The following is a 52,454-nucleotide window of genomic DNA, read 5'->3' on the forward strand; positions in this document are numbered from 1 at the left end:
GCAAGCCAAGGGGCAGAACGTAACTGTCACGCTGATCGACAAGCTCACGTCCGCCCAAATTCGCATCGAGTTGCTATTGAAGAAGCTGGGGCCCATCGGAAAGCCGTAAATACGGCCGGCGCGTGGCGCCTATAGCTTCGACTGCCAATGGATGCCGATGCGCGCGACGGCACTCAGCATTCAAGAGATACGGAAGCCGTCGTAGCCCCGCCAGGCGATGCGGGTTCTGGCGAACGGTGCGCGCCGTCGATACGAAGAACGGTTTATCGCGAGGAGATACCCTGCGACTCCATCACGGCCAAGACGAGCGCACCGTGCGGGTCAGTAGCGTCGAGTTCCCATGGCTGGAGGGAGTAGAAGACGCACCGAAAGGTCCGGTACCAGTCCGGTTGGACCTGAGGGAGTTCGACAAAGTCGAAACGTACACGTTCGGTCGGGGCGTGGCCCTGACGACGATCGTTGTAATCGGGATCATTGCGCCCATTACAGGGATCGCTGTGTTCGCGGCGCTCCCGAAGGGTGGTTAGGTCGATCGCGCGCAGGCGCCTCCAACACGGCTCGACTCTGCGGACTGCGGGACTGCATGTCGCCGAAGGTGGCCAGGTGCGTCCCGCGACGTGTCGCTGATCCCCGTTCACCGCTTCGCCGCCGCCGTGCTGAAGGCGTGGCACGACGAGGGCTGGAAGAAGTTCATGGACCGCGAGCGGAAGCCGGACGACCTGATCGTCCCGCGCAACGACGGCAACGCGTGGGCGGTTGGGATGGAGCCGACAGCCGGACTTGAACCGGCGACCTACGGTTTACGAAACCGTTGCTCTACCGACTGAGCTATGTCGGCCCGGACGGCGGGGGCAGCTTCTAACAGCGCGAGACTCTTGGGGTCAAGTTCGGGAACGACTCCCAACGGTTGCGCCAACGGTTTCACGGTGGCGGGCTGTGCAGGCTCTCCTCGTTGTAGTGCCTCCTCCACTTCTCGATCGTCGTCCTCGCCTCGAGCAGGTTTCGTGAAGCAGTTCTCGTTGAGAACGACCCGCCCATCGCCCTCTCGGGTCACACTATTCCTCGTCGCCGACATCGAGAGCCCTCGAGGCGGGGTGATCCGCGTTCACCCGCAGAATCTGGAGAGCGTCGTAGAGCTTCTGCAGCCTCGATGAACGACGTCGAGGGGCTCGGATCCAGCTTCTCCCGAATTCAGCTCCCCGCCGGGAACGTCCCGCACGCGGTAGTGACGTTCGCGGCAAAGGCCTGCGTTGCGCTCACGCCGAGCGATACGGATGCAGGCACGATTGCCACGCTCAGGACGCGCTCGGGCGCGACGTTGACGGTGATCGACGCCGTCTTCGCGGCGTCGGCATGCGCTTGGGCAGTGATCAGGCAGTTGCCGGAGCCGCGCACCGACGTGAACACGCCTGCGGAGGTGATGGTCCCGCAAGAGGCAGGCGCACTCCAGACCACGCCCGTATCCGTCGAGCCGGTGACGGTCGCGGTCAGCGCGACCGCTTCGCACGCGAAGGCGCTCACCGGCGAGCTAGCGCTGATGCGGACTCCACTGTCGACCGTGACGACGGCCTGCCCATTGATCGCCGAGTTCGCGGCGCTGGTTGCGACGACGTGGAAGACGCCGGAGACCGCCGGCGCCGTGTACTGGCCCGCTTGGGTGACCGCGCCCCCGCTGGCGCCCTCCTGAACCTGCCAGCTCACGGCGGTGTTGGACGTGCCCGTCACCGTCGCGCTGAACGCGATCGAGCCGCCGGGCTGGATCGTCGCCGCGGATGGTGTGACCGAGACGGTGACGACGAGCGCGGTCACGTTCACGGTCGCAGTATCGTTCTTGGAGGGATCGGCCACGCTCGTGGCGACGACGTGGTAGGTCCCCGCTGCCGAGGGGGCGGTGTAGACCCCGGCCGCGGTGACCGCGCCGCCCGCGGATCCCTCCTGCACCTTCCAGGTCGCGGCAGTGTTGGCCGTGCCGGTGACGATCGCGCTGAACGAGACGCTCCCGCTGCTCGTGACGGATGTCGTGTGCGGCGTGATGGAGATCATGACCGTCGGAGCGGGGGTCACGAGGATCGTGGAGAGCGAGGACACCGTCAGGTCAGCGACCGCTCTTGCCAGCACGTGATACGTCCCGGGTGTCGGAGGGGCGACGTAGCGGCCCGTCGCATCAATGGCTCCGCCACCGGCCTCCTGCACGGACCACGCGACGCTCGCGTTCGCCGTTCCGGTCACGATGGCGTCGAACTTCACGACGTCACCGGGCCGGATCTCCACGCTGCCAGGCCGGAGGTCGATCGAGATCGTGTTCGCGGCCGGATCGCTTGCGACGTGCGCGGGACTGCAAGCGACGACCGTCAGCGCGGCGCCGAGGATCGAGAGGCTCGCTTTCCGATGGACCATCATGCGGCATCCCCTTCGGTCGTCTCCACGCAGAGAACGACGCATCTAGCGATGTCGTCACAACGATGCGGGCTACTAGAAGCGGGCGGCTGCTTGGGCGCAAGGGAGTAGAAGTGGAAAGGTGCTCACAGAGCAACGCCACTAAAACTTTGCAGGGCGCGCCGCAGGGTGACCCGTAGTCGGGCTGTCGCGGTCCTTCTTCTCGCGCTCGAACTTGCGTCCGCTTGGAGAGTCCGCACGAGTGAACGTATGCGGCACCACACCAGCCGCCCGCTCGTGGTCGCCGGCGCACTGCACGAACAGCAACTCTTCAGGTCGTCCCAGTTCTCGATCACAGCGCGACCGACGCCTGCGTTCTTGCATTCCTGCCACCAGACGCGCCCCAGCGCTGCGAGCGGCCCGCTCTTAGCGGACGAAGTCCAAGCCGCTTTCCAATGTTGCTCGCCTGCCCGCCGGCGCCATTGACAACCGCGCCGGGCGGTCCAGACTGCCGCGCCATGAGCTCCCTCCGCAGCGTCGCGGTCGCCGCCGCGCTGCTCGCGGCGTGCAGCAAGCCTTCAGCGCCGCAAGGCCCGGCGGACGTGCAGGTCTCTACGGATCTTCATCCCGGGATGGTGGATACGGCCCTGGCGATGATCGCGCGCAACGGAGGTCCGCGCGGCCAGCGGATTGCCGGAATGCACGCGGGAGTGTCGTCTCTCCCGGGCCCGGCGGGAGCGCCGGTGGCCGGCACGGAGCAGGCTCCGAAGCCCGCTGCCGCAGGCGACGTCCGATGGGACAGCGATCCGTTCGGGGCCATCGCCGCAGCGGCCAAGGGCGAGTTGCTTCCGGCGCCGACGACCGGTCTCGACGTCCCGCCGCTGTGGAAGGATCCCGCGGGCACCTGGGTAGCCATCGGCGGACGCGCGGTGGTGTTGCTCGTCGCCACCGACGAGCTCGGCGACCACGGTGCGCCGGTCCGGTTCACCGCGCTCACCGAATCCTGGCTGAAGGGCAAGGTCGCGCTCCCATCGCCGACGGCAGGGATGGCGCTGGCCCACTTCGCGGCTCTCTACGCCGCCTGGGGCGCGGAGCGGATGGACGCATGGCTCAAGCAGCTGAAGGCGAACGAGCCCCAGCTCTACGACAACGACGATCAGGTCCGACAGGCCGTGGTCAGCGGGCGCGCCACCGTCGGCCTGGTGGCGAGCGACGAGGCGGCGAAGGCGGCGGCCAGCGCCGCGCACGTCCTTGCCGTCTATCCGAATCAGAAGAGCATCGGCACGTTCGTCTGGCCCACTGCTCTCTCGGTGCCGAAGTCTGCGAAGAACCCAGAATCGGCGCAGAAGCTCGCCGAGCGCCTCGCGGACCGCAGCATCGAGCAGCTCCTCGTCGCGCGCGTGCCCGGGTACCTCCCTCTGCGCAACGACATCCCTGTTCCGCCCGGAGTGCGATCCGCGGCGAACCTGGTCGTGGTCTCTGTCGACCCCGCGCGCATCGTGACCGAAATCGGGCAGCGCAAAGCCGCGCTTGCCGCTTGGGCGGCATCGATCCCGCACTCGCTTCCCGGCGGTGCGCAGGCGCAGACGAGATGAATTCCTAGCCCGAGGGGATTCCCGGCAAACGGGCGATCCCGAGCAGCTCGCGCATCGGCAAAGCCGCGTCCAGCTCGCGGCGCGGCCGCCCTTCCCGGAGCACATAGCGGTTGCGCCTGCCGGCGCGCTCGCGAAGCAGATATCCGCCTTGCTCGAGCTCGGAGACGATCCGCTGCACGGCGCGCTCGGTGATCCCGATCCGATCGGCCACCTCGCGCAAGGTGACCGATGGGTCCTGCGCGATGCAACGCAGGACGTAGAAGTGATTGGTCAGAAAGCCCCAGGTCGGTTCGCCCATGCAGCCCATCCTGCACCGGGCGGCGATCCCGTCCAGAAAATCGCGATCCGCTAGTCTGGCTTCGCCGCCGGCCGCCCCGTGACGTCCTGCAGGTCGAGGGGCAGCTCGATCGACGGCAGCACGATCTTCGGCAGCTCGGGAAGCGGCGGCAGCGGTTGCTGCGCCACCACGAGCGCCGCCCGCTTGCCGATGTCGTCTTCGCGCGGGGTCAGCCCAGTGAGCCAGGTGATCACCTTTTCCAGCGTGTGGAAGAACCGGAAGCGGAAGAGCGCCTCGTTCAGCCAGCCGACGGTGATGCAGTAGTACTTCGCGTACGGCGCCGAATGATGGACCGCATGGTGGTCGGGCGGCAGGATCAGACCGGCGCGCTGCAGCAGACTGGCGATCTTCGGCGGCGCATCCATGTGCGCCCACTTGTGGAACTGATTCGTGCCGAAGATGGCGAGGCACATCGCGAATGTCATCGCCGCGAGGAAGAACCAACCGGTCTCGTCCGGCAAGAGCGCGGCGCCGGCGGCGGCAGGAATGGAGATGAAGCAGTTGTTTCCGTTGGTCTCCACGAAGCCGTGCCTGGTGATCTCCTTTTGATCGACGTGGTGCTCTCGAAACGGCCGGATCAGCGCCTTGCCGATGAACGGCCAGTCCGCCGTCCCCCACGTATCCGCCGTCCAATGCACGAAACCGGAGACGAAATCGCCCGCGACGAACCCCACCATGAAAGCGGCGAGCGCGAGGAAAGGGCTCCGCACGATGCGCGGGATGATCTCCGAGAGCAGCCACGCCATCGTCACCGCGTAGATGATGATGCTGGCGATCTCGAACCTGCGCACCGCGGCGCTGTATCCCTGGCGCAGGACATCGCGGTCGCGTTGCCGGATCTCCAGATCGCTCATGAAGCCGCGCTCCCCCTCCGGGCTTCTTCAGTCTGGCACAGGTGATCACGCGGCGGGAATTCGCGGCCAGGATTCGCCGCCCGCCCGCCGCAAGCATTGCGGGAGGTAGGCGTTTGAGCCACAAGTACGCACATGCGCGTCACCCTGATCGCCGTGCTCGCCATCGTCTCTTGCAAGCAACAACTCCCCGCGCCCGCGCAATCCGGCGTCGCCGACGTCACCATCACCGAGAAGGGATTCGAGCCCGATCGGATCCAGGTGAAAGCCGGCCAGCAGGTCACGCTGCGCTTCACGCGGAAGGTGGCGCAAACCTGCGCGGACGCCGTCGACGTGCAGGGAGATCCGGTCCGCCACATGCTGCCGCTGAATGCGCCCGTCGACGTGAAGGTGACTGCGCCAAAGTCGGGGGAGCTGGCCTTTGCGTGTCCGATGAACATGTACCGCGGAGCGATCGTCGTGGTCGTGCAATAGGAGGCCTGCATGCATCTCGCGCTGCTGCACGATGGACGCCCCGCCCTCCTCCGCGTCGAAGGACCCGCCGGGGCGCCGGCGGCGCTCTTCTTCCATCCTTTCCCGCTGCACGCCGACGCCTGGGAGGAGATGCTCGCCGTTTGCGCGTCCGCGGGACTGTGCGCGGCGGCTCTCGATGCTCCCGGATTCGGCGGCACGCCCCCGCTGGGCCACGCCACGACCATGGATCATCTCGCCGGGCTGGGCGCGGCGGCGCTCGATGCGCTCGGCGCCGCGAAGGCGGCTATCGTCGGATGCTCAATGGGCGGTTACGCCGCGATGGCGTTCGCGCGGAGGTTTCCCCAGCGGATGAAAGCCGCCGTGTTGATCGCCACCAAGGCCAGCGCCGACACCGAGGAAGCGCGCCGCAATCGCGAGCGTCAGGCAGCGCTGGCGCTCGACAAGGGCGCGCAGGCGGTGATCGCCGAGTTTGCCCCGAAGCTGCTCGCGCCGCAGGCGCCGCAATCGATCCGCGACCGCGTGGAAGCGCTCGCCGCACGGGCGACGGCGCAGGGTATCGCCGACACGCTGCGCGGCATGGCGCAGCGACCGGACTCCACGCCCGACCTGCCGGGATGGAGCGTGCCGTGCCTGGTGATCGCGGGCGAGCAGGATCAGCTCATGCCGCGTGCGGAAATGGAGAAGATCGCCGCCGGCGTGCGCGGCGCGACGCTGGAGGTGATCCGCGGCGCCGGGCACCTTCCGTTTCTCGAGAATCCCGCCGCCGTAGCTCCTCTGCTCGTCGCGCACATCCGTAAGTCCGTGTAGGCCAGCGAGGCGGGCCCACGGTCCTCCGTGGCTTGTAGGGGCTCCCGTACAAGTCCCAACCTGAGTCGCAACCACATCCATCACGGAGCGACTCTCAATGGCTTCTTACGATACGTCCTACGAATCACAGGTCCATTCCACCGGCGCCGATCGCCCGCTGCGCCTGAGCTGGAGCGGAATCATCGGCGGAACTGCCCTCGGCTGGAGCATCTTCTCGCTGCTCTCGCTGATCGGCGCCGCGATCGGGTTTGCGAAATTCGATCCGTACTCGGCGCAACCGGCGAGCGGGCTCGGCGCCGGTTCCGGCGTCTTCGGAATCATCGCCTTGATCGCTTCGTCCTTTCTCGGCGCGTTCTTTGCCGTCCGCATCGCCGGCAGCCGCGAGCGCAACGACGCGCTCTTCCACGGCGGAATCTGCTGGGCGCTCTCCATGCTGATCGGAGCGCTCCTCGCGATCGGCGCGGCGCGGACCGCGGCCCAGAGCGCGGCGTCAATCGCCTCCGGCCCGCGGGTGCAGGCGAAGGCCCAGCGGGAAGGCAATCTCCGAGATCGCTCAGCCGGACCCACCGCGCAGGACCGCGAGCGCGCATCGGAAACGGCCGACACGGCAGCGAAGAGCAGCGGCGCGGCGGCAGGCGGCGCGTTCCTCGCTCTGGTCGCTGCTTTGTTCGGCTCCATCGCGGCGGCAAGCCGCTCCTCCGGGCGATCGCTCGCCGAGGAGTTCCGCTTCCACAGACGCCATGGAAACGGCGGCGGCGCGCGTTCCGCGGATTCCGTTTCCTCCGCGCGCGCCGACGACGAGAGGCGTCCGCAGATGTAAGCGTGGAAGCGGCGCGCGCCCTACCCGCGCGCCTTGTGGCCGCACAGTCGCCGGATGCGAGACTCCCCCGTCGAACATCGATCGACGGAAGGAGGGGTTCCACATGTCGGAGACGAGCTTCACGGACGATTTGAAACACATGGTGCGCCACACGGCGGACCGCGTGCAGAATGGACTGCAGCCGGCGCTCGGTAATCTCCGCGCGCTGCCGAAGGCCACGAAGATCAAGATCGGCGCCTGCGCCGCGGCCATCGTGCTCTTCGTCGGCGGGCTCGCGCTGCGGGGCAATACTCCTGCCGCCATCGTCGACGCCCCGCCGGTGCGGACCAGCGACGTCCGCGCCGCTCCCACGGAAACGCGGCAGGCCGCGCGCAATTACGCCGTGGCCAAGGCGGAGCAAGCGAACGGGTCCTACCGCGCCGCGGCCGAGAACTACGCGAACGCGGCCCGCCAGGGCAACAAGCGCGCGCTGACGAAGCTGGTGGCGATGACCCACGCGAAGAAGTGCGAGGCCCGCTCGGAGGCCGCCGACGCGTTGGGCACCCTGCGCGGCAAGAAGGCCAAGCTCGCGCTCAAGAAGCTCGCGCACGCGAAGTTCAAGGACGAGGCGCGCAACCCGGGCATCTTCTCCTGCAGCAGCCGGCGCGCTGCGCAGAAGGCCCTGGAGCGCCAGGCCAGAGGGTAGGCTCGCCGGCGGCGCGCGACCGGAACGGGCCGCGCGCCGCGTTGGTGGGGGCTTACTTCCACCCAGGGAACGGCCAAATCGGCTTGCCGGACTGGAGCTCCTTCGGCCAGACGGTGACGAACTTGCCGTTCTGGATCTGCTCGACCAGCATCTGGTGCTTGTTCTGGTTCGTGTACCCCTCGTAGTCGGCGAACTTTACCGTGCCGTCGAGGGTCTCCCAGCTGCCGCCGTCGAGCGCCGCGCGGGTCTTCTCGCGGTCGCCGTTCGACTGCGAGGCGGCCTGGGCCAGGATCCACATCGCCGTGTAGGCAGTGGCCGCGTGGTAGCTGGCCGTCTTGCCGTACCGCTCCTGGTACGTCTTCGCGAACTCCTTCGCTCCCGGCCAGGAGACGGCGGCCGTCCACTGCGTGCTGGAGAAGATGCCGTTCGAGACGGCGGTCTCCTTGGCGAACTGCGCGTTGGCGAAGCCGGCGCCGGCGCCGAGGAACGCCATCGGCGACAACCCGATCTCCCGCGACTGGCGCATGAGGAGGATGGCGTCCGCGACGTAGGAGACCATGAACACGATGTCGGGATTTGCGTTCTTCACGTTCACCAGCGTGGAGCGGTAGTCCGGCGATCCCTTCGAGTACGCCTCGTTGAAGACCACCTTCAGGCCCTTCTTCTCCGCATACTCCTTGGCGGAGCGGCCTCCCGAGACGCCGAAGTCGGTGTTCTCGTTGAGGATGCCGAGGGTCTTCGGCTGTCCGAACGAGAGCGCCATGTCGAGCAGCACCTGCGCGTAATCGTTCGTCGTCGCGGAGACTCGGAAGACGTACTTGTATCCCTGCCGGGTGATCTCCTCCTTGGAGGCGACGGGATTCACCAGCGGGACCTTGTAGCGCTCCGCAGTCTTCGCCACGACGCTGGTCACCGCCGACGTATACGCGCCCACGACGCCGGCCACGTTGTCGCGGGTGGCGAGCTTCTCCATGGCGCCGATGCCCACCTGCGGCTTGCCGGTGTCGTCCTCCCAGATGGCCTGCACCTCGATGTTCTTCTTCTTCAGATCCTCGATGGCGAGCTTGATGCCGTTGCTCAGGTCTTCGCCGATGGGCGCCTCGGGACCGGTCATCGAGTTCACGATGCCGATCTTCACCGGAGCGGCAGCGGCGGAGGTGGCGATGAGGATCGCGGCAGCGAGCAGGATTCGTCCGACAGGCATGCGTTGACTCCTTCGTTGGTCGGGGAGCGCATTAAGCACACCCAGCGCGACTTTTCCACCACGCCAACGGCGCTTGACGCTGCGACGGCTGCGAAGGTACGAAACGCCCACCGTCCTCCCGGGAGGCTCGCGTGGCCGCGTCGATCGAGATCCTCTACCTCCGCTTCCCGGTGCACCCGAACATCACCGTGATCCAGATCGGGCCCGGCATCCAGCGCATCGACAAGGAAGGCGACAGCTACTTCGTGATCGGCACCGAGGACGGCCCGCTGGCGGGCAAGAAAGTGGAGATCCCGGGCGACAACGTAGCCGCCATCCAGTGGACGCTGGACGAGCCCGCGATCAAGACGAGCTGATGGACAAGGCAGAGCGGCTCCTCGACCTGGTCGCGCTCCTGCTCGACGCGCGGGAGCCCGTCTCGTTCGCGGAGCTGCGCGATCTCTTTCCCGACGAGTACGGCGGCAGCCGCGCCGCGGCGGAGCGCAAGCTCGAGCGCGACAAGGCGGAGCTGCTGGACCTGGGCGTCCCCATCGAGTACGTCGCGCCGGAGCAGCTCGACGAGCGCGACCTGGGCGGCTACCGCATCGATCGAAAGACGTTCTTCCTGCCCGATCCCAGGCTGCTGCCGGAGGAATCCGCCGCGCTCTACGCGGCTGGCGCCGCGGCGCTGGCCACGCGCGAGTTTCCCTTCGCGCAGGATCTCCAGCACGCGCTGCGCAAGATCTCCCTGGCCGGCGACACGCACGCGGTCGGGAACGAGGCCGCGCGACGCCTGCTGGTCGTCCGCCCGGGAGATCCGCTCCGGGTGGAAAAGCTGCGCACGCTGGGCGACGCGGTCGCTCGACGCAAGCGCGTCCACATCCATTACGAGGCGCCGCCGGGACTCGACGGCAAGCCCGGCAACCGCACCGAGCGCGACGTCGAGCCGTGGGGCCTCGCTTTTCGCGGGCGCGCCTGGAGGCTGGTGGGCCGCGACCCGGAGAAGGGACAGCGGGTCTTCCTGGTGGAGCGGATCGCGCGGATCGAGGTCAATCCGCAGAAGCCGCACACGCCGGACTTCGATCCTCCGGAAGATTTCGACGCCGGCGATGCGGCGGCACGATCCAGCAAGCCTTGGCTGTGGGAGCACCATGCTCCGGAACAGGTCGCGCTGCGCTTCGCCAAGGGAAGCGAAGCGATCGGCGAGCGCCTGTTCGATGCGCCGGACGGCCGCCTGACGGTGACGAACCTCGAAGGGCTCGTGCCTCAGCTGCTCTCGCTCGGGGACCGGGTCTCGGTCGAGTCGCCGGCCGCTGCGCAAGACAAGGTCCGCACCGCGTTGCTGCGCATCCAGGAGAAGGTGCGTAGCGCGCCCGAGCCGTCCGCCGAAGCGTTCGCGCCCGCGCGGTCCGAGGCGCGCGCAGAGCCTGGCCCCGTCGCGGAGCCGCAGCTGAAACGGGAGAGACTGCGACGTCTGCTCCTCATCGTTCCCGCTGCCCGGCGCAGGCCGGGCGTGAAGCTCGCCGATCTCGCCCGCGAGCTCGCCCTCGACCCGCAGGAGCTGCGCCTCGACATCGACCTTCTCGGCCTGGTGGGCCGCCCACCCTTCTCGCCCGACGATCTGATCGACATCAGCGTCGACGAGCGCGACCGCGTGACGGTGTCGCTCGACCAGAGCTTCTCGCGGCCCCCCCAGCTCACACCGCTGGAGGCGCTCGCCCTCGGCGCGGCGGCGGAAGAGGTAGCGCCGGCGGATCCGGCCGTCCGTTCCGCGCTGGCCAAGCTCACCGGCCAGCTGCCGCCCACCGCCCGGCAGCTCTACGCGCAGCTCGCTCGCCGCGTCGTCGCTTCGACGCCAGCGCCGCGAGGCGCGCAGCAGATCCTCACGCAGCTCCGCTCCGCCGCCGAGCAGCACCGGGAAGTGGCGCTCGAGTATGACAAAGAAGGACGCGGTGCCGCCGGCGAGCGCGCCCTGCGCCCGCAAGGCGTCATCGATCATGGCGGCGTCTGGTACGTCATCGGCCACGACGTCGGACGCGAGGCGGAACGCACGTTTCGCGTCGACCGCATCCTCGCCGTCCGCGAGACCGGACAGACGTTTCCCGATCCCGGTCCGCTCGATCCGGTGCGTTTCCAGCGCGAGCAGCTCTTCTTCCCCAGCGGCCGCGAGCAGGCGGTCACGCTGAGGTTCTCGCGCGCGGCAGCGGCATGGGCGCTGCAGCGATACGGCTCTCGCGCGCGCCAGCTCGCCGACGGGCGGGTGGACGTCCTGATCGAAAGCACCGGGACGGGCTACGCGGTGCAGCTCGCGCTTTCGCTCGCCGGCGAAGCGGAGATCGCCGCTCCTCAACATGCGCGCGAGGCGCTCCGCGACGAGGTCGAGCGCGCACTGCGACGAACGGAGGACGGCACATGATTGGATTCGCGGTCGCACTCCTTGCCCAGGCCACCACTCCGCCGCCCGGTCCCGTGACCGGAGCGCGCACGCCGCCGGAAATCTTCGAGCAGCGGTGCAAGATCTGCCACGGCGCGGACGGCAAGGCGCAGACGAAGAAAGGCCGGCAGCTGAAGGCCAAGGACTTCACGCGCCCGAAGTTCCAGCAGCACACCACCGACAAGGAGATCGTCGACGCCATCACCAACGGGATCAAGAAGCGCAAGATGCCCGCCTTCAAGGACAAGCTCTCGCCCGAAGAGATCCAGGCCCTGGTCGGATACGTGCGCGCCTTCGGAAAGAAGTGACACGACGCACATTGACATGAGAGACAAACGCCCCTAGAAACGCGCGCCCCGGCGATGACGCACGGCCCGTGCGCCGCTACCCCCGATCGGAGGAAGATTGGCAGCGAGAGTCGTCACCAGCGAAGCACGGTCCACCATCTATACGGAAGCGATGGAGGTGTTCCATCGCGCGGCCGACCTGATCGGACTCGATCGGCGCGTCCGGATGGAGCTGGAAGAGCCGGACTACGAGCACATCTTCTACGTCACCGTGAAGTTGCACACGCGCCTCGCGCCGCTCGCGCAGGACGCGGACCGATTCAAGGACCTGCCCGACAGCGAGCTGCTCCCGGACGGCCTCGAGCCGCTGCTCGACGGCAGCTTCGTCTTCAAGCGCCGCGCGCTGATCGGCGCGAACCTGTCCATGCGAGACGGCGTGGTCCGCCTCAAGGGCAAGGGCCTCTACAAGGTGGTCCCGGGGCGGCCGGAGCGCTTCAAGGCCTACCGCGTGCAGCACAACCAGGCGCGCGGCCCGTACAAGGGCGGCACGCGCTTCCATCAGGACGTCTCGCTCGATCTCTTCAAAGTGCTCGCAGCGGAGATGACCTGGAAGACCGCCATCTCCGACGTGCCGTTCGGGGGCGGCAAAGGCGGGATCAAGGTCGATCCGAAGAGCCTCAGCTCCGAGGAGCTGGAGGCGCTGACGCTCCGTTACATGTACAGGCTCAAGCCGCTGATCGGGCCGGACCTCGACATCCCCGCGCCGGACGTCGGAACCGACGGCACCATCATGGGGCTGCTGCTGCGCCAGTACACCGACGGCGAACGGGAGCGGCACAAGCTCCGCGGCGTGGTCACCGGGAAGGATACGCGCATCGGCGGATCCGAGGGCCGCGTCAAGGCCACTGGACAGGGGCTCGCGTACTGCATCCAGGAGTGGTTCGCCGAACGCGGCGCCACTCCAGCGGGCAGCACGTTCATCCTGCAGGGATTCGGGAACGTCGGGTCGAATGCCGCCGAGATCCTCTGCGGCCTTGGGGCGCGCCTGCTGGCGGTGAACGACGCCGGGGGCACCATCTTCAATCCCAACGGCATCGACGTGATCGACCTCATCTCGTACGTTTACGAAAATCCCCGCAACCTGCGGCGCACCGTGGGCGGGTACCCGAAGGCGCAGCAGATCTCCAAAGCGGACCTCTGGGACGTGGACGCCGACATCTGCATTCCCGCGGCGCTGGGAGGCGAGATCACCGGCCCGGTCGCGGAGCGCCTCAAGTGCAAGCTGATCGCCGAAGGGGCCAACGGCCCGACGACCCCGGAAGGCGACCGCGTGCTGGCGAAGCGCGGCATCGAGTTGATCCCCGACATCATCGGCAACGCCGGCGGCGTTACCGTCAGTTACTACGAGTGGATCCAGAACAAGCGCATGGAGCATTGGAGCGAGACGGAGGTGAACGGGCGTCTCGAGCAAGCGATCAAGTCGAACTACCGGATCATCCGCGACATCGCCCGCAACCTGCCGCGCAGGACCGCCACGCACAACAGCTCCCGCTACTGCATCGGCAAGGAGATCGACATGCGCACCGCCGCGATGGTGCTGGCGCTCAAGCGCATCGAAGCGCACTACCAGCTCGAAGGGTTCTCACAATAATCACCGTGCCGAGACGTCGGCCAAGCGGCCGCGGCGCTCGTACAGGACGACGGTCCAGGTCCGCCAACCCGCGTCGGCTGGCGCACCCGCTTCGGGACGGCAGATGTGCGCGTGCGCGTCGGTCGCCGAAGGCAGCGGCGGATCGCAGGCGAAGGCGTGCTCCGCCATCCACTGCCGCGCTCCCTCGATCTCGCGCCCTTCGGGGATGTAGACGAGCAGGCGCGCCCGCGCGTCCTCGACGTTCTTCGGCCAGGCGAACGGCTCCCGCTTCGGGCCGCTGCAGGCGAGCAGCGCGAGCGCGAAAAGGCGAAACTTCACGGCGGCGAAAGTAGACTAACCTGCGTCGCCTTGCACTGGACCGACGAAGACCACCCGCTGTGGACCTGGCTCTTGCGCGCGTGCGCGGCGGCGATGGTGGTGCCGCTGTGGTCCGCCGCGCACCTCCCCTTCACCGATCTTCCCCAACACGTATCGGCCATCGCCACCCTGCGGCATTGGTGGGACCCGACGTGGAAGACGCAGGAGTACTTCACGCTCGAGCTCGGCCAGACGCAATACCTGCTCTACTACCTGGTGGGCGCGGCGCTGGCATTCCCCTTCGGCACCGCCGAGCGGGCGAACCTGATCCTGCTCTCTGCCATCGCCGTGGCGTACCCGTATTCGCTGCGCGCGCTGTTGCGCGCGCTCCGCGCCGACATGCGCCTGGCGCTCTTCGCGTGCACGCTGTTCTGGAGCCAGGCGCTCTTGATCGGGTTCTTCAACTACGTCGCCGCGATGCCGCTCGCCATCTGGGCGCTCGCGCTCACGCTGCGCGAGACGGAATCGCCCTCGCGGCGGAACCTGTGGATCCTGGCGGGCGCTGGAGCGGCGCTCTTCTACCTGCACCTCTCGGCGTTCATCTTCTTCGCGCCGGTGGCGGCGGTGATCTCCGTCGGCGTGCCACGGCTCGCGCCGATCCGCGAATGGCCCCGCAAGCTGCTCTGGGCGGCCCCCATCGCCGTGCTGTCGGTGCTCTGGCTGGTGAATAGCCCGGTGGTGCACCCGGAAACGGTGGGCTGGCGTCAGCCGATGGCCGTGTACTGGGAGGCGCCGGCGACTTCGCTGCGCAACGTCACCGACGCGCTGCTCGACATCTGGCGCGGTCCCGAGGACGAATGGTGCCTCCTCGGGCTGCTCGCCGCCGCCGCGCTCCTCGCCTGGCCGCAGCGGCGGGACGCCGAGGAGCATCCCTGGCGGCGCGGGCTGGTGGCGGTGTGGCTCGTCTGGGCGGCGCTGCTCTACCTTGCCTTCCCCGTGTCCATCGGGTGGATGTGGCAGCTCAACGAGCGCTACGCGCTGATCTTCGCGCTTCTCGTCCCGGCGCTCTTGCGGCCCGCGCGCGGCCTGCGGGGAGCGCTCCCGCTGCTGCTGGTCGCGGCGACGGGCTTCTTCGCGGCCGGGTGCGCCCTGGCGAACATCCGCGCTTTCGAGCGCGAGGTAGGGCCCTTCGACGCCGTCCTGGCGCGCGCGCAGCCAGGGCGGCGTCTGATCGGAATGATCTTCGAGCACAACTCGCGGTACGCGAAGTTCAGCTCGTTCCTCCATTTCCAGGCCTATTACCGGGCGCGGATGGGAGGGATCGCCTCGTTCTCCTTCGCCGAGCTGCCGCAGTCTCCGCTTCGCTACCGTCCCGCGAGCGCGCCGCCGCCGCATCCGCCCGGCTGGGAGTGGCACGCGAATACGTTTCGCAACGACCTGGACGGCTATTATTACGACTACGTTCTCGTGGGCGGTGTGATCGACCCGTTCGCCCGCCCGCAGCCCGGGCCGCGCTGGCGCCTGCTGGCGCGCGAAGGCCGCTGGGCGCTGTACGAGAAGGAGGAGTAGCGGATGACGACGATCGGGATCGTGGCGTTCGACGACGTCGAAGAGCTGGACTTCGCCGGGCCTTGGGAAGTGTTCGGGATGGCCCGCAAGCTGCGCGACCAGGGCGACCGCCTGCTGCTTCTGGCGGAGCGCGAGGCCCCCATCCGCTGCGCCAAGCTGATGCGCGTGCTGCCCGACCTCACCTTCGCTCAAGCGCCGAAGCTCGACGTGCTGCTGGTACCGGGCGGCGTGGGCACGCGGCGCGAGGTGAAGAACGAGGCGATGACCGACTTCCTCCGACGCGCTGGAGCGCAGGCGAGCTGGGTGACGAGCGTCTGCACCGGCTCGTTGCTGCTGCACGAGGCGGGCTTCGCTCGCGGCAAGCGGGTGACGACGCACTGGACGTTCATCGAGCAGCTCCGCGATCGCGGCGAGGTGACGGTGTTGGAGAACGAACGCTACGTCGTCGACGGGAACCTTGTCACCGCCGCCGGCGTCTCTGCGGGTATCGACATGGCGCTCTGGCTGACGGGGCAGATCTGGGGCGAAGAGTTTGCTCGCAAGGTGCAGAAGCAGATCGAGTACTTCCCGCGGCCTCCGTATACTTAGTGGATCGACGGGCGGGCGCTATAGTCGACGATCCGCTCGGATCCTGGAGAGCGCGAACGAAGGTCGGTGACAATGAGTGCGGATGGAACAGGAACCGCGCCTCGGGCTGGAAACGTCGACCCGATGATCCTGTTCTCGGTCTGGAACTGGCTACCTGCATTCTACGTGGTGGCGCAGACACAGCATCTGCCGACCGCTTCGAAGCGACTTCACCTCAGCGTGTCTGCCCTTTCACGAACAATTCGTCTGTTGGAAGCGGCTGTCGGACGTCCGCTGTTTCACCGCACCGGCCGGAATCTGCAGCTGAACGCTCATGGAGAAGGGTTGCTCTTGGCCGTCGAGCGTTCGATCGGCGTTCTCGCGCCCGAATTCGATCGCCTTACCGCGAACGGGTTCGCGTCCGCATTGCATATCGGCATCGCGGATCCTCTCAGCCAGGGCGTCGTCATGCCGGTCGTGCGAAGCATGCAGCTCGAACATAGCGACTTCGTGCCCTTTCTTCATGGCTGCGTCGACGGCGCAGAGGCGAGCAAACTGCTCTTGACGGGCGATCTCGATCTCGTCCTGTCTTCCGAGCGACTGTCAGAGAAGGCGCTTGCCGCGGAGTCCCTCGGGCAATTTTCGAATGGTGTCTACTGTGGCCTCGGACATCCGCTGTTCCAGGTTCCGTCCGCGGGGCAGGCAGCGATTCTGCGGCATCCCTTCGTCGTTTGCTTCCCGCGTGGAAGCGCCTGGCCCGCCGTTCTGCAGAGGAAGATCGGGGTATACGTGAATCATGAGGAGACCGCGCTCGATCTCTGTCTCGGGGGAGAATTCCTCGCGGTCCTTCCGGACGTGATCGCGCATTCCTACGTCACGCACGGCGCTTTGTGCCGACTTCCCCTACCCGGTGTTTCTGCGACCCCCCTCTTCGTTACTTGCCGCGCCGGCGACGAATCGCGGGACTGTATCGGTGCAGTTGTCCGCGCGGTCCATCATCACTTGGAAGGCCTCGGTGCTCTCGAGCTGCGGGCCCCGCGGATGCGAACCGCCCGGGTCCGTCAGGGATGCGCCAGACCCGGTACGATCGCGTGCGAGGAGGACGCATTCCGATTCGGGGATTCGCTGCTGGTCCGCGCCGAGTACGCTGCAGCGCAGCGCGCATACCGCGCCGCGCTGCGCGCACCGGCTGGGTCAGCGCGCGAGCGCGCCAAGTATCTGCTACGGCGCGCGCGCATTTCCCTCATGACCGCGAAATATGCGGCAGCTTACCGGGATTGTCGCGAAGCGCTGACGCTTGACGCGAGTCCCGCACAGCGCGCGAGCGCCGAGTCGATGCTTGCCCTCGCGCATTGTTATCGCGGAGAGCTCTCGTTTGCGCACAATGCAGTCTCCCGCGCGCGCGCCGGTCTCGGAGAAGCGATACGCATGTCCCGGACCGAAGGACTGAAAGCAACCGTGGACGTGGCGCGGGCGGAAGGGACGCTGTTCGTCGTCACCGGCCTGCCACGGAAAGCAGTCCGCTCTTACGTGCGCGGAGCAAACGCCGCCAGCGAATTGTCCAATGCCTGGGAGCACTCGATCGCCCTCGGCAACATCGCGGATGCCTACCTGCACGCGGGAAAGGCGGAGAGCGCCCTCCGCTACTTCGATCAGGCTGCCCGGCAGAAAGACGCCATCGGTGATCGATGGGGTATGTGTTACCTGCACCATGGGCGCGCATTCGTCTTTCTCGAGCGCGGCCACGTCGATCGCGCGCTCCGCGAAGCGGCCACCGGTCTCAAGCTGGCAATCGGCGTGTCGGATCTGAAACTCGTCGCAATGCTGAACATCCTCCTCGGCCGGGCGCATCTCGCGAGATCGGACTTGAAGGGTGCGCAACGAGCGTTCCGGTTCGCGCGAACGGCCGCAACACGATGCAAGGCGCGGTACGAGATGATCCAGGCGACGATTGGACTCGTCGACGTCGAGCTGAGTCACGGCGATGTCCGAACGGCCTTCGATCGAGCGATCCGCGCGCAGGCTCAGGCCGCGCGCAGCGGATCGAAGGACGCTCTCGCAGCCGCCCTGACGACGTGTGCCGCTGTACATATCCAGCGCGGCAGCGACGATCAGGCCCGACAGCTCCTGGGCTCGGCGCGCAAGCTTGCGTCGCGCCTGCCACGCTTCTACGGCTTTTGGTTCGCCGTGAGCGGTGGGCGTCCCGGGCATCTCCATATGTAGAACGATCCATCCCGATCACTGCGATGGACGCCGATCCCCGGCGGAGCGAACCTCAAACGTTCGCACCGCGCAAAACTGGGAGAGGCCACCGTGAAAACGACGTTCGTCACCGCAGCCGTCTTCCTCTTCGCTTGCAAAAGCCCCGCTCCCGCGGAAACGCCGCAGAACATCGCAGTCAAGCAAGCCCCCGAAGAGAGCTATCAGAAGTCCATCGACGACAGCGCGAAGAAGATGCTCGAACGAGGGCGCGATATCTTCCGCGACGAGAGCTTCGGTAGCGAGCAGTTCTGGGGCGACAAGCTGCGCCTTCACGAGGTGATCGCCGGCGAGAAGCACGGCGGAACCGGCCAGGGGCTCACGCCGCGCACTGCCTTGGCCCTTGGCTTGCGGGTCGATTTCGGCCGGGTGCCGAGCGCTCTCGGTGACGTCATCAAGGGCGGCACGCTCAGCTTCGACGATGCCGAGAACACCAACAACCTTCTCAAGCACGATGCCGTCGTCGGAGTGAAGGCCTTCTACGAAGGCGACCGGATGGTTTCGGTCGGGATCACTTGCGCGCTCTGCCACTCGACCACCGACGACAACTTCGGCAAGGGAATCGGCCGGCGACTCGATGGGTGGCCCAACCGCGATCTGGACGTGGGAAAGATCGTCGCGCTGGCGCCGAATCTGAAGCCGATTGCGGAGCTGCTGGGCGTCGATGTCGCCACCGTCAAGAAGGTGCTGGAGAGCTGGGGGCCGGGAAAGTACGACGCCGAGCTCCTGATCGACGGGAAGGCTTTCCGGCCCGACGGCAAGAGCGCCGCCACGCTCATCCCCGCCGCCTTCGGCCTCGCCGGCGTGAACCTGCACACGTACACGGGCTGGGGCACGGTGACGTACTGGAATGCATACGTGGCAAACACGCAGATGCACGGCGTGGGGACGTTCTTCGATCCGAGGCTCGACGATGCGAAGAAATTTCCCGTCGCGGCGAGAGCGAAGACCGGACATGCGCGGCCGAAGGTGGATCACGTCACCGAGAACCTCGCGGCGTTGCACTTCTACCAGCTGGCCATTCCTCCGCCGAAGCCGCCGGACGACTCCTATGACAAGAGGCTCGCGGCGCAGGGCCAGGCGCTCTTCAATGGCAAGGCAACCTGCGCGCGGTGTCATGTGCCGCCGCTCTTCGTCGAGCCGGGGTGGTCGATGCATACGGCGGAGGAGATCGGGATCGATGATTTTCAGGCGCGCCGTTCGCCGGACGAGCGATATCGGACGACGCCGCTGCGCGGATTGTTCGTGCGCGCGAAGGGCGGCTTCTATCACGACGGCCGCTTCGCCACGCTGGGAGACGTGATCGATCATTACGATCGCCACTTCAAGCTGGGGCTGACCGAGAACGAGAAGACCGCGCTGGCGAACTATCTCCGTTCGCTTTGATCGGAAGCACGTATACTCAATGGATTGAGCCGCGCGCGCCGTTCTGGGGTGATTGTGTACTAACGAACTTGAGCCCGATTCCGCGCATCCCCGACCGGCTCGCGTCCGCACGGGCGAAATTGATGTAGCACTGGTAGCGGACTTCCCCTTCCAGCGTCATCTCCGCTCCGCCGTTCGGAGAGGAGAACGTCACAGAGACCCGGGTGCCGAGCGGGAACGGCTCGCGGGTTTCGATGAACATCCCGGTATCCGTGATGTTTCGTCCGATGCCGCTGGCGATTCCCCGGTCGCCTTCGAGAAAGACCGGGAACGCCTTGTCGAGCTTCCCTACCGCGATGGCAGGCTTCAGTTCCGGCTGTACTTTTTCCGTACGGCTGGACATGGGCCGAACGCGCTCCCGCTTGGCTGGACGGCCGCACCCTAGGTGCGGGGCGACACTCCGTCAAGAAAGCGGGCGGCGGCCGGTCGCGCGCCGGACAGCGGCAGCTTAGATTGAAACCATGAAGGGCCACCTGGGCGCCGTGCTCACCACCGGGCTTGCCGCCTTGGCGCTCGCGCTCGCCCTTCTCCAGGCAGCGGTCGTCGCGCACGGCGCGCCGAAGATGGAAGGGGTCACCGCTGCTCGGTCCGGTCCGACCAATCGCTACTCTGCGCCCGGTGGTCGCTCCGGTATCCCCTGGGTACCGGCGGAGAAGGTGCAACCGCAGAAGCCCGCGCCGCTCCCCGAGAACCCCGAGGGCCGCACGCCGCCGAATCGGCAGCAGGAGGAACATCGCCCTCCTCCGCCATCGCGGTTTCGCGGCACGCAGCCGCGCCTCGGGCCGCAACCCGCCCGCAAGGCTGCGGCGTAAAGCACAGGCTACTTACTTTACCCGGACCGGAACGTACGTCGTCGACTGGCCGTGCTTGATGCGCAGGAGCGCCGTGTCGCCCTTTTTCACGCTCTTGACGGCGGTCCGATAATCCGACGCGGAGCCGACGGGCCGCCGATTCACCTCGACGACGATGTCGCCGGGCTCGAGACCGGCGTCCGCCGCCGGCGAGTCCTGCGCGACGTCCACTACCACCGCGCCGCGGGTCGAGGCGTCGACCTGCGACCTGCGCGCGAGCTGCGGCGTCACGTCCTGCACCGAGAGCCCGAGCAGATCACCCTGTTCCTTCTCGCTGCCGCTCCGGCTCGGAGTCCGTCCGCTCGGCTCGCGCTCGTCGGGGCGCTCCGCCAGCTTGACGTCGACGGCGCGCGATCTGCCCTCGCGGACGACGTCCAGCTTGACCGTGTGCCCCGGCGGGATCACACCGACGTCGCGGGTGAGCTGGCTGTTGTCGTTCACCGGCTTGCCATTGAGCGCGACGACCACGTCGCCGGGCTTGATCCCGGCATGTTCCGCCGGGCTGTCCTTCACCACGTCGGCGATCAGGGCGCCCTTCGTGGACTTGAGCCCGAGGTTGTCCACCATGTCGGCGGTGATGGCCTGCGGCTGCACGCCGAGGAAGCCGCGCACGACCTTTCCCGTCTGCTTCAGCTGGGGAAGGATCTGCTTCACCACGTTCACCGGAATGGCGAAGCCGATGGTGTTCGCGCCGCTGATGATGGCGGCGTTCACGCCCACCACCTCGCCCTTCATGTTGAAGAGCGGGCCCCCGGAGTTGCCGGGATTGATGGACGCATCGGTCTGCAGGTAATCGGAGTACGGACCGCCGAACTGCGTGCGCTCCTTCGCGCTGATGATTCCGGAGGTCACGGTGGCTTGCAGCCCGAAGGGCTCGCCGATGGCAAGGACGTAGTCGCCGACCTCGATGCTGTCGGAATCGCCGAGCGTCGCGTACTTCAACTTGTCGACGTCCTTGCCCTCGATCTTGAGGATGGCGATGTCGCTCTTGGGGTCATTGCCGATCACCTTCGCGGCGAACTCGCGCGCGCCACCGGGCGCGGTCTCGTCGGTGATCACCTTGATCTCGTCCATCGGCCGGTAACGCCCGGGCCGCGATTCGTCCTGGATCTCGACCACGTGGTTGTTGGTGAGGACCAGCCCGTCGCCGATCAGGAAGCCGGAGCCCAGCCCGCGGCGCTCCTGCTCGTTCGGCATCGGCTGCCCGAAGTAGCGGAAGAAACGCTCCATCGGATCCTGGGAATCGTCCTCGTCGCCACCATTGTCCTCGTCCTGCTGCGGCGGCCGGACCCGCGGATGGCCCTGGGGCATCCGCTGCGAAACCCGGCCCTGGCGGGGCTTGATGCGCGAGTTGATGTTCACCACCACCGGTCGGAGCTGCTTCACCAGCGGCGCCAGGGAGGGCATCGGACCCACCTGCTTCACGGTTTCGGCGGTGGTGGGCGGCGAGGCCGCTGCCGCCTGCGCGTCGGCGGCGAGGATGGAGCTGTCGGTTGTCCGGCGCTGGCAAGCCGACACCAGCGGCAGCGCGGCGACGGCGGCGAAAGCGCCGGCGATCAGTGCGGAAAAAAGGGTGAAACGGCGATGCATGAAACCTCCGAGGGAGCGGCCGCCGGAAAGAACAGCGATCTGCTCCGTCTATTTCGACGCGCCGTGCGCGAAAATGTTTCGCGTCGAGACGCGAACATGTTTCGCGACGAAACGGCGATGCGAGCGAACGTAACGCTCTTGGCCCCGCCGTCAAGGCGGTTTGATTGCAGACCCGTTTCAGTGCGATTCGGGCACGCCCTGGAGCTCGTCCCGGGAAGAGCGCAGGTCCTCCAGCTCCACCCTCTTGCCGCGCCGGTCCAGGACCTCCACCCGGGCGGCGTGCAGCGAATAGTAGAGCAGCCAGCGCTCGGCATCGGTGAGGGCGCCTGGCGGGAGCGCTTCGTCGATCTCCTCCACGGTGAGCAACCCGCGGCGGATGCCCCGGGTGAAAAGTGCCTTCCGCGCCTTGTGGGATCGGCCGATCTTCAGCGAAGACATTCGCCTCCAGGGGTTTACGCGCTCTCTCTGTGCTCGCGCTCCGCCTCTGCCCCAGGCCCTTGCTTCTCCACTGGCAACGCGCCGGACTCGGCCAGGATCCGGCGCAGTTCCTCGCCCTCGATCACCTCCGTCTGGAGCAGGCGTGCGGCCACCCTGCTCAGCGCGTCGCGATGCCGGACGATCAGCTCCCGCGCCCGCTGCATCGCCTCTTCGATGAGCCGGGAGACCTCCTCGTCGATGCGGCGCTGCGTGCGCTCGCTGTACGCCTTGTCCGTCAACCCGGCCATGCCGTCGTTGGTCCGGAGGAAGGGCGAGCGGCCCCTCTCGGCGTAACTGATCGGTCCCAGCGCCTCCGACATCCCATACTCCGTCACCATCAGCCGCGCGATCTCCGTCGCCTGCTTGAAGTCGTTGGAGGCTCCCGTGGAGATGGAACCGACCACGATCTCCTCCGCTGCGCGGCCGCCCATCAGGCCCGCCATCTTGTCGAGGAGCTCTTCCCTCGACATCAGATACCGATCCTCGAGCGGAAGCTGCAGGGTGTACCCGAGAGCGGCCAGTCCGCGCGGAATGATCGAGATCTTGTGCACCGGCTCGGAGTGCGCGCAGAGGCTGGACACGAGAGCGTGCCCGGACTCGTGGTAGGCGACGATCTCCTTCTCCTTCTCGTTCATCCGGCGCGTCTTCTTTTCCAGCCCCGCCACCACGCGCTCGATGGCCTCCATGAAGTCGGCCATCACCACCTTGTCGCGGTCCTTGCGCGCTGCCAGCAGCGCGGCCTCGTTGACCACGTTCGCCAGATCGGCCCCCGCGAATCCCGGCGTGCGCGCGGCGACCAGCTTGAGATCGACGTCGGCGCCCAGCTTCACCTCGCGGGAGTGGATGCGGAGGATCTCCTCGCGCCCCTTGCGGTCCGGCCGGTCGACGAGCACCTGCCGATCGAAGCGGCCGGGACGCATCAGCGCCGGATCGAGGATCTCCGGGCGGTTGGTGGCAGCGAGCACGATCAGCGCGGTGCGCGAGTCGAAGCCGTCCATCTCCGCCAGCATCTGGTTCAGGGTCTGCTCGCGCTCGTCGTGTCCGCCGAAGACGCCGGCGTTGCGGCTCTTGCCGATGGCATCCAGCTCGTCGATGAAGATGATGGCCGGCGCCTTGGCGGCGGCCTGCTGGAAGAGATCGCGCACGCGCGCGGCGCCCACGCCGACGAACATCTCCACGAACTCTGACCCGGAGAGGCTGAAAAAGGGCACGCCGGCCTCGCCGGCCACGGCGCGCGCCAGGAGCGTCTTGCCGGTTCCGGGCGGGCCCACCAGCAGCACACCCTTGGGAATGCGGCCGCCGAGCCGGCGGAACTTCGCGGGCATCTTGAGGAACTCGACGATCTCCTTCAACTCGTCAGCGGCTTCGTCGACGCCGGCGACGTCCTTGAAGGTGACGCCGGTGTTCGACTCCATGTAGACGCGCGCCTTGGTCTTGCCGAACGACATCACCCCGGGAGGTCCGCCGCCCATGCCGCCGGACATCCGCCGCGTGAGCCAGGAGACGAAGAGCAGGCCGATGCCGATGGGGACGATCAGCATCCAGATCATCTCGCTCATCCCGCTCTCGGAAACCGCGTCGTACTCGATGCGCTTGTCCTGCAGCGTCTTCACCAGCGTCGTGTCACCGGCGACGCGCACGGCGAACCAGGGCAGCTCGCCCTTCGTCTCGCCCGCCTTCGGATAGCATTTCACCCATTCGTTGCTGAGGACGACCTTCTGGCAGCCATCGCTCTGGACGCGCTCGAGCAGGCGGCTGTACGGCACGCGCTGGAACCCGGCGTCCTGGAAGAGCGAGCGCAGGAGCAGGAAACCGACCAGAAGCAGGAGAACGTAGACCAGCGGCGAACCGAACCGCGGACCCGACCCGGGCGGCTTGTCGAGCTTTTTCCCGCGCGGATTCGGCTTCCCGATCGCCATCGAACGGCCCCCTCCCCCCGAAGAGTCGTGCCCCCGGAAGGAAGGTTAACGATGGCGAACAGATTCGGCAGCTTGCGTCAGTGAGTGAGATCGAGCAGCTGAGCGACCGTCTTCTCGTCTGCTGCAGGAAACTCGTACTGATCCATCTCCTGCGGTGAGACCCAGCGGTGATCGTGCACCTTCTTGTGGTTGATGTCGCCGCGCACGAGCTTGCACCGGTATACGCGGAAGTCGATGTCGTAGTGCGGATAGCTGTGTTGCACGTGGATCACGCGGTCGCCCACATCGACGTCGATCTCCATCTCCTCCTTCAGCTCACGCGCGAGCGCGGCCTCGTCGGATTCGCCCTCCTCGACGCGCCCGCCAGGGAATTCCCATAAGAGCGGCAGGGTTGCCGTCGGGCGGCGCTGGGTAATCAGGTACTTGCCGTCCCTCTCGATCATGGCGGCGACGACGCGGATCCGATGTGGCATGACAACCGACGATAGACCTCCAAGGAGCAGGCGGCAAGGCGTGCGCAGGGTTACTTGCACACCGGAAGCGCTGGCTTAACCTTGGGAACGGAGGTTCCCATGCGTGCGCTCGTCATCGGTCTGGTGCTGGCGCACGGCGTCGCGACAGCGGCGCAAGCAAAGGGGAAACCGGCCAAGCCGCCGGCCAAACCGGCCGCTCAGCCTGCTCATCCGCCGCTCTGCTCGGGAGACTACGCGGACGCGCTGCCGCCGGAGAAGGCCTCCAGCATCCTGGACACGGCGAAGCAGCCGTTCGTGTTCGCCATCCGCAACACCGCAACCTACGAGCACGTCTATTACGGACGCGACGGCAAGCTCCGCCGTGCCTACCTGCGTTCGCTGGTGCACGGCACGGGCTTCGGATACCGGATCGTCAATGGCGAGACTCAGCTCGTGACCAACGAGCACGTCGCCAGCCAGCCGGACGTCACCGACGACGAGCATCCCGTCGAGGGGGTCCCGACGGGCTCGAAGAAAGTGCGTGAGCAGCTCAAGATCGTCCGCGACGAGACCGACGATTACGAGCCGGGCCACATCGTGCTCGCCAAGGTTCTCTCGGATCCGCAGGCGGACATCGCGGTGCTGAAGGCGCGAAAGCAGCTCGGCGTGATGCCGTACCGGATCGGGCGATCGAGCGCGCTGCGCTCCGGCAATCTGGTTCAGGTGCGCGGGTTCCCGCTCGGCGCGTTTCAGGCGCTCAACACCGGCAAGGTGGTCAATCCGATGACCCTCGACACCGAGCGCGGCTGGAACCACGCCGACTTCATGGTCGACGCGCTGCTCGCCGCCGGAAACAGCGGAAGTCCGGTCTTCGCCGTCTCCTGCCGCAGCGCGGAGCCCGAGCTGGTGGGCGTCTATCACGCCGGCTACACCGACGCCGCGGCGCTCAACGCGGTGGTGGCGATCGACCAGCTCCGCGAAGAGCTCGACACGCTGAAGGTGCCGAAGCGCGATCCCGGGCTGCACAACGACATCACTGCCCAGGATCGCGACCGGCTGGTGAAACAGCTCTCGGTCGAGCCTACACGGAGCCTGACCTTCCCGTTCGGCGGACGGTTCGTGGTGGTGGCGCTGGCGGATCCCCAGGCCATCCGCTTCTCGATCCTCGACGACGACTATCCGCTCTCCACGCGGGAATCGATGGCGCTGGTCGATCGGGGACAGAACGGGTTCGGGACGCTCGACTCGGTCGTCGTTCCCGTCGACGGCCAATCCACCGAGGCTCCCGTTCACGTGCTGGAGGGCGACGTCCGCGAGCACTTCGACAAGCTGTACGAGTCGCTGTGGCGGCAGGTCCTGGGCGTGGCCGATTACCGGATGCGGCTCGCCAAGGGCAAACTGAGCGCGGACGCTTTCGCCGACGCGCAGGCGGCGCGGGCACGGCTGCGCAAGCGCACCCCCGAGCAGAAAGAGATCCTGAACATCTGCGCGTTCGAGGCGGATCGCGCGAACTTCGGCGCCGCGAGAGCTGTGGCGGCGCCGGGCGGCGCGCCGGTGACCGCGGCGGAAATGGGTGGCGGCCGTTGAGGACCGGTTAGCCCGGCATGCTTTCCTGGCTGCTCCTCGCCCTCGCGGCGGCAATCGTCGTCGCGATTGCGCTGCAGCAGTGGACGCAGTCGCGAAGGCTCCGCCGCGCGCGGCGGCCGGCGGCGCCGCGGCTCCCGGTGGTGCTCGCGCACGGGTTTCTCGGATTCGACGAGATCGAGCTCGGCAACCGCAAGCACCTCTACTTCCGTGGCATCGGCGCACACCTCGAACAGGCCGGGGCGCAGCTGTACTACCCGAGGGTGCCGCCGGCGTCCTCGATTTCCGCCCGCGCCGCGCGGCTGGCCGACCTGATCCGGTCGCTGCCCGAGCCGCGAGTGAACATCGTCGCGCACAGCATGGGCGGCCTCGACGCCCGCTACGCGATCTCGCGGCTGGGACTGGCGGACAGGGTCGCCTCCCTCGTCACCATCGCCACGCCGCACCTCGGCACGCCGCTCGCGGATGCGGGCCATGCCGTGTTCGGGCGCATCACGCGACTGCTGCGCAAGCTCGTCGATCTCACCGGATTCGGCGACCTGACCACCGAGGGGATGGCGAAGTTCAACCGCGAGGTCCCCGACGCGCTCGGCGTGGCGTACGCGAGCGTGGTGGGACGCAGCGGCAGGCTGAAGACCAATCCGCTGCTCTGGCCTTCACACCTCTATCTCGCGGAATGCTCCGGTCCGAACGACGGCGTGGTTCCGATCACCTCGCAGGCGCGTGGAGAGGTGCTGCGGGAAATCGAGGCGGACCACTGGGCGCAGATCGGCTGGAGTCGCGGGTTCGACGCCACCTCGTTCTACGAGGACCTGCTGCGCGAGCTGCGGGGCCGCGGGTTCTAGCCGTCGTAAGCCGCTTTCAGCGCGGCGATGTCCAGCTTGACCATCTTCAGCATCGCGTCCGTTACGCGCTTCGACCGCGCCGCGTCGCTGTCTGCCATCATCTCGTCGAAGATGGCGGGCACGATCTGCCAGCTCACGCCGTACTTGTCGCGCAGCCAGCCGCACATTTCCGTGGTGCCGCCTTCCAGCAACGCATTCCAGTAGCGATCCAGCTCTGCCTGATCCTCACAGGCGACCACCAGGGAAATGGCGTGGTTGAATGGATCCAGCGGCCCGGCGCTGATCGCCTGGAAGCGCTGGCCGAACAGGGTGAAGTCGACCACCTTCACGGATCCCGGCGGCCCGCTGGGGGTTTCGCTCTGCAGGGTCGTCACGCGGTCGACCCGCGAATCAGGAAAGATGGAGGCATAGAAGCGCGCAGCCTCCTCGGCCTCTTTCGCGTACCAGAGATGCGGGAAAATTTTCGAATTCCGCTTCAGCGCCATGGACTTCCTCCTTCGGCCCATGCGGCCGGTTCAGCAGGTAGACGCTCGAGAATATGGAAACTCATCGGTCGCGATGGGATGTGTGGCCGAACCGTGCGGGCTGTCGGTCGCATGTGCCCGAAGCCGTCGACGCGACTGTTTTTGAAGTCGCGCTGCGGGCGTCGGACGCAGCTCGCGCGGATGTGGCAGTGTGACGCGGTGGCCTCGATCACTTTCCTTGGCGCCGCCCAGACCGTCACCGGATCGCGCCACCTCCTCACCACGGCGTCGGGCAAACGCATCCTGATCGACGCGGGCCTGTTCCAGGGCCGCAAGGAGCTGCGCCTGCGAAATTGGGAACCGTGGACGGCGGGAAAGCTCGACGCCGTGATCCTGACGCACGCCCACATCGATCATACCGGCTTTCTTCCGCGCCTGTGCGCCCAGGGCGTGGTGGGACGGGTCGTGTGCACGGAGGCGACGCGCGAGCTCGCCTGGCTGCTGCTCCCCGACAGCGGGCACCTGCAGGAGGAGGAAGCGAGGTACGCGAACCGGCGCGGGTACAGCAAGCATCAGCCGGCTTTGCCGCTGTACACCGCCGCCGATGCCGAGGCCGCGGCGCGGCGGCTGGAAGGGTTCAGGTACGACGTTCCCGTCGACGTGGTCGACGGCGTCCAGGTCACCTTCCACCAGGCCGGCCACATTCTCGGCAGCGCATTCCTCGACGTCCGGGCCGACGGCAGGCGGTTCCTGTTCTCCGGCGACCTGGGCCGCTACGGGACCGCGCTCCTCGCCGATCCCGACGATCCCGTCCAGGCGGACGCGATGCTGCTGGAATGCACTTACGGCGACCGCACGCATCCGCCCGAGCCGCCCGGCGAGGAGCTCCAGGCCGCGATCCTCGACGCCATGAAGCGCGGCGGACCGCTCCTCATCCCCGCATTCGCCATCGGCCGCACGCAGGAGATCCTCTTCCTCTGGCGCCGGCTGGAGCACGAAGGGCGGATTCCGAAGGTACCGGTCTTCGTCGACAGCCCCATGGCTACGGACGCGACGCCGCTCTACCTGAAGCATCCAGAAGACCAGTCCCCCGGAATGCGCGAACTGATCGCCCGCAACGTGCGACCGCTCCAGCCGGCGCGGCTCCAGTTCGTCCGCGGAGCCGCGGAGTCGGCGAAGCTGCTCGAACGCACCGGGTTCTTCGCGGTGATCGCCGCGAGCGGAATGGTGACCGGAGGGCGGATCGTGGCGCATCTCGAGCGGCATCTGCCGGATCCGGAAACGACCGTCCTGCTCGTCGGATACCAGGCGGAGGAGACGCGCGGACGCAGGTTGCTCGACGGGGCGCGGACGCTGAAGCTTCGCGGCGCCGTCGTGCCGGTGCGGGCGAAGATCGCGCAGATGTCCGGCTTCTCTGCGCATGCGGACTGGCAGGAGGAGGATCGCTGGCTGGCGCGCGCTCCTTCGCCGCCTGGGCGCGTCTTCCTCGTCCACGGCGAACGGGCCGCCCTGGAGGCGCAGCGCATGCGGCTCTCCGCGCGAGGACTTCGTGTCCAGGTACCCGCGCCGGGGGAGCAGGTGCAGCTTGCGTGAATTGCTGCGCAGCGGATCGCTGCTCCTCGACGCCGCGATGGGAACCGCGCTGATGTCTCGCGGTCTCACCGGACGCGCGCCGGCGTGGAACCTATCGCATCCCAATGTCGTTCGGGACGTGCACGCTGCGCACGTGGCCGCCGGCGCCGAGGTGGTGCTGACGAACACGTTCGTCGGCGCCTCGGCGGAGGAAGCGGCCGCGGCCATCGGTCTCGCGCGCGCCAGCGGAGCGCGATACGTGGGTGGATCGCTCTGGGCCGGCGCCCCGGACCTCGCGACGCAGATCGCGCAGCTCGCTGATACGGATTCACTCTGGCTGGAGGCGGCGATCAGCCCGGAGCAGGCTCTCGCTGCCGTCCGCACCGCGGTCCAGGTCACGAAGCTGCCGGTCGTGATCACCTGTGCTCTGCGCTCCGCGCCCCTCGACGAGCTGCGCGCAGCGGGAGCCGTAGCCGCCGGATATGCGTGCTCGCCGTGGCCCCTCGACGCGAGCGGCGCTGACGTGGCGAAGCCCGCGGCGGACGGATGGGAGCCCGAAGATTGGGCCCGAAGAGCGCCGCGCGCGCGGCTCATGGGCGGCTGCTGCGGTACCGACGGGCGCTACCTGGCGGCGCTGCGCGCCACGGCCCGGTAGTCGACCATCAGGCAGCGGTCCTGGACGACCAGCATGCCGCCGCGGGCCAACGCTTCCGCCGTCCTGTCGTCGCGGATCCCGCTTTGCAGCCATACGGCGCGCGGCTTCTTGGCCAGCAGGTCGGAGAGATGCGCCGCGACATCGCGGGAGCGGCGGAAGACGTCGACGATGTCGAGCTCGCCCGGTACGTCGGCCACGCGCCGGTAGATCTTCTCACCGAGGATCTGCGTCGCTTCCGGGTAGTAGACCGGCACCGGCACGATCTGCAGCCCCATCTGCTGCAGCGCCTGCGGCACGTAGAAGGCTGGCTGCCCGCGCGCGGCCTCCGTCTTGATCCCGAGCACCGCGATGCGGTGCGCTGAGCGGAGCAGCCCGAGCAGCCGCTCCTCGTCGTCCTCGATCAGGTTTCGGCGCCAGTCTTCCATCCCCCGAATGTATCAACTGTGTCATAGAAGCGCGCATGGCCCACGCGATCCGTGCCGCGCGAGGAGTCGCGCTCTCTTGCAGAGGCTGGGTGCAGGAAGCGGCGCTGCGGATGCTGCAGAACAACCTCGACCCGGAAGTGGCGGAAAAGCCGGAAGAGCTGGTGGTCTACGGCGGCAGCGGGAAGGCGGCGCGCGACTGGCAAAGCTTCGAGCGGATCTGCGCGACGCTGCGGACGCTGGGCGAAGAAGAGACGCTGCTGATCCAGAGCGGCAAGCCGGTGGGCGTGCTGCGCACGCATCCCGACGCGCCGCGAGTTCTGCTGGCGAACTCCAACCTGGTGCCGAAGTGGGCCACCTGGGACAAGTTCCGCGAGCTGGAGCGGGCCGGACTGATCATGTACGGGCAGATGACGGCCGGCTCCTGGATCTACATCGGCACGCAGGGGATCCTGCAGGGCACTTACGAGACCTTCGCCGCGGCGGGGCGGCAGCACTTCGGTTCCGACGATCTCTCCGGTCGCCTGGTGGTGAGCGCGGGCCTCGGCGGAATGGGCGGCGCGCAACCGCTCGCCGCGGCGATGTGCGGAGCGACGTTTCTCGGCGTCGAAGTCGATCCCGCGCGCGCGCGGCGCCGCGTCGAGCAAGGCTATCTCGACGTCCTCTCCCCTTCGCTGGACGAGGCGCTGCGCGAGGCGCAGCGCGCGCTGGAGCGCGGCGAAGGGCGGTCGATCGGAGTGGTCGGAAACGCCGCGGAGGTCCTCCCGGAGATCGTCCGGCGCGGGCTCAGGCCCGACCTGGTGACGGACCAGACCTCCGCGCACGATCCACTGAATGGATACATCCCCGCCGGTCTTTCCCTGGAGGCCGCCGCGGAGCTGCGCGCTCGCGACCCGGACGAGTACCAGAAGCGGAGCCTCTCCAGCATGGCGCGCCACGTGGAAGCGATGCTCGAGCTCCGGCGGCGCGGCAGCCATGTCTTCGACTACGGCAACAACTTGCGCGCGTTCGCGCAGGAAGGCGGCGTGCGCGACGCATTCGCCTATCCCGGTTTCGTTCCGGCCTACATCCGTCCGCTCTTCTGTGAGGGGCAAGGGCCGTTCCGGTGGGTGGCGCTCTCGGGTGACCCGCAGGACATCCTGACGACGGACCGCGCCCTCCTCGACGCGTTTCCGCAGAAGGCGCACCTGCGCCGCTGGCTGACGATGGCGCAGAAGCGGGTGAAGTTCCAGGGATTGCCCGCCCGCATCTGCTGGCTCGGTTACGGCGAGCGCGCGAAGGCAGGATTGATCTTCAACGAGCTCGTGGCGAGCGGGAAGGTGAAAGCGCCGATCGTGATCGGCCGCGACCACCTGGACTGCGGCAGCGTGGCGAGCCCCAATCGGGAGACAGAGGCGATGAAGGACGGTTCCGACGCCATCGCCGACTGGCCCATCCTGAACGCGCTGGTGAACGCGGTGAACGGCGCGTCCTGGGTCTCCTTCCATCACGGCGGCGGCGTCGGCATCGGGTACTCGCTGCACGCCGGCCAGGTGATCGTCGCGGACGGCACGCCGGCGGCGGCGAAGCGTCTCGAGCGGGTGCTGACGAGCGATCCGGCGATGGGCGTCCTCCGCCACGCCGATGCCGGGTACGAGGATGCCATCCAGATCGCCCGCGAACGCGGCGTGCAGATTCCCGGTCTGACGCGCTGATGCTGATCGTCGAACACGCGCGCGTCGCGACGATGGCGGGGCCGCAGGCGGCGGAAGACGACGCCCCGCTCGCGGTTGTCGAGGACGGCGCGGTGGCCTGCGACGGCGATCGCATCACCTGGGTGGGCCGCACCAGCGCAGCCCCGCGCGGCGGCGAACGGATCGATGCGCAGGGCGCCCTGCTCGCCCCCGGCCTGATCGATCCCCACACGCACCTGATCTTCGCCGGCGACCGCGCCCGCGAGCACGCGCGGCGCCTGGCGGGGGCGACCTATCTGCAGATCGCGCAGGCGGGCGGAGGAATCCGCAGCACGGTGGAATCCACGCGCGCGGCCTCCGACGAGGATCTCCTGGCGGCCGCGCGCGAGCGCCTCGCCCGCCTCGTGCGCAGCGGCGTCACTACCGTCGAGATCAAGACCGGTTATGGATTGAGCATCGAACAGGAGCTGCGCCTCCTGCGCGTCGCGCGCGCGGCCGGGCACCGGGCGGGCTGCGAGGTATTGCCCACGCTGCTGGCGCTGCACGCGGTGCCGCCAGAGTCCGACCGCGTCGAATGGGTGCGGCAGGTGGTGCAGGAGCTGATTCCGGAGGCGGCGCGCGAGGGCGCTCGCGGTTGCGACTCCTTTCTCGAGAAGGGCGCGTTCGACGCCGGGGAGTGCCGGGCCGCGCTGGAAGCGGGCGCGCAGGCAGGGCTGGTCTGCCACCTGCACGCGGATCAACTCAGCGCTTCGGGCGGCGCACAGCTGGCGGCGGACCTGGAATGCGCGAGCGCCGATCACCTGGAGCGGGTAACGCAGCCGGGGATCGAGGCGCTCGCGCGCGCAGGGACGGCGGCGGTGCTGCTGCCGCTCGCAGCCTGGTTCCTGCGCGATCGGGCGGCGCAGGCGAAGCCTTTCCTCGACGCCGGCGTGACCGTAGCGCTGGGCAGCAACATCAACCCGGGCACGCAGCGGATCGAGAGCGTCTCGATGCTGCTCGCCGCGGCGTGTCTGCTGACCGGGCTCACCCCAGCCCAGGCGCTCTGGGCCTGCACGGCGGGCGCAGCCAAGGCGCTGCGGCTCAACGATCGCGGCGTCCTGCGCACCGGACTGCGCGCCGATCTGGTCCTCTTTTCCTGCGCCGACGCGGCGCATCTGCCGTACCACGGCGGCGTCGAGCATGCGCGCCTAGTCGTTCACGGCGGCGAGGTCGTGCACCGGGTGCCTACCGGCGCAATGCCGGCGTGCTGAGGCAACGGCGGTGGGCAGCGACAGGCCTGACGGCTCGGTTGTCTTGGGCTCAATGGCTTGCCTGGTGGCATTCGCGCTTCCTCTGAAGGGGGTGTAAAAGGACGCCGCGATCTCCGTCCATCCACGCACTGCACCATTTCGGGGGAGGAACCAACCATGATTCATCGGGCGCACCAGCTCCGGCTGGAAGTCTGTGCAGCTTTGATCTCACCGCTCTTCATTTCCTGCGCGGCTCATCGCGCCGCAAGCACCGCCGCTCCTCCCGAGCGGGCAGACCGTGTTGCCGAACCCGGAGAGGCGGCGTCGCCAACCGCAGACGGGGACCGCGAAAAGATCGCCCGCACGGCGCTCGCGAAAAAGCTCGCGCGGCAGCAGACATTCGCCAACGGGTTCAACGCGGACTCCGGCGACCACCCCGAGAGCTACGCGGAGCAGGACTGGATCAAGCATTCCATCGACGGCGGCGACAACGGGCCTCCGCCGTTCACTGCGTTCGCGACCGCGCGCAACGACTGGTTCGGCCTGCTCGGGAGGCCGGCGTTCGGCACCGGAAAATGGGTGCCCTTCGGACCTACGAACGGGCAAAACGACCTGACAAACGTCTTCCGCGACCGCACCGTCTACACGGCCGGCACCGAGAACTTCGGCGGCCGGACCGTGCACGGGGTCATCTCGCCGGACTGCAAGCCCGCGCCGGACACCTGCACCCTCTGGATCGCCGCGTCGAACGGCGGCGTGTGGCGCACCGACAACGCGCTGGCCGTGGATAATCCCGACACGCCCGAGAACGAAGGGCCGACCTGGGAGTTTGTCTCGGCGACGTTCGAGAACCAGAGCGTGGCCTCGCTCGAGCTGGACCCGAACGATTCCAACGGCAAGACCATCTGGGCGGGCACCGGCGAACCCAACGCCTGCGGCAGCGGTTGCGAAGTGGGCGTGGGAGTCTACCAATCGAAGGACGGCCGCAAGGGTTGGCGCGGCCCGCTTGGCGCAGCCCAGTTCTTCGGCCGCGGCGTCGGGTCGATCGCGGTGAAGCAGGGTGATTCGAAGACGGTGTTCGTCGCCACCGGCCGCGCCACGCGCGGCATCTCGAACACGTGCTGTGGCGGAACCGATGCGTTGGTCCCCGGCGCCCCGCATTTCGGCGTCTGGCGCTCGAAGGACGAGGGCAAGAGCTGGGAGCTGGTGAACCAGGGCGCCGAGGCCCTCTGTACGGTCCCCACTCCGGACGTTGTCTCGCTCAACCAGACGGCCTGCTCACCCCGAGGTGCGCGGCGGATCAAGTTCGATCCCGTCGACCCGAACACCGTCTATGCCTCGTTCTTCGCCCGCGGGATCTGGCGATCGCGCAGCAACGGCGACCCCGGAACGTGGGAGCAGATCATGGCGCCGCGAGGCGACGTCGGTCCCGTGCTCCCAACTACTCCGCCGCCTCTACCGCTCACCACCGAGCGCGACGAGTTCGACGTCGTGGCGCTGCCCAGCGGCGAAACGCGGATGTACGTGGGTGCCGGCGGCGGCAACTACACCGGGACCGGGGCGACCGCGGCGCGCCTGCGCGTGAACGACGCCGTCCGGAACGCCCCGGCTGCCACGGCCCAGGCGACATGGGTCGACAAGCAGACGTACAGCTTCGCCTACTGCGAGCCGCAGTGCTCGTACGACAACTACGTCTACGCCCCCGCGAACCCGCGCAACGCGCCCAAGTCCGGCGCAACCGTCGACACGGTGTATCTGTCGGGCGCGAACCAGTACAACGAGAACAACACCGGCACCGGCCGCTCGAACGGACGGGCTGTACTGCTCTCGACCGACGCGGGGGCGATCTTCACCGACATGACGGAGGACGACCGCAGCAGCGTCTATCCCGGCGCGCTGCATCCCGACCACCACGCCCTGGTGGTGAATCCGCTGAACTGGCGCCAGTTCTTCGACTTGAGCGACGGCGGGGTGAACCGATCGAACGGCGTCTTCGTCAATGACACGGCGGATTGCACGACGGCGCCGCACCTCTTCGTGGTGCCGAGCCGGGTCGCCTTCTGCCAGGTGGTCCTTTCGCGCGTCCCGCAGCGGCTGACCGCCATCAATCGCGGCCTGCGCACGCTGGCGACCTACACCCTCGATTACGACCGGAACAATGTGAACCGCATCAGCGCCGGCACGCAGGACAACGGCTCCTGGGAGACTTTGGGCGATACCGCCAACTGGCTGCAGATCAACATCGCAGACGGCGGCCCGAACCGATTCGACGCCACCGGTGCCGACTCGCAGTTCGCGCTCTCGGCCTTCCAGGGCGGCCAGCTCATGGTCCGCTACGATGCGCAGCAGCAGGTCGACGTGAACTGGATCTCGGACACGCTGTCCGACCCGACCAACGTCCCGCCGTACGCGCTGGAGGCCTCGGCCTTCATCGTGCCCGCCATCAGCGACGCGGTCCACCCAGGGTGGCTGTTCACCGGCCGCGAGCACGTTTTCCGTTCCATGAACTACGGCCGCAATCCGGTCCTCGCCACCAAGCAAGCGCACCGCGACAACTGCAACATCTGGTACGGAGCCTTCGGCGACCTCAACCACAACGACATCTATGATCTGCCCGGCGACTCCTGCGACGACTGGAGGGCGCTCGGGGATCCAAGTCCCAACGGCCGCCTGACCAGCGCCACCTACGGACCCGACCGCCTGGGCATCTACGTTTCCGCCAACGAGCGCGCGCCGAGCGATCCGAGCACGCTCTGGGCGGCGACGGGAGCGGGCCGCATCTTCGTCTCCAAGAATGCTGACAATCCGGTCCCGTCGGCCGTGGTGTTCGACCGCATCGACAACGACCCCACGGCGACGAACTCGCCGCCCCGGTACCCGACGTCGATCTACGTCGATCCGACGGACCCGAACCACGCCTGGATCACCTACAGCGGGTACAACGCGAAGACCCCGAACACGCCCGGACACGTCTTCGAGGTCTTCTACGCGCCGAACGCCTCGACGTTCATCAACCGCGACGGCCACAAGATCAACGGCTACGGAGACATCCCCGCGAACCGCATCATCGTCACCAACCGTGGCACCTACTACGTCGCCACGGACTACGGCGTGGTGGTGAAGGAGCCCAACTCGGACGTCTGGAAGATGGCTCCGGCTGGGCTTCCCAACATCGACGTGGCGGACCTCATCTACGTGCCGCAAACCGACTCACTCTATGCCGCGACTCACGGCCAGGGCGTCTGGCAGTTGAAGGTCCAATAGAGAGCGCACATCGCGGAAGGGGACCCGTCTCGGGCCCCCTTTCCCGCGAGTGAATCGCATCACGCGTTACTTGTAGAGGACGAACCCGGCGTAGTCGGCGGCGCTGATGCTGCCCGTCTGATCGCCATCGCTCATCAGGCCGATGCCCTGCAACTCCGGCACCTCGCTGCGGGGGTCGCCGTTCGTGAAATGCTGCCGGAAGAGCTCTTCCGGATCGATCGTCTCCTCCACCCAGCCGGCGCTCACCATGCCCGTACGCAGCACGATGCTGTCGGAGGCGACGAACGGATTCCGCATCCGGTTGCACGTGGCGCCGAGCGGCGCCTCGCTGCTCCAGATGAACTTCAGGGAGTACCAGCGCATGCCCCGCTTCCAGGTGACGTAGACGGCGGCCGCCGAATCCCCGAGGCCGGCCGCGCATTCGTTCCCCTTGCGGGGCAGTACCTGCGCCCGCCAGCGCCACGTCATGCGTCGCACGCCGTGGTGCAACTCGTCGGGCACGTCGCAGAAGAGCGTCACGGTCGGCTTGGGTGGCAGGTACTCGCCGTGGATGAAGCTCTGCTTGGGATCCTCGATGGTCTGGTAGTAGGTGGCTTCCGGCTTGTGCGGATTCTCCGGGTCGTACTCCTGGCCGAGGACCTTGAAGGCATGCACGTCCAGCGGCACGGCGCGGAACTGGCGGGCGCCATCTGACTGCTGGATCGGGGCGAGCAGAAGCGCGGCCGCAATTGTCGGGAGAATCGCCATGACCCGTTGTCATCTGACGCCCCAGCTGAATTCGGGATTCAGTGGATGCCCGCGCGCAGGCTCCATCCGACACCGGGTACGCGGTCGTTCGAGCCGGTGAGCTCCCAGCCAACCAGCGAAATCGGGATCAGGCCAACCGCGTCCAGCTCGTCCATGAACCGGCGGAGGGTGAACGCATTCCCCAAGGCGCGGGCGCGCGCCGCGAGCAGCCGATCGATCTCGATCTTTCCGATCAGGTAGCTCGTTCCGTATGCCGGCTGCTGCAGATACAGATGCTGCTCGAACCAGACCGTCTTGCCGTCCAGCCGCAGCCAGCCGCGCGGCGTCTGCTCGGAGGCGAATCGCGCCGCCTCGTCGACGGACATCTGGTTGGCGTGCATGCGCAGTTCGCCGATGGCTCGCGCCGCCCTTTGCGCGAGCAGGATGTAGACGAGCTCCCGCGAGCGCGGCCGAGTGTCGCAGAGACCGGCGTGCATCATCAGCTCTTCCATCGCGGTCGCCAGGCCCTCCGTACGGGTATCGAAGATGTTGTAGAGCAGCGCGCCACGCCGGATGGGGCTCGGATGCGGATCGTGACGCATCCTCGCCAGGTCGAACCAGTGGTAGCCGTGCGTGCGCATCAGCACCGGATCCCGGTAGTCGACCTCGGTGAAGAACTCGAGCGGCCGCCGCGGCGTGTACTGCCCGGTCCGGGCGCGCAGCGCCGCATCCATGTAGGGCTGCACGGTGAGGATGTCGTTCCGCGCGAGGAACGACATGTACTCGCTGACGGCGGCGGCAAAGCGTCGCTGGTGCTCCCCGTCGCTGGCGACGGGCGACTGCGCGGGCAGCTCGCGGTTCCGATGCTCCTCCATGGCCAGCGCGGACCTGGCCCGCCACAACTCGCGCTGCATCAGCGCGAGCTCCTCGGCCCAAGTGTACGGAAGGAGCTGCACGTTGATCAGGTACCAGTCGTACTCGCGAACACCGACGCCCGATGGCCCCGTCTTCGACGGCGCTTCCGCCTTCAGCCAGTCGATCAGCTCGGCAGTCGCGGTTTCCGCTCGGGCGATGGCAGCGGCGAGGCCCGTATGAGAACCCGCCTTGCCGCGCAGCTCCCCGAGCAAGCCGCGCTGTTGCTCGAGGGCGCGGATGCCGAAGTTCCACAGGTCGCGCCCGCTGCCGGTGAGGTTACCGCGGGCTTGCTTCAGCAGACCCGGGATGGGTGACAGACGACGCGCCAGCTCGTCGCCCTGGTCCGCGGAGAGCGGAAACCTCCATTCCCAAAGCCCTACCGTCCCCAACACGAAGGGACCCTCGCGCGCGGGCTGATCGCTCTCGTCGCCCACCACCGTCACGTAGAAGGCGGGATTTCTCGCCCACGGCTGGAGGACGCGGTGATCGAAGTCGAGCCCGTTCATCTCGGCGCGCAGGAGGTGGTAGTCCACTTGTCGTGCCACGGGCCATGCTGCCGGGTCGATCGCCGCAAGCTTCTTCCGGTATTCCGCGAGGGCGTCGTGCTGCGCCGCCATCGCCGCCTGCCTGTAGTCGGGCACGCCGTCGATGACCCGCGGCTTCTGGAACGTGCGCCAATCGGCGAAGAGGGCGACCAGGTCGTCGTAGCTCGTGCTCTTCGGCGACACAGGCGACGGACTTGCGCCTGCACAGGACGCGAGCACGAGCGCAACCGCACATCGCATGGAGCTTCGCATGACTTGTTCAGCCTCAAGACATAGGCGCAAACGCGCACCTCCGGTGCGGCAGCGGCTATGCGGCCACGAGCGTGCGCACCGCGGCTACCGCGGTGTCCACCTCTTTGGGCGTATTGAACAGGCTCGCGGACAACCGGGCGTAACTCACCTTGTACGGGCTGGTGCTGGCGACGATCCTGCGCGCGAGCAGCGCCTTTACCACCGCGTCAGGCGACATCCCCTGCACCTCGAAGCAGCAGATGCCGGCCGACAGCTCCGGATCGAGCGGCGTGTGCAGCTTCACGCCGCGGATCTCCGCGAGCGCCGCCTTGCAGCGCCCATTCAGCTCCCGGATGCGCGCGGCGACCCGCGCGCGGCCGATCTGCTGGTGCATCCGGAACGCTGCGCCCATGGCCCACTGGTGCTCGTACGCGAGGAAGCCGCCGGGGGTCGCGCGGCTGGCATTGTTGGGAGTGGCAGGCGCCCGATCGTCCATCCAGGCCCTGTACGGCTCGAGATCGGAGAAGGACGGAATCATCGGCTTGAGCCGCGCCCAGCTCTCCGCGCGCGCCCAGACGATGCCAGTACCGCGTGGACCAAAGATCCACTTGTGCGCGCCGGCGGAGAAGAAGTCGCAACCCAACGCGGCGACGGTCTCGTCCGCGGCCCCAAGCCCGTGCACGCCGTCTACGACGAGAACCACGCGCTCGTTCTCAGCGCGCTGCCGGTTCACTTCCCGCAGCGCGTCGGCGATCTGCCGCACGGGAAGCCGCATGCCGGTGCTCGAGTGCACCCAGGTGATGCCCAGGACCCGGGTGGCAGGCCGGATGGCCTCGCGAACGCGCGCGACGATGGTCCCCGCAGTGGCAGTCGACGCCTCGTCGAACAGGGCGAACTTCCGGACCGACGCGCCGTTTCTCTCCGTGGCGAAGCGAATGGCCTCGTGGTGAGAGAAATGGTCGTGCGTCGTCACCAGAACCTCGTCGCCCGGCTTCAGCGGGAGGCCGTGATAGACGAGCGCAAGCCCGGTGGTGGTGTTGGGGGTCAGCGCAATCTCTTCCTGGCGGCCGCCGAGGTACGCCGCGATGTCCTCGCGGACCTTGCGTTGCAGGTTCTCGGCCTCCGTCTCGAACATCCCGCGCTCCACGACGAGGAACGGATTCTCGTCGAGCGCTTGCCGCCAGGCGTCGATGGCCGCGCGCACCGGCACTGGGTGCGAGGAGATGTAGAAGCCGGCCAGGTGCACGTAGTCAGGCGCGAGACGGAACTGGGCGCGGACTTTCGCCCAATCGTCCAGGCGGGGCATCGGCTGTGAACGCGACTCGACGGCCGCGAGGAGCCCCCGCGGTACAAGGCTGGCACCGAGAGCGGCGCCGTTGAGAGCGAGGAAGGCACGACGTGACGGGCTCATGGTCCCCCCGGATCAGTCGACGCTCTCTCCGTCGTACATGGCGTCGATCTCCTTCTTGAACTTCTGCGTCGCCGCCTTCCGCTTCACCTTCATGGTCGGCGTCAGCTCGCCGGTCTCCTGCGTGAAGTCGCGATCGAGAATCGTGAACCGCTTGATGGTCTCGTACGAGGGCACCGTCGCGTTCACCCGATCGATCGCCTCCTGGATCCTCTGCCGCAACAGCGGGCTGCGCGTCGCGTCCGCGTAACTGGCAGCGCCGGTGAGCTTCTTCGCCTCGGGCTCCGCCACGGTGACGAGGACGGACACGTACTTGCGCCGGTCGCCGATCACGACCACCTGGCTGATCAGCTCGCTTCCCGTCTTCAGGGCGCCCTCCAGCGCCTGCGGGGCGATGTATTTGCCGCCGGAGGTCTTGATCAGGTCCTTCTTGCGATCGGTGATCTTGAGATACCCGTCGGAATCCATGTCGCCGATGTCGCCGGTACGGAAGAAGCCTTCCTTGTCGATCACCTCTGCGGTCGCTTCCGGCAGGCCGAGGTAGCCGCGCATGATGTTGCGTCCGCGCATGAGGATCTCTCCGTCCTCGGCGATCTTCACTTCCACGGCGGGGAGCGGCCGCCCTACAGTGCCGAGCTTGTTCTGGCCGGGCAGATTGACGCTGGTGACGGCGATGGTCTCGGTGAGCCCGTAGCCCTCGAGGATGTGGAACCCGAGCAGATCGAAGAAGTAGGCGATCTTCTTCGCCAGAGGCGCGCCGCCGGAGACGAACTTGGTGATCCGCCCGCCGAACCGCTTCGAGAGTTTGTCCTTCACCTTGGGGAACACCAGCTTCTTCGCCAGCGTGAAGGCGAGCGAGTTGTACGGCTCTCCCTTCGCCTTGGCCTTGGCGTACTGCTCGAACTCGCGCATCGCCATGCGGAACAGCGCGCCCTGCAGGCCTGGATTCGCCATCCCGCCGGCAACCACCGAGTTGAACGCTTTCTCGTACACGCGCGGCACGGCTGAGAGGATGGTCGGCGACGTCTCGGAGGCGTTGTCCACCAGCTTGTCCACCGACTCCGCGTAGATCATCGTCAGGCCGCTACCCAGCCACGCTGCCTTGATGATCTGCGCGAAGGAGTGCGCGAAGGGAAGGAAGAGCAGATGGCTGTCCTCGCGGGTGAGCAGTCCGGTGCCCACCACCACCTCGGCGGCGAAGAGCATGTTGTCGTTGGTGATCATCACGCCCTTGGGAACGCCGGTCGTCCCCGAGGTGTAGAGGATGGTCGCGAGGTCGTCGCGGTGCTGCGACTGCAGGCGCTGATCGAGCTCGCCGGGAACGCGCGCCTTGTGCTCGCGCCCGCGCGCCTGGAGCTGCTCGAGGGAAAGCGCCCAGTCGCCCTCGCCGTGGCCCTCGATGACGACCACGTGATGGATCTTGGGAAGCCGGCTGCGCTGCTGCCGCACTTTCGCCAGCTGCTTCTGATCCTCGACGAAGACCACCACCACCCCCGCGTTCTCGAGGATGAACTGGCACTCCTCCGGGGTGTTCGACTGGTAGATGGGGACGGCGATCGCGCCGGAGAGCGCGGTTCCCAGGTCGGCGACCGTCCACTCGACGCGCGTGCCCGCGAGGATGGAAACCATCTCTCCCTTCCTCACGCCGAGCGAGATCAGACCCCAGGCGGTTTCTTCGCTCTCCCTGGCCAACTGCGTCCAGGACACGTCCAGCCACCTGCCGGCAACCTTGCGCCGCGCGGCGGTGCGCTGCGCATCGGTCCCGGCGCGTTGGCGGAAGAGCTGTGCGACCGACTGGATGTTGGCGAGCTCGCTGCGCTGCTTCTGCATCGCGCTGACGTGGCTCTCTGCTGTTGCCATGGGAGATCTCCTACTGCGCCGTGTTGGGCGGTCCGTGCGCTTCGATCCAGTTCCGCGCCTTCTTCTTCATGCGCCGCTCCTCCGGCGGGTCCTCGCCGGGTGGCGCGTTGATCACCTGCTGGACGAGCTTCGTTCCTTCGTCGACCTTGTCTCCGTCGGCATAACAGTCGGCGAGGTAGATTTTCCCGCGCAGATTGCCCGGGTGCGTGCGAACCGCTTCCGCGAGGATCTTCGTCGCCTGTCCGACGTCACGCTTCGGCCAGGGAAGCTTGAAGAAGTAGCGGCCCCAGACCACCTGCGGCGCTCCGTCGAGATAGTCCTTGTCGATGCGCAACGCGGCGAGGATCCGGTCGCGGAACTTGCCTTCGAGCCCCTGCGAGAGCGCCGTGATGATCCCCACTCCCTCGGAATAGAGCCCGATGCCCACGCCGCCGTTGTATTGGCCCCGGACGTCGCCCGCATTGGCCGCCACCGCCTTGTCGGCGGCGTCCCACGCTTTCTTTCCCAGCGCGGCCTTTTCGTCCGCCTCCTTCGCGTCCGCCTCCCAGTTGTAGAGCGCCGACAGCCGCCAGTTCGCCTCGAACGATCGCGGCTCGACGGCCAGTTGCTGCTGGAGGATCTGCTCGAGCTTCTTCTCGACGCCCTCCTCGTCCCGGTGGCGCCACAGCTCGTCGAATTGCTCGCGCCACCCCGCCGGTCCCTCCGGGGCCGTGGGCGGACGCTGCGCCGATGGCGGGCCCGGCGGCGTCGGCTGCGCGACGAGCAGGAACGCGAGCAGAAGCATGGGAGCCGAAGGCGTACCACCGCCGCTCACCATGGGCAACCCGACGCGCTCCGTGGGACGCGCCAAGGAAATCGGCGGCGTGGCAATGGCATGGCAGACTCCGGCGAACGAGGAGGAAACGGATGCGTCGAATGTTCCCGGTCGCCGTCTGCGTTGGATTGGCCCTTGCGGTTCCCGCGCGTGCGTCGCCGCTGTCGCTGCGGCTCGGCGCCGATGCCTTGCTGAATGGCGGGCCGGGCGTCTTCTCGCTGGGTCTCGGGGTCGAGTCCGCGCTGGGCAGGCGCGTGTCCGTCGGCGCCCGCTTTGGCGGGCTGATCACCACGTCGCCCACCAGCGGAGGCGTTCCGCTGGACGTGTTCCTCCGAATCCGGGTGAGCCGCGCTTACATCGAAGGCGTTGGAGGGCCGTGGATCATCTTCACCGGCGGAGATACGTTCCGCGGCCACGCCGCGGTCGGGCTCGGCCTGCTGGCGCGCGATCTCGAGTTCGGAGCGGAGATCGGCTTCGTCAGCCCGGACCGGACCCAGCTCGGCCTGCGCATCGGGTTACGCCTTTAACGATTGGTCAGGTAGCGCAGGTCCCAGGTGTCGTCGGGCTGAAGCAGGCAGTTGCCCTCGAACTGCACCGCGGGACCGTCGGACGTGGTGACGATCTGATACCCCTGGCCGGCGGCGCACTCCAGCGTCTGGCCGCCCCGCTCGACGCGAACCAGCAGGAGCTCCGGCGAGGACGGCGGGGCCCGGAGCAGCACCTGCTTGGGAATCCCGATGACCGCGGACAGCTGGGACAGCGAGGGGCTGGCGTCGTCGCTGCAGACGTTGGCGCCGACGCCGGAGAACGCGTACGCCAGCTCCAGATACCGCCGGCCGGGCACCTGTCCTCCGCAGAATGTGTGGCATTCCGCGGCGCAATCCGCCATGCAGATCTGGTAGGTCGGAGACGACTTGCAGCGCGTATCGCAGGCGGAGACACCGGCGGGCGCGTCGCAGGCTGCATCGCAGGTGGGGTTGGCGCAGATCCCCGGGTCCTGCGACCCGTCCTGCAGGGACACGATGGCGCCGATCTCGACCTCCTTGGGCGTCCCATCGGAGTCCTTGAGGCCGCGCAGGTAGTTGGCGTAATTCGCCACCGGCTCGAGCGCGGAGGGAACGCCACCGCGGGCCATGATCGCGCACTGGTCGACCACGTTTCCCGTGGTTGGATCTTTCGTCAGCATTGCCAAGCGGTGCCCGGGGTCGGAGCAGTCCTCGGCATCGCTGAAGAACGCGACCACGATCTTCGATGCGTCGCGCAAGAATCCCGCCTGCCGCAGCGCCAGCTTCATCGCCTCCATCCCCTGCGGCTGGCGCGAGCCGTTCACGCCGACCTGCACGGAGGACGCCAGATCCTGGGCAAATTGCTGCGCGGTGTAGTCACTTCTGCGCAGGACTGCGCTGGGCGCCTGCGCTCCTTGGTTGAAGTGCCCCGCGCTCGAGAAGGAACGAAAGCAGGCCAGCCCGGAATCGCAGGAAAAGCCGGTCGCTTCCCATTCGCTGTCGCACTCGGCTGCCGCGTACGGATCGCCCGCCGGACCGCACGCGCCGAGGCGCTCGGAAACAGTGGTGGTCGTGACCGCCACCTGATAGTCGACGGGAGGATCCAACGCGTCGAGCTGGCCGGTGAAGTTCTGCAGGGCCGCTGCGAGCCGCTGCTGCTTGCCGCTCATCGAGAAGCTGTCGTCGATGACGAGCAGCACGTCCGCTTTGGTGAACACGCGCACCTTGTTACGCTGCGAGACCCCGACGAGTGTCACGGGCTGCACAGGCACGGCGACGTAGCTCTGGCAGGCGCAGAGAGAGACGAGCAGCGTGACTGAGGTGATGACGCGCATGCAGTTGGGGTCCCCCACCACACCCCGGATGGCCGGCAAGGTTTGGACGCCGCGGCGTGCCGTCAAGGCTGCGGCAACTTGCATGCCGCCCCGCCAACTCTGGGCTATTGTCAGGTTCTCTGCTGTGGCTACATTGCGAACTCGCCGTTAGACACGCGGAATCAAGTTTCCCAGAGAGGACGGGGAGAACAAGGATGTCCGAGAAAGGCAAAGTCGTCACCCCGGCAGCCCCGGGCCTGATCAACAAGGAGGACATCCCGGCGGTCCTCCCCATCCTGCCGCTGCGAAACAGCGTGTTCTTCCCCGGCGGAGTGCTCCCGCTGGCCGTGGGCCGGCAGAAGACCATCGCCTTGATCAAGGATGCCGTTCGCGACGACCAGGTGATCGGCGTCGTCACCCAGCGCAAGGCGGAGGAGGAAGATCCCGGCGCCGAGGACCTCCACAAGATGGGGACGGTGGCCCGGATCGTGAAATTGCTCAAGATGGGCGAGGACAACTACTCGCTCGTCGTCCAGGGCCTCGCGCGCTTCCGCGTAGTGGAGCTCGTGCAGGAGCATCCTTACCTCAAGGCGCGGATCGAGCCGGTGGACGACAAGGCGCCCATCGACGAGGTGGAGATCGAGGCGCTGGGCATCAATCTAAAGAAGCTCGCCCGCGAAGTGATCGAGATGATGCCTGAGCTCCCGGCCGCTGCCACCGAGCTCGTCGAGTCGATCACGCAGCCCGGTCACCTTGCCGATCTGATCGCCGCCAACGTCGACGTGCCCATCGAGGAGAAGCAGCAGGTATTAGAAACCGTGGATCTCAAGGAGCGGATGAAGCTCGTCTTGGAGCTCCTCAATCGGAAGCGAGAAATTCTCAAACTCAGCTCGAAGATCGACTCGCAGGTCAAGGGCGAGATGTCCAAGACCCAGCGCGAGTACTACCTTCGCCAGCAGCTCAAGGCGATCAAGGAGGAGCTGGGTGAGCTGGGCGAGGAGGAGGAGGAGCTCGACGAGCTGGGCGAGCGCCTGAAGAAGATCGGGCTTCCTCCGGAGGTGGAGAAGGTTGCCAACAAGGAGTTGAACCGGCTCAAGAGCATCCCCACCGCCAGCTCCGAGTACACCGTCGCCCGCACCTACCTGGAGTGGATCGCCGATCTGCCCTGGTCGAAGAAGACGGAGGACAATCTCGACGTCGAGAACGCCAAGGGCGTGCTGCAAAAGGACCACTACAGCCTCGAGAAGGTGAAGAAGCGCATTCTCGAGTATCTGGCGGTCCGCAAGCTGAAGAACGACATGAAGGGCCCCATCCTCTGCCTGGTCGGACCTCCCGGCGTGGGCAAGACGTCGTTGGGCCAGTCCATCGCTCGCGCCACCAACCGCAAGTTCGTGCGGCTCTCGCTGGGCGGCGTCCGCGACGAGGCCGAGATCCGCGGGCATCGCCGCACCTACGTCGGCGCGCTCCCTGGGCGGATCATCCAGTCGATGAAGAAGGCGGCCACCGTCAATCCCGTGATGATGCTCGACGAGATCGACAAGCTGGGCGCCGACTTCCGCGGCGACCCGAGCGCCGCGCTGCTCGAGGTGCTGGACCCGGAGCAGAACAACAGCTTCTCCGACCACTACCTCGACGTGCCGTACGATCTCTCGAAGATCATGTTCATCGCCACGGCGAACCAGCTCGACCCCATCCCGCCGCCGCTGCGCGACCGCATGGAGGTCATCGAGCTGCCCGGCTACACCTTCGACGAGAAAATCCACATCGCGCGCAACCACCTGATCCCGAAGCAGGTCCGGGAACACGGCCTGTCCATCGAGAACATCGAGATAGCCGACGGCGCGCTGGCGAAGCTCATTGGCGGCTACACGCGAGAGGCGGGCGTGCGCACCCTCGAGCGGACCATCGCGGACGTCTGCCGCGCCGTCGCCGTCGACGTCGCGAAGGGCTCCTCCGCGAAGCGGACCATCGAAGCCGAGGACCTGGAGATCATCCTCGGGCCGGAGAAGCACTACTCGGAGACGGCGGAGCGCACCGAGCTCCCGGGGGTGGCCACCGGACTCGCGTGGACCGCCGCCGGAGGCGACCTGCTCTTCATCGAGGCCACGCGCATGCAGGGCAAGGGCGGCATCACGCTCACCGGTCAGCTCGGCGACGTGATGAAGGAGTCATGCCAGGCGGCGCTCAGCTATACGCGGAACAGGGCGCAGAAGCTCGGCATCGACCCGCGTTTCCTGGAGAAGAACGACATCCACATCCACTTCCCGGCTGGTGCCATTCCCAAGGACGGTCCTTCGGCGGGCGTGACGATCTTCACCGCGCTGACTTCCTTGCTCACCGGGGTCCGGGTCCGTGGCGACGTGGCGATGACCGGCGAGGCAACCCTGCGCGGGCTGGTCCTGCCGGTCGGCGGCATCAAGGAGAAGGTCCTCGCAGCGCACCGGGCAGGCATCAAGCGGATCATCCTTCCCGAGCGCAACAAGAAGGACCTGATCGACGTCCCCGAGCAGGCCAAGAAGGAGATGGAGTTCATCTTCGCCCACTCGATGGACGACGTCCTGCGGTCGGCGCTGGAGGAGGATCCCTTCTTGAAGGCGGAGAAGAACCCTCCGCCACCGGAGCAACCACAGGCCGGGGAGCCGAAGCCACCGGAACCTCAAGCGCACGCCTGACACCGCCGCCTTCAGGGGCGGAAGGGCTCAGCCTCCATGATGCCATCGGCATACGGGGCGAGCTTGGGATCAATCACCTCGGAATGTTCGTCGGCACGGGGCTCCTCACCGACAGGAGCGCTAGGTTCCGCCGGCTTTCGCCGGTGGCGCTGCCGGCAGTGCTGTGCACACGCGCGCCCGACCCTCTTTCTTCGCCCGGTACATCGCCCGGTCCGCCTGCGCCATCAATTCCTCGAGCGTGTCGCATCCGTCCGCGCTCGCCACGCCGATCGAAAGCGTGGTGGCAAAGTTCTGATCCAGCACCGTGAGCGGCCGCGCCGCGACGCGACTGAGCAACCGTTCCGCCGTGGCGCGCGCTCCATCGAGATTCGTCTCCGGCATCAACGCAATGAACTCATCTCCCCCCAACCGCGCCGGCAGATCGCTCGCCCGTAGCGTCGCGCGCACCAGCGCGCCGATGTGCTGCAACACTGCATCGCCCGCCGCGTGTCCGAACGTGTCGTTGATGTTCTTGAAGCCGTCCACGTCGATCATCGCGCAGGCGAGCGCGTGGTTGTGCCTGCGGTGGCGGACCCATTCGCCGTCGGCGTGATCGAGGAACGCGCGCCGATTCAGCACGCCCGTGAGCGAATCGATCATCGCCAGCTCCCGCAGCCTCCCCGTCAGCGACGCGAGCTGCGAGACCGACTCGTGATACCTGCGGCGCAGCACGTCGACCTGATCGACCAGCTCCGAGGAAGTCGCCGACTCGCGCCCCACTGCCGCGAGGTACGGCCGCTCGACGGCGAAGAACCGGTACGTCGTGCTGATCAGCCTCTCCCGCCCGCGGTGGACGAGCTCGAGCGAGAGCGAAAACGTCGCATCGTGGTGCAGCGAGAGCGACTGGCGCAGCCGCGCCTGCGAAGCATCGTCGAGCGAGCGAAGGAAGTCCTCCCCCGCGGCCACCAGCGGAACGGCGGAGCGGAGGCCGGCGCTCGCTCTCACGACACGCATCTCCGCGTCGAGGATCACGAGGAAATCCGGCGACCTCTCGATCAGGAGTGCGTCGAGACCTTGCACGTGCGGCGGCTCCCTCTGGGTTGAGGAGTGAGCATATCGGGCCGGAGCGCGCCCGCGAAGTGTACGAATTGCAGGTCCGCCGCCCACACTGTACGTATGAATTTTTCCATCGACTCATCGGGTTGCGGCGTCGCGCGCGCCGTGACAGATCGGCGCCTGTGCGCGCAGTCCTCGTCACCGGCGCCGCCGGGCTGATCGGTTCGCACCTGTGCGAGGCATTCGCACAGGAGGGGTGGGAGGTGCGCGCGCTCGACCGCCCTGGGAGCGACTTCACCGCCGCGCGGGCGGCTGGCGCCCTCGTCGGCGAAGCGGAGTTGTCGCAGGCGGATGGGGCCCTCGCCGCGGCGGAGCTGGCGGGCAAGGTGCGGCTGATCGCGCATGCCGCGTTCCCCGCGGCAAATGACGTGCCGGTAGCGTTGGCCTCGGCGCGGGCAGCGATGGCCGCCGCGCTGCAGGCCGGCGCGCCGCTTCTGCTGCTCTCCAGCACGACGGTGTACGGCCGCCCTCGCAACCTTCCCTGCGAGGAGGGCGAGGTGAAGCTGCCCGTGGATCGCCACGGAGAGACGCGCTGGGCGGTGGAGCGGGAAGCGTTTCTCTGGCGCCGCACCCGAGGGCTGAAGCTGGTAGTGCTGCGGCCGGCGCTCACCTATGGTCCGCGGCAGCGCCGGGGCCTGGCAGTGGTTCTCGCCATCGCCGCGCTGGCCGCGAAGGCTGGACGTTCGCTCTGGGTGCCGCGGCGCGGGCCGGTGGTGCATACGGTGCACGCGCAGGACGTGGCGCAGGCGGCGCTGCTCGTCGGTGCTGAGGCGAAGGATCTCGACGGCCGCGCCTTCAACGTCGCCGACGACGCGCCGCTGCCCCTGGAGGAGCTCGCCCGCGCGGTTCTGCAGGCGGCAGGAGCGCGAGAAGCGGGCAGGCTTCCCTACTCCCCGCGCCCTGCACGGATGGGTCTGTGGTTCGCGAAGCACCTTCCCGACTGGGTCTTGTGGGGTCCGCTGAACCGGCGCATCGCCCGGGGATGGCGTCTGGCTTTCGACGGCCAGCCGCCCGTCGCTCCGCCGCGGCTGGAGCCGAGCCTGCTCGAGCAGCTCTCGGCGGATCGCTGGTACGACACGCAGCGTCTGCGCGCGCTGGGATTCGCACCCCGCTTCCCCAGCGCCGTCGACGGGCTGCAGCAGCTCGCCCTGGAGAGCAGGACGCACGGGCTCCTTCCCGCGGGGCAGCCATTGCTCGCGCCCTGATTGCGCATTCGGTACAATTCTCCCGATGACGCCCGACGAGCTGGAGCAGAAGGCCGAGAGGGCGGTGCGCCGCGGCGAGCTGCTCGTCGCGCTGGAGCACTTCGACGCGTATCTCGCCCAGCAGCCGGACGACGAGCGCATCCGCACGCGGATGGAAGCGGTGCGCGCGCTGCTCCAGCCGAGCGAGATGGTGAGTCGCAGGCGCGCGGAGCCGGAGGAAGCCGACGCAAGAGCGGCGCCGGTCAGCAGCGCCGAAGTCGGCGAGATGCACGCGAGCTCCGGCCGGTTCGCAGAGGCTGCAGAGTCATACGAGAGGGCAGTGGACGCCGATCCGCAGAACGTCCTGCTGCGCGAGCGCCTCGAAGAGCTGCGTGCGCTCGCCCATCCCCGCCGAAAGGCCGACCTCGGCGCCGGAGAGAAGCTCGAAGCCGTCTCCGCGGCCTCCGTCAGCGCGGAGCGCTCCGCCCGGGCGCACGCGGCGTCGTTCGCGCCATTGCCGGTCGCCCGCCCGCTGCCGAGGGAGCCGAAGGAAATGCTCGAGGAGCTCCTCAGTCGCGTCCGGACGGGCCGCCGCGGCTGACGAGAATGTCCCGGTTCAACCGAATGGCGCTGGTCCCCGTTTCGCTGTAGAAACGCGACACGCGCGTCACGGTTCCCGGGAGGTGTAGTGGAGCTCGGCCGGTACCGGCTCGAGGAACAGGTCGGGCAAGGCGGAATGGCCGTGGTGTGGAGGGGCTGGGACACACAGCTCCGCCGCACCGTGGCCGTGAAGGTCCTCCACGCACACCTGCATTCCCGGGAGGACATCCGCAAGCGCTTCGATCGCGAGGCGCACGCGGTGGCCCGTCTCCACCATCCCTACATCCTCGACGTCTACGATTTCTCCGGGCCTCAGGCGCAGCCGAGCTATCTCGTCACGGAGTTCATCCGGGGCCAGACCCTGCGGACGTTCGCGGACGAGCACCCCTTCGATCCTCCCGAGCTGGCCGCGGCCTGCCTCTTGCCCATCGCCGAGGCGCTGCAGCACGCGCATGCCGCCGGAGTCGTACATCGCGATCTGAAGCCCGAGAACATCATGGTCCGCGACGACGGAGTGGTGAAGCTGACCGACTTCGGGATCGCCGCGCTGCTCGACCCCGACGAGAAGTTCACCGTCACCGGGAGCATCCTCGGATCGCCGTCGCACCTGGCGCCGGAGACCATCGAGGGCCGTCCGGCGGATCCGCGCGCGGACCTGTTCTCCTTCGGAACCATCTTCTATTGGCTCTCCTGCGGGAAGCTTCCTTACCAGGGCACCTCGCCGGCCGCACTTCTCCGCAGCATCCTCGAAGCAGGCGAAGATCATCGCGCGCTGCCTCGAGAACGATCCCGCCAGGCGGTACCAGAGCGCGGCGGAAGTGAAGCTCGAGCTGGAACGCCTGCTGACCAAGGCCGGAATCGACGACCCGGTCCGCGAGCTGGCGGCGTTCGTCCGTGCACCGGAAGCCCACGCCGCGAACGTGCGGGCGCGACTGGTTGCCCGCTGCCTCGAGACCGGTGAGGAGCACCTGGCGCTCAAGCGCACCAGCGCGGCGCTGGCGGCATTCGGGCGCGCTCTCGCGCTCGATGCTTCGAATGCCCAAGCAAGAGGGCGCGTCGAGCGCATCCGGCGGCGGGAGCGTCTCTTCAAGCTGGCCCGGCGCGCCGTCGTCGCCCTGGTGGCTCTGGCTGTACTCGGCGCCGCCGGCTGGGAGTTGCGCGCAGCAATCAGGCGCGCTCGCTTCGCAGCCGCCGCAACCGCGGCTGCCGAAGCGAAGCTCGCCTCGGAACGCGTCGCGCGGGAGAAAACAGCAGCGGAAGAGCGCGCCAGGAACGACCGCCAGCAAGCGCCAAACCCCGCTCCGCCCGCCGTTCCCGCCGAGACGATGCACAAGCGTCCTCCCCCGCCGCCGCAGAAAGCGCCGGAGGTGCTGGACGTCAAGCTCCACACGCGTTACGGCGCCCAAGTCACCGTCGACGGCCGGGAGCTCGGCTACGAGACCATGTTCTCGCTCAAGCTTTCGCCCGGCCCCCACCGTGTTCTCGTGCGTCATCGCTGCTGCAAGGTCAACAGCCAGCTTCTGACGGTGACGAAAAAGCAGCCCGGCCAGATGTACAAGCTCGAGTACGGCCAAGCCTGGCCGGCGGAATTCGAGGTGCTGAATGCACCTCGCGATGCCCGGGTCGCGGTGGACACCGGCAAGGGATCGGTCGTGGTGGGAACGGCGGCGAATCCGCTGCCCTATGCCTTGATGGAAGCGCCCGCGCAGCGCGCGACCGTGACCATCGGCGATCGCAAGCTGTCCATCGAGTTGAAGGCCGGTTCGGTGAACACGCTCGACTACGCGCAGGCCACGCCCTGATGATCGCGCTCCTCGCCGTCATCCTCCTCTCGCAAGCGCAGCCGGCGCCGCCGTCGGACGAAGATACGCGCGCCGCGATCGATGCCATGAACCACGCGCGGGTCACCTTCGAGTACGGCGACTACGCTCAAGCCTCGAAGCTGCTCTCGGCGCTCCTGGAAGCGGGACG

Annotated in this window: 45 protein-coding genes and 1 tRNA gene; 26 read left to right on the forward strand and 20 right to left on the reverse strand. The window is 67.7% G+C overall.

The features are described 5' to 3' along the window. Positions 1-762 precede the first annotated feature (762 nt). Positions 763-838, reverse strand: a tRNA-Thr gene (locus tag E6J58_10745). A 353-nt stretch (positions 839-1,191) separates the two neighbouring features. Then, entirely contained in the window at positions 1,192-2,400 is a 1,209-nt protein-coding gene (locus E6J58_10750; protein TMB37658.1) for a hypothetical protein, read from the reverse strand. A gap of 431 nt (positions 2,401-2,831) precedes the next feature. Between E6J58_10750 and E6J58_10755 the strand changes: the two genes are divergently transcribed. Beyond that, on the forward strand, positions 2,832-3,971 hold the full coding sequence (locus tag E6J58_10755; protein TMB37659.1) for an extracellular solute-binding protein: 1,140 nt from the start codon (positions 2,832-2,834) through the stop codon (positions 3,969-3,971). 4 nt (positions 3,972-3,975) lie between these two features. On the opposite strand, the gene E6J58_10760 is transcribed toward E6J58_10755, so the two are convergent. Both E6J58_10760 and E6J58_10765 read right to left on the reverse strand, forming a co-directional pair. Continuing rightward, positions 3,976-4,278 (reverse strand): winged helix-turn-helix transcriptional regulator, encoded by a 303-nt coding sequence (locus E6J58_10760; GenBank protein TMB37660.1) that lies wholly within the window; start codon positions 4,276-4,278, stop codon positions 3,976-3,978. A 41-nt stretch (positions 4,279-4,319) separates the two neighbouring features. Beyond that, complete coding sequence (locus E6J58_10765) at positions 4,320-5,162, reverse strand: carotenoid synthesis regulator CarF (GenBank protein TMB37661.1); 843 nt, start codon at positions 5,160-5,162, stop codon at positions 4,320-4,322. A 132-nt stretch (positions 5,163-5,294) separates the two neighbouring features. Here E6J58_10765 and E6J58_10770 point away from each other — a divergent pair, with 132 nt between their 5' ends. The 4 genes from E6J58_10770 to E6J58_10785 all read left to right on the forward strand — a co-directional run bounded on the left by E6J58_10770 (position 5,295) and on the right by E6J58_10785 (position 7,945). Continuing rightward, complete coding sequence (locus tag E6J58_10770; GenBank protein TMB37662.1) at positions 5,295-5,633, forward strand: cupredoxin domain-containing protein; 339 nt, start codon at positions 5,295-5,297, stop codon at positions 5,631-5,633. A 9-nt stretch (positions 5,634-5,642) separates the two neighbouring features. Then, complete coding sequence (locus tag E6J58_10775) at positions 5,643-6,440, forward strand: alpha/beta hydrolase (protein TMB37663.1); 798 nt, start codon at positions 5,643-5,645, stop codon at positions 6,438-6,440. Between the two features lie 97 nt (positions 6,441-6,537). Next, the gene (locus tag E6J58_10780) at positions 6,538-7,260 is read left to right on the forward strand and encodes a hypothetical protein (GenBank protein ID TMB37664.1); all 723 of its coding nucleotides are present in this window, start codon (positions 6,538-6,540) and stop codon (positions 7,258-7,260) included. A gap of 103 nt (positions 7,261-7,363) precedes the next feature. Further along, on the forward strand, positions 7,364-7,945 hold the full coding sequence (locus E6J58_10785; GenBank protein TMB37665.1) for a hypothetical protein: 582 nt from the start codon (positions 7,364-7,366) through the stop codon (positions 7,943-7,945). 52 nt (positions 7,946-7,997) lie between these two features. On the opposite strand, the gene E6J58_10790 is transcribed toward E6J58_10785, so the two are convergent. Beyond that, complete coding sequence (locus tag E6J58_10790) at positions 7,998-9,149, reverse strand: branched-chain amino acid ABC transporter substrate-binding protein (GenBank protein ID TMB37666.1); 1,152 nt, start codon at positions 9,147-9,149, stop codon at positions 7,998-8,000. A 131-nt stretch (positions 9,150-9,280) separates the two neighbouring features. Here E6J58_10790 and E6J58_10795 point away from each other — a divergent pair, with 131 nt between their 5' ends. From E6J58_10795 to E6J58_10810, 4 genes are all read left to right on the forward strand, one after another. Beyond that, on the forward strand, positions 9,281-9,505 hold the full coding sequence (locus E6J58_10795) for a hypothetical protein (GenBank protein TMB37667.1): 225 nt from the start codon (positions 9,281-9,283) through the stop codon (positions 9,503-9,505). After that, positions 9,505-11,544 (forward strand): WYL domain-containing protein, encoded by a 2,040-nt coding sequence (locus E6J58_10800; protein TMB37668.1) that lies wholly within the window; start codon positions 9,505-9,507, stop codon positions 11,542-11,544. The genes E6J58_10795 and E6J58_10800 overlap by 1 nt, the downstream gene beginning before the upstream one ends. Next, complete coding sequence (locus E6J58_10805; protein TMB37669.1) at positions 11,541-11,870, forward strand: cytochrome c; 330 nt, start codon at positions 11,541-11,543, stop codon at positions 11,868-11,870. Before E6J58_10800 ends, E6J58_10805 begins: the two co-directional genes overlap by 4 nt. Before the next feature lie 151 nt (positions 11,871-12,021). Continuing rightward, the gene (locus E6J58_10810) at positions 12,022-13,500 is read left to right on the forward strand and encodes a Glu/Leu/Phe/Val dehydrogenase (protein TMB37699.1); all 1,479 of its coding nucleotides are present in this window, start codon (positions 12,022-12,024) and stop codon (positions 13,498-13,500) included. Here the strand turns inward: E6J58_10810 and E6J58_10815 are convergent, their stop codons facing one another. Next, positions 13,501-13,818: a hypothetical protein gene (locus E6J58_10815; GenBank protein TMB37670.1), complete on the reverse strand. Its 318-nt coding sequence runs from the start codon at positions 13,816-13,818 to the stop codon at positions 13,501-13,503. A gap of 30 nt (positions 13,819-13,848) precedes the next feature. Here E6J58_10815 and E6J58_10820 point away from each other — a divergent pair, with 30 nt between their 5' ends. The 4 genes from E6J58_10820 to E6J58_10835 all read left to right on the forward strand — a co-directional run bounded on the left by E6J58_10820 (position 13,849) and on the right by E6J58_10835 (position 19,578). Further along, entirely contained in the window at positions 13,849-15,366 is a 1,518-nt protein-coding gene (locus E6J58_10820) for a hypothetical protein (GenBank protein TMB37671.1), read from the forward strand. Positions 15,367-15,369: 3 nt separating this feature from the next. Next, positions 15,370-15,954 (forward strand): DJ-1/PfpI family protein, encoded by a 585-nt coding sequence (locus E6J58_10825; GenBank protein ID TMB37672.1) that lies wholly within the window; start codon positions 15,370-15,372, stop codon positions 15,952-15,954. 72 nt (positions 15,955-16,026) lie between these two features. Continuing rightward, positions 16,027-18,156 carry a LysR family transcriptional regulator gene (locus E6J58_10830; GenBank protein ID TMB37673.1) on the forward strand — a complete coding sequence of 710 codons (2,130 nt, stop codon included), beginning with the start codon at positions 16,027-16,029 and terminating at the stop codon, positions 18,154-18,156. A 90-nt stretch (positions 18,157-18,246) separates the two neighbouring features. Next, positions 18,247-19,578, forward strand: coding sequence for a hypothetical protein (locus E6J58_10835; protein ID TMB37674.1), 1,332 nt, complete (start codon positions 18,247-18,249; stop codon positions 19,576-19,578). Between the two features lie 16 nt (positions 19,579-19,594). Here the strand turns inward: E6J58_10835 and E6J58_10840 are convergent, their stop codons facing one another. Further along, positions 19,595-19,960 carry a hypothetical protein gene (locus E6J58_10840; GenBank protein TMB37675.1) on the reverse strand — a complete coding sequence of 122 codons (366 nt, stop codon included), beginning with the start codon at positions 19,958-19,960 and terminating at the stop codon, positions 19,595-19,597. Positions 19,961-20,078: 118 nt separating this feature from the next. Here E6J58_10840 and E6J58_10845 point away from each other — a divergent pair, with 118 nt between their 5' ends. Further along, on the forward strand, positions 20,079-20,429 hold the full coding sequence (locus tag E6J58_10845; GenBank protein TMB37676.1) for a hypothetical protein: 351 nt from the start codon (positions 20,079-20,081) through the stop codon (positions 20,427-20,429). Positions 20,430-20,441: 12 nt separating this feature from the next. Here the strand turns inward: E6J58_10845 and E6J58_10850 are convergent, their stop codons facing one another. The 4 genes from E6J58_10850 to E6J58_10865 all read right to left on the reverse strand — a co-directional run bounded on the left by E6J58_10850 (position 20,442) and on the right by E6J58_10865 (position 24,927). Then, positions 20,442-22,058 carry a Do family serine endopeptidase gene (locus E6J58_10850; GenBank protein TMB37677.1) on the reverse strand — a complete coding sequence of 539 codons (1,617 nt, stop codon included), beginning with the start codon at positions 22,056-22,058 and terminating at the stop codon, positions 20,442-20,444. Positions 22,059-22,235: 177 nt separating this feature from the next. Then, entirely contained in the window at positions 22,236-22,487 is a 252-nt protein-coding gene (locus E6J58_10855; protein ID TMB37700.1) for a hypothetical protein, read from the reverse strand. A 23-nt stretch (positions 22,488-22,510) separates the two neighbouring features. Further along, entirely contained in the window at positions 22,511-24,454 is a 1,944-nt protein-coding gene (hflB, locus tag E6J58_10860) for an ATP-dependent zinc metalloprotease FtsH (protein ID TMB37678.1), read from the reverse strand. A gap of 77 nt (positions 24,455-24,531) precedes the next feature. Continuing rightward, entirely contained in the window at positions 24,532-24,927 is a 396-nt protein-coding gene (locus E6J58_10865) for a (deoxy)nucleoside triphosphate pyrophosphohydrolase (protein TMB37679.1), read from the reverse strand. Between the two features lie 99 nt (positions 24,928-25,026). Here E6J58_10865 and E6J58_10870 point away from each other — a divergent pair, with 99 nt between their 5' ends. Together E6J58_10870 and E6J58_10875 are read left to right on the forward strand one after the other, a co-directional pair. Further along, a complete protein-coding gene (locus E6J58_10870; protein TMB37680.1) occupies positions 25,027-26,493 on the forward strand; it encodes a trypsin-like peptidase domain-containing protein in 1,467 nt (488 codons plus the stop codon). A gap of 17 nt (positions 26,494-26,510) precedes the next feature. Beyond that, a complete protein-coding gene (locus E6J58_10875; GenBank protein ID TMB37681.1) occupies positions 26,511-27,335 on the forward strand; it encodes a hypothetical protein in 825 nt (274 codons plus the stop codon). Here the strand turns inward: E6J58_10875 and E6J58_10880 are convergent. After that, positions 27,332-27,820 carry a VOC family protein gene (locus E6J58_10880; protein ID TMB37682.1) on the reverse strand — a complete coding sequence of 163 codons (489 nt, stop codon included), beginning with the start codon at positions 27,818-27,820 and terminating at the stop codon, positions 27,332-27,334. The genes E6J58_10875 and E6J58_10880 overlap by 4 nt on opposite strands. A 198-nt stretch (positions 27,821-28,018) precedes the next feature. On the opposite strand from E6J58_10880, the gene E6J58_10885 reads away from it, so the two are divergent. Then, positions 28,019-29,392: an MBL fold metallo-hydrolase gene (locus tag E6J58_10885; GenBank protein ID TMB37683.1), complete on the forward strand. Its 1,374-nt coding sequence runs from the start codon at positions 28,019-28,021 to the stop codon at positions 29,390-29,392. Beyond that, complete coding sequence (locus tag E6J58_10890) at positions 29,385-30,026, forward strand: hypothetical protein (protein TMB37684.1); 642 nt, start codon at positions 29,385-29,387, stop codon at positions 30,024-30,026. Before E6J58_10885 ends, E6J58_10890 begins: the two co-directional genes overlap by 8 nt. On the opposite strand, the gene E6J58_10895 is transcribed toward E6J58_10890, so the two are convergent. Next, positions 29,993-30,451, reverse strand: coding sequence for a CoA-binding protein (locus E6J58_10895; GenBank protein ID TMB37685.1), 459 nt, complete (start codon positions 30,449-30,451; stop codon positions 29,993-29,995). The two genes, E6J58_10890 and E6J58_10895, sit on opposite strands and share 34 nt — an antisense overlap. Before the next feature lie 35 nt (positions 30,452-30,486). Between E6J58_10895 and hutU the strand changes: the two genes are divergently transcribed. The 3 genes from hutU (at position 30,487) to E6J58_10910 (ending at position 36,614) form a co-directional block, all read left to right on the forward strand. Continuing rightward, positions 30,487-32,142 (forward strand): urocanate hydratase, encoded by a 1,656-nt coding sequence (gene hutU / locus E6J58_10900; GenBank protein ID TMB37686.1) that lies wholly within the window; start codon positions 30,487-30,489, stop codon positions 32,140-32,142. Continuing rightward, positions 32,142-33,371: an imidazolonepropionase gene (locus E6J58_10905; protein ID TMB37687.1), complete on the forward strand. Its 1,230-nt coding sequence runs from the start codon at positions 32,142-32,144 to the stop codon at positions 33,369-33,371. Before hutU ends, E6J58_10905 begins: the two co-directional genes overlap by 1 nt. 156 nt (positions 33,372-33,527) lie before the next feature. Beyond that, positions 33,528-36,614: a hypothetical protein gene (locus E6J58_10910; protein TMB37688.1), complete on the forward strand. Its 3,087-nt coding sequence runs from the start codon at positions 33,528-33,530 to the stop codon at positions 36,612-36,614. A 66-nt stretch (positions 36,615-36,680) separates the two neighbouring features. Here the strand turns inward: E6J58_10910 and E6J58_10915 are convergent, their stop codons facing one another. From E6J58_10915 to E6J58_10935, 5 genes are all read right to left on the reverse strand, one after another. After that, on the reverse strand, positions 36,681-37,361 hold the full coding sequence (locus E6J58_10915) for a DUF3047 domain-containing protein (GenBank protein TMB37689.1): 681 nt from the start codon (positions 37,359-37,361) through the stop codon (positions 36,681-36,683). A 38-nt stretch (positions 37,362-37,399) separates the two neighbouring features. Next, complete coding sequence (locus tag E6J58_10920; protein TMB37690.1) at positions 37,400-39,052, reverse strand: DUF885 domain-containing protein; 1,653 nt, start codon at positions 39,050-39,052, stop codon at positions 37,400-37,402. 55 nt (positions 39,053-39,107) lie between these two features. Further along, positions 39,108-40,277, reverse strand: a complete 1,170-nt coding sequence (locus E6J58_10925) for an aminotransferase class V-fold PLP-dependent enzyme (protein TMB37701.1) — start codon at positions 40,275-40,277, stop codon at positions 39,108-39,110. Between the two features lie 177 nt (positions 40,278-40,454). Next, on the reverse strand, positions 40,455-42,269 hold the full coding sequence (locus E6J58_10930; GenBank protein TMB37702.1) for a long-chain fatty acid--CoA ligase: 1,815 nt from the start codon (positions 42,267-42,269) through the stop codon (positions 40,455-40,457). 40 nt (positions 42,270-42,309) lie between these two features. After that, positions 42,310-43,083, reverse strand: a complete 774-nt coding sequence (locus tag E6J58_10935; GenBank protein ID TMB37691.1) for a hypothetical protein — start codon at positions 43,081-43,083, stop codon at positions 42,310-42,312. Between the two features lie 122 nt (positions 43,084-43,205). On the opposite strand from E6J58_10935, the gene E6J58_10940 reads away from it, so the two are divergent. Then, a complete protein-coding gene (locus E6J58_10940) occupies positions 43,206-43,640 on the forward strand; it encodes a hypothetical protein (GenBank protein ID TMB37692.1) in 435 nt (144 codons plus the stop codon). On the opposite strand, the gene E6J58_10945 is transcribed toward E6J58_10940, so the two are convergent. Then, positions 43,637-44,953, reverse strand: coding sequence for a hypothetical protein (locus tag E6J58_10945; GenBank protein ID TMB37693.1), 1,317 nt, complete (start codon positions 44,951-44,953; stop codon positions 43,637-43,639). The two genes, E6J58_10940 and E6J58_10945, sit on opposite strands and share 4 nt — an antisense overlap. Before the next feature lie 194 nt (positions 44,954-45,147). Here E6J58_10945 and lon point away from each other — a divergent pair, with 194 nt between their 5' ends. Then, positions 45,148-47,604, forward strand: a complete 2,457-nt coding sequence (gene lon, locus E6J58_10950) for an endopeptidase La (GenBank protein ID TMB37694.1) — start codon at positions 45,148-45,150, stop codon at positions 47,602-47,604. 120 nt (positions 47,605-47,724) lie between these two features. Here lon and E6J58_10955 read toward each other — a convergent pair whose 3' ends face one another. Continuing rightward, positions 47,725-48,663, reverse strand: coding sequence for a GGDEF domain-containing protein (locus tag E6J58_10955; protein ID TMB37695.1), 939 nt, complete (start codon positions 48,661-48,663; stop codon positions 47,725-47,727). Here E6J58_10955 and E6J58_10960 point away from each other — a divergent pair. The 3 genes from E6J58_10960 (at position 48,645) to E6J58_10970 (ending at position 51,444) form a co-directional block, all read left to right on the forward strand. After that, on the forward strand, positions 48,645-49,904 hold the full coding sequence (locus E6J58_10960) for an NAD(P)-dependent oxidoreductase (protein TMB37696.1): 1,260 nt from the start codon (positions 48,645-48,647) through the stop codon (positions 49,902-49,904). The two genes, E6J58_10955 and E6J58_10960, sit on opposite strands and share 19 nt — an antisense overlap. Before the next feature lie 25 nt (positions 49,905-49,929). Further along, positions 49,930-50,484, forward strand: coding sequence for a hypothetical protein (locus tag E6J58_10965; protein ID TMB37697.1), 555 nt, complete (start codon positions 49,930-49,932; stop codon positions 50,482-50,484). Positions 50,485-50,571: 87 nt separating this feature from the next. Next, positions 50,572-51,444, forward strand: a complete 873-nt coding sequence (locus tag E6J58_10970; GenBank protein TMB37698.1) for a serine/threonine protein kinase — start codon at positions 50,572-50,574, stop codon at positions 51,442-51,444. Positions 51,445-52,454: the final 1,010 nt, after the last annotated feature.

Source organism: Deltaproteobacteria bacterium (genome assembly GCA_005879535.1).
Classification (GTDB): Bacteria; Myxococcota; Myxococcia; order Myxococcales; family 40CM-4-68-19; genus 40CM-4-68-19.

Excerpts from the sequence above, each read along its gene's own strand:
- E6J58_10750 (TMB37658.1), bottom strand. The coding sequence starts at position 2,400 with ATGATGGTCCATCGGAAAGCGAGCCTCTCGATCCTCGGCGCCGCGCTG.
- E6J58_10755 (TMB37659.1), top strand. The coding sequence starts at position 2,832 with ATGTTGCTCGCCTGCCCGCCGGCGCCATTGACAACCGCGCCGGGCGGT.
- E6J58_10760 (TMB37660.1), bottom strand. The coding sequence starts at position 4,278 with ATGGGCTGCATGGGCGAACCGACCTGGGGCTTTCTGACCAATCACTTC.
- E6J58_10765 (TMB37661.1), bottom strand. The coding sequence starts at position 5,162 with ATGAGCGATCTGGAGATCCGGCAACGCGACCGCGATGTCCTGCGCCAG.
- E6J58_10770 (TMB37662.1), top strand. The coding sequence starts at position 5,295 with ATGCGCGTCACCCTGATCGCCGTGCTCGCCATCGTCTCTTGCAAGCAA.
- E6J58_10775 (TMB37663.1), top strand. The coding sequence starts at position 5,643 with ATGCATCTCGCGCTGCTGCACGATGGACGCCCCGCCCTCCTCCGCGTC.
- E6J58_10780 (TMB37664.1), top strand. The coding sequence starts at position 6,538 with ATGGCTTCTTACGATACGTCCTACGAATCACAGGTCCATTCCACCGGC.
- E6J58_10785 (TMB37665.1), top strand. The coding sequence starts at position 7,364 with ATGTCGGAGACGAGCTTCACGGACGATTTGAAACACATGGTGCGCCAC.
- E6J58_10790 (TMB37666.1), bottom strand. The coding sequence starts at position 9,149 with ATGCCTGTCGGACGAATCCTGCTCGCTGCCGCGATCCTCATCGCCACC.
- E6J58_10800 (TMB37668.1), top strand. The coding sequence starts at position 9,505 with ATGGACAAGGCAGAGCGGCTCCTCGACCTGGTCGCGCTCCTGCTCGAC.
- E6J58_10805 (TMB37669.1), top strand. The coding sequence starts at position 11,541 with ATGATTGGATTCGCGGTCGCACTCCTTGCCCAGGCCACCACTCCGCCG.
- E6J58_10810 (TMB37699.1), top strand. The coding sequence starts at position 12,022 with ATGGAGGTGTTCCATCGCGCGGCCGACCTGATCGGACTCGATCGGCGC.
- E6J58_10825 (TMB37672.1), top strand. The coding sequence starts at position 15,370 with ATGACGACGATCGGGATCGTGGCGTTCGACGACGTCGAAGAGCTGGAC.
- E6J58_10830 (TMB37673.1), top strand. The coding sequence starts at position 16,027 with ATGAGTGCGGATGGAACAGGAACCGCGCCTCGGGCTGGAAACGTCGAC.
- E6J58_10840 (TMB37675.1), bottom strand. The coding sequence starts at position 19,960 with ATGTCCAGCCGTACGGAAAAAGTACAGCCGGAACTGAAGCCTGCCATC.
- E6J58_10845 (TMB37676.1), top strand. The coding sequence starts at position 20,079 with ATGAAGGGCCACCTGGGCGCCGTGCTCACCACCGGGCTTGCCGCCTTG.
- E6J58_10850 (TMB37677.1), bottom strand. The coding sequence starts at position 22,058 with ATGCATCGCCGTTTCACCCTTTTTTCCGCACTGATCGCCGGCGCTTTC.
- hflB (TMB37678.1), bottom strand. The coding sequence starts at position 24,454 with ATGGCGATCGGGAAGCCGAATCCGCGCGGGAAAAAGCTCGACAAGCCG.
- E6J58_10865 (TMB37679.1), bottom strand. The coding sequence starts at position 24,927 with ATGCCACATCGGATCCGCGTCGTCGCCGCCATGATCGAGAGGGACGGC.
- E6J58_10870 (TMB37680.1), top strand. The coding sequence starts at position 25,027 with ATGCGTGCGCTCGTCATCGGTCTGGTGCTGGCGCACGGCGTCGCGACA.
- E6J58_10875 (TMB37681.1), top strand. The coding sequence starts at position 26,511 with ATGCTTTCCTGGCTGCTCCTCGCCCTCGCGGCGGCAATCGTCGTCGCG.
- E6J58_10880 (TMB37682.1), bottom strand. The coding sequence starts at position 27,820 with ATGGCGCTGAAGCGGAATTCGAAAATTTTCCCGCATCTCTGGTACGCG.
- E6J58_10895 (TMB37685.1), bottom strand. The coding sequence starts at position 30,451 with ATGGAAGACTGGCGCCGAAACCTGATCGAGGACGACGAGGAGCGGCTG.
- hutU (TMB37686.1), top strand. The coding sequence starts at position 30,487 with ATGGCCCACGCGATCCGTGCCGCGCGAGGAGTCGCGCTCTCTTGCAGA.
- E6J58_10905 (TMB37687.1), top strand. The coding sequence starts at position 32,142 with ATGCTGATCGTCGAACACGCGCGCGTCGCGACGATGGCGGGGCCGCAG.
- E6J58_10910 (TMB37688.1), top strand. The coding sequence starts at position 33,528 with ATGATTCATCGGGCGCACCAGCTCCGGCTGGAAGTCTGTGCAGCTTTG.
- E6J58_10915 (TMB37689.1), bottom strand. The coding sequence starts at position 37,361 with ATGGCGATTCTCCCGACAATTGCGGCCGCGCTTCTGCTCGCCCCGATC.
- E6J58_10920 (TMB37690.1), bottom strand. The coding sequence starts at position 39,052 with ATGCGAAGCTCCATGCGATGTGCGGTTGCGCTCGTGCTCGCGTCCTGT.
- E6J58_10930 (TMB37702.1), bottom strand. The coding sequence starts at position 42,269 with ATGCAGAAGCAGCGCAGCGAGCTCGCCAACATCCAGTCGGTCGCACAG.
- E6J58_10935 (TMB37691.1), bottom strand. The coding sequence starts at position 43,083 with ATGCTTCTGCTCGCGTTCCTGCTCGTCGCGCAGCCGACGCCGCCGGGC.
- E6J58_10940 (TMB37692.1), top strand. The coding sequence starts at position 43,206 with ATGCGTCGAATGTTCCCGGTCGCCGTCTGCGTTGGATTGGCCCTTGCG.
- E6J58_10945 (TMB37693.1), bottom strand. The coding sequence starts at position 44,953 with ATGCGCGTCATCACCTCAGTCACGCTGCTCGTCTCTCTCTGCGCCTGC.
- lon (TMB37694.1), top strand. The coding sequence starts at position 45,148 with ATGTCCGAGAAAGGCAAAGTCGTCACCCCGGCAGCCCCGGGCCTGATC.
- E6J58_10965 (TMB37697.1), top strand. The coding sequence starts at position 49,930 with ATGACGCCCGACGAGCTGGAGCAGAAGGCCGAGAGGGCGGTGCGCCGC.